Consider the following 57,671-nt stretch of genomic DNA (forward strand, 5'->3'; position numbering starts at 1 on the left):
AAAATATAATTAACAAAAATTGGGTCGTGGTCTCTAAATATGTTAAATATATCCGGATAACTAACAAAATCGCAAAATTTTTGTTAAATAAAACACGTTCAAATAACATTTTTATTCTTTTAGAGTAAAAACACCCGAACAAACACACCAAAAAGCGAGGCCCGGAATCAGCATGGTCTCGCTCCTTTTCAACAGAAATATTACGTTCGTTTTTGTGGTAAGTTTTTCATGTACATATAGAAACTTGCTACGAAGATGATAATGTACCCGATAATCGATAGAATATCTGGGTATTCTCCAAAGAATATGATACTGAACATCGCAGTAAATATAATCGTCGTGTAGAAGAATATCGAGATCTCTTTCGCTGGTGCATAACTGTATGCAATCGTTAGGCCGAATTGTCCTACTGATGCTGCGACTCCTGCAAGTAATAGGAACATGAGTTGTTCACCGGTCATCGGTTCATAGTTATAGATGAAAAACGGCAGTAACGCGACTGTTGAAAATCCTGAGAAATAAAATACGACGGTGTAAAATTTCTCGCGATCTCCGAGGACTCTTAACACAGTGTACGCTCCTGCAGCTGCGAGAGCACCGAGCACCCCGACTAAGGCATCAAATGATGTACTTTCAAACGACGGTTTGATAATAAATATCGCACCAATGAATGCGATAATAATCGAAGTCATTTGGAATCGTCTAATATATTCCTTTAAAAATATTGCGGATAAAATAATCGTGAAAAACGGACTGAGCTTGTTTAAAATATCTGCGTCACTTAAGACGAGTTTATCGAGTGTGTAAAAGTTAAGGATAACCCCAATTAACCCGAGCGTTGAACGCAGTAATAGCAATCCTTGGTTTTCTTTTTTACCAAACAGTGGTTCTTTATAGCGAATGACGAGTACGAGCGCAATCAACATCGCGACGAAGTTTCTAAAAAACGCTTTTTGTACTGTTGGTAAGTCGCCAGAGTATTTTACAAAGAGCGACATTAAACTAAAACCAAGAGATGAAATAATTAAAGCGATAATCCCTTTCGTTATATTGTTCAACTGTATACCTTCTTTATTATTAAAATTACTATCTTAGTGTAACACATAGATTGGTATATATCTTTGTCAAAATCTATACATAATTAAGCGATAAAGAACAAGAAAATGTATGATATTCTAAATTTATATCATACATATTGGAGGCAACATATCAATGAAAAAATTATTAGGTGCAGCAGTATTATCAAGCGTTTTAGTACTTGGAGCATGTGGAAATGACGAAAACAAAGACGACATGGAAGGACACGAGCATCACGATCACGACGAAGTTGCTGGTTTAGATGTTGAGTTAACGACTCCTGAAACTGCAACAGCTGGTGAAGAAGTTGAATTCGTTGCACACGTTACTTCAAACGATGAAGACGTAAACGATGCAGATAAAGTATTATTTGAAGTGTTAAAAGACGATGAAAGCCTCGATAAAATCGAAGGGGAATTTACTGAAAATGGACTTTACAAATTGAACTACACATTTAAAGAAGCAGGAACATACGAAGTGATCTCACACGTTGACGCGAACGGCTTACACACAATGCCTAAAAATGAGGTTGTCGTAGAGTAATTACATTTCTAGACGAAAAAAATAGAATGGCGTAAAATAAGTATCTAAGAATGGTGAACATTCTAATGGAGGTACTTAGATGAAAAAGACGTACATTATTACAGATGCTTTAACAGCAATTGGGCAACGTTTGGCGCATGAACTTGCAAAGCGTGGTCACAATTTAATATTATCTGGAAATGACTACAACGAACTCGAAGCGTTACACGATGAATTAAAATCATATAGTGATGCGCATCACGAAGTATTTTTACTCGAACAAGCAAAAGAAATCGACTGGCTAAATATGGTCGATAAAATAGATTCAACATACGACGGTTTAAATGGTGTGATTTTTATACACTCCATTGAGACTGAAGATAACGATGTATACAATGTTTCATACGATGAATTTACTGAAGTTATGAACGAACACGTGTGGGGAACGTACCTTGGAGTACGCACGTTACGCAATCAATTGATCGAAACGAAAGAGACGAAAATCATCAATTTAGTAGAACCTGTACGTGAAGAAACATTCGAACACAATTTATATTATGCAGTTACCGGTGCGATAGAAGGACTCACGCATGCGATACAAAGCGAGCTTCGTAAAGAAGATCTTAACGTTTATACGCTAAGCTATCGTCCGACTGAACGAGATGCTTCGTTCAATCCAAACGACGACAGCGCAGTTGGGACTATTTTTAAAATTCTAGATGATGAGATTTCAAATGATAATAACGAAACGATCATCATTCATTAAAAAACCACTCATTTTCGAGTGGTTTTTATCTATTATGCTTGTAAATAGAGAATCGTGTAGTATAATGATAAATAGAAATTCAGTGAGAATGATTATCAATTAGGCGGTTTCACATGATGAAGAAATTATTTAGGCTAGATGTACTAATCATTGTGCTCATATTAGTATCGATACTTTCTCTATTTGTTGGAGTAAGTAGTTTGCCTTTATCAGATATATTTAATTTAAATGAGCAACAAAAGACAGTTTTATTACATAGTAGAATACCGCGTACTGTATCAATTATCATTGCAGGTGCTGCTCTTGCGACATCTGGTTTAATTATGCAACAGCTCACGCGTAACAAGTTCGTATCCCCTACGACAGCAGGGACGATGGAATGGGCGCAACTCGGTATTTTAATCGGAATGATATTTTTCCCGGCAGCGAATATGTTAATGAAATTATCATTTGCAACGATGCTGTCATTAATTGGTACGTTAATCTTCATGCAGATTATTACACGTATTAAATTTAAAGATATCATTTTCGTTCCACTGATCGGTATTATGCTCGGTGGGGTCGTTTCGAGTGTAGGTACATTTTTAGCACTTAGAACGAATAACCTACAATCCATCGGTGCGTGGATGCACGGCAGTTTCTCTACGCTGGTCACTGGGCGATACGAGATTTTATATATTAGTATTCCGTTATTGCTATTAGCAATTTTTTATGCACATCAGTTTACAGTTGCTGGTATGGGAGAAGATTTCTCTAAAAACTTAGGTCTGAATTATAAGCGTGTCGTAAATATCGGACTATTTATTACCGCTGCGATTACAGCGATTGTCGTTGTAACAGTTGGTATGCTACCGTTTTTAGGGTTAATCGTTCCGAACATCGTCTCTATTTTTAGAGGGGATCATTTACGCAGTACGATTTTCTTAACAGCAACACTCGGTGGGATATTCGTTATGATCTGTGACATCATTGGCCGAGTTATTATATTCCCGTACGAAGTGTCTGTTGGTCTCGTCATCGCTGTATTTGGCAGTGCAATCTTCCTATTTATGATTTATAGGAGGGTAAAGCATGCATAGTAATAAGAAAAATATAACGCTTTTAATCGTTTTATCAGTCGTTGCACTTGGACTTATAGCATTTTACATGTTGTATGGTATAAATTTTAAGATTTTACATTATCAACTACCGTCAAGAATGCTCCGTACGTTCGCAATTATTATCGTTGCTACCGCAATCGCAGTATCAACGGTAGTGTTCCAGACGATTGTTAAAAATAGAATCATTACTCCGTCGATTATGGGGTTAGATTCGGTCTATGTATTTATACAAACAACGATCGTATTTATTGCAGGAGTTAGTTCGCCATTACTATTTAATGACGCGTATAACTATTTCTTAAGTTTAATAATACTCGTCATATTTACAGTTTTTGTATTTAAATTCTTATTTAAATTGACGAAAAACAACGTCTTCATACTATTACTTATCGGTATTATACTTGGAACGTTTTTTGGAAATTTAGCAACATTTATGCAAGTGCTAATCTCTCCAGAAGATTTCATGATATTACAAGGACAGTTATTCGGATCGTTTACGAAGATAAATGAAACGTTACTTTATATCACACTCGGTATCGTCATCGTGTTACTTATCATCGTGCTACTCGATTTTTCATCGCTCGATGTGATGGCGCTCGGTAGAGATCACGCGATTAACCTCGGAGTAAACTACGACTTAAAAGTTTCGAAACTACTCATTATCGTCGCGATATTCGTATCCGCATCGACAGCACTTGTTGGACCGATTATGTTTTTAGGGCTACTCGTCGTAAACTTAGCCCATGAAGTGTTTAAAACGTATAAACATTTATATCTTATTATAGGAACCACATTAATCAGCATTATCGCGTTATTAATTGGTCAGATGGTTGTACAGTTCGTATTTAAGAATAACATCGAACTAAGTGTTATCATTAACTTAGTAGGTGGAGTGTACTTCATCTATCTCATGCTAAGGAGGAGTAAGGCTTGATACAAATTAAAGGTCTTTCTAAAGCGTATGGTAACAAAAAAGTTGTCGACAACGTGTCACTCGATATAGAAAAAGGGAAACTGATGTCTTTAATCGGGCCAAACGGTGCCGGTAAAAGTACAGTAATCTCGATGGTCACTCGTTTAATGGATAAAAACAGCGGAGAAGTGTTGCTAGAAGGTGAAAATTTATTTACAAAACCGGACAATGAGCTCGCTAAAAAAATATCGATTTTAAAACAGAGTAACCATTTAAATTTAAACATTACAGTACGAGAGCTTATCGCATTCGGTCGATATCCGTATTGTAAAGGGCGTTTAAAACAAGAAGATAACGAAAAAATCGACGAAGCAATTAAATATATGGGACTTCAAGATTTACAACATCGTATGATTGATGAGTTATCTGGTGGTCAGCGTCAACGCGCATTTATCGCTATGACAATTGCGCAAGATACTGAATATATATTTTTAGATGAACCACTCAACAACTTAGATATGAAACACTCAGTTCAAATTATGCAAATCTTACGTCGATTATGTCGCGATAAAAATAAGACGATAATTATCGTCATTCACGATATTAACTTTGCGTCGTGTTACTCAGATAATATCGCAGCATTAAAAGATGGCAAATTAAAAATATCTGGCACTAAAGATGAAGTCATCCAAGAAGATATTTTGAGAGATATATACGACATGGACTTACAAATACAAAACGTCTGTGGTCACCGTATTTGTATTTACTTTGATGGTGAAGCAGTTGAATCACGTCAAGTATTTGGAGCGGTCTAGTCGCTTACACTTTTAAGGAGGTGATGGGTGCGCTACAGCTTGAAATTTAGTGGGGGCTAAATTTAGAAGGAGAAGTTTAAATGAACATTAAAAAATTATCTGCATTACTTTTATTATTTTTAGGAGTGATTGTACTTGCTGCATGTAGTAACGGTGGCGGTACAGATCAGTCAGAGACAAAAGACGAACCAGCTAAAGATGATGAGGAAACTGTAGAAACAACAGTTCCATACACAAATAACTTTGATATGAGTCTTACAACAGAACGTGATAGCGATACTGAAGCTGTTGACGAAACAATTGACGTAATTAAAAATTCTAACAAAGTAGTTTTATTAGACTTAGGGGTTGCATCAACGTTTGAAGCACTAGGTTTACAAGATAACGTTATCGCGTTACCTAAAGGTGAGAACGACTCTATTCTTGGACCTGAGCTAGAAACTTATAAAGATGAGAAGTATGTAAACCTCGGTGGGTTAAAAGATCCAGACTTCGAGAAAATTGCAGAGTTAGATCCAGAAATCATCATGATTGGTGGACGTCAAGCAAACAAACCATCAATCGAAGAATTTAAAAAGGCAGCACCTAACGCATCAATTATTTATGTAAGTGCTCAATCTGACAACTACTTTGAAGACATTAAAGAAATGACGACATTTATCGGAGAATTATACGATAAACAATCAGACGCAGAAGCGTTAAACAAAGAATTAGATGAAAAAATCGAAGAAACTAAAAACTTAGTTTCCGAAAAAGATAAAACGATGATGTTCATCCAAACAAATGGTGGCGACCTATCACTACACGGCCCAGGCGGACGTTATGATTTCTTATACAATCCAATCGGATTCAAATCTTCCGAAGGTGACTCAGAAGACAAAACTGCGTCACATGGTAACCAAATTTCATTTGAGTACATCTCTAAAGCAAACCCAAGTATGATTTTAGTGATGGACCGTGGTGCAGCGATTAGTAACGGTGAGGATGCTACAAAAGTAGACGTACTTAAAACTGATGTTACTAACAACGTAGATGCTGTAAAAGATGATAACATCTTTGAATTAAATTCAGTAAGATGGTACTTAAACTCTGGTGGTCACGCGTCAGCGATTGGCCAACTAGAAGAATTACAAGGGTTTTTAAATGAAGTAAAATAATTAAAAAACGATCCAAGATTTAATCTTGGATCGTTTTTTCTGTATGTTCACCGATAATTCTAACTTCGCGCTGTAACAGCACGTCATACTTTTCTTTAACGACTTGTTGTACGTGGTGAATTAACTCTTCGTAATCACTACCTGTACCGTTGTCGATGTTTACCATAAACCCGGCATGCTTTTTAGAAACTTCCACGCCACCCACTCTATGTCCTTGTAGACCACTATCTTGAATCAGTTTTCCCGCAAAGTGTCCCGGGGGTCTTTGGAATACCGAACCACAAGACGGTAAATCAAGCGGTTGTTTTGATTCACGTAAAAACGTCAGCTCATCCATTTTCGCATTTATTTCAGATGAACTACCTTCTTCTAATTTAAATGTCGCTTCGACGACTAAATATCCATTCTCTTGAACGATACTTTGTCTATATCCGAGGTGTAATTCCTCATTTGTTAAAGTTAATAATTCTCCATCTGGCGTAATTACTGATGCTTCTACGAGGCAGTCTTTTAATTCGCCACCGTACGCTCCAGCGTTCATATATACAGCGCCTCCGACGCTGCCTGGAATGCCACACGCAAATTCTAATCCAGTTAGTGAATGGTCGCGCGCAAAACGTGATACGTCAATAATTCGACTACCACTGCCTGACGTAATATAATCGCCATCACGTTTAATTTCTTTTAACTCTAACGTGTTTAACACAATCCCTCTAATGCCACCGTCTCTAATAATTAAATTCGAACCATTTCCAAGATACGTAATTGGTATTGAATACTCTTTTGCAAAACGGATTGTTTCCATTGCATCGTGAATATTATATACTGATATATAGTAATCTGCATTACCACCAGTATGTGAATACGTATAGCGTTGTAATGGTTCATCTGTTTTAATGACAGAATTTGTTAGACGCTCGCGTAAGGATTTTTCAATGTTCATAACAAAAGTCCTTTCTCATACGAATCAATTACTATTATAAACGGGAATACAAAAAAAGACTAGAATAACCATGCAAGAGGAAGGGTGAGATTCTAGCATGTTTCGATATTTAAAGTTAACGATATTAATCGGCACAGTCTTCATTATATCTGCGTGCCAGTCATCGTTAGAAAGTGACATCCAGCAATATGAAGAAAATATGGAAGATATTTATGAACTCGACCGACAATTTCTTGAGGCACTCGACGAACTCGACTTAAAGCAACTAGAGACAGTCTATGCAACAGAGGCAGATGTTTCAAAAGATGACATCGCTGAAATTAAAAAAGTAGTCGATGAATCTCTCGTCCCATTGTCGACTAAAATGAATGAAAAAATAGAAACGGTAGAAGTTTCAAACGAAGAGTTAAAAGAAGTGCATGAAGATTATGTAGAGAGTTTAGAGTTAAAAGAAACGTTCGCGAAAGAGCTCGGACGTGGGATCGATTTATATTTATCGTATAAAGAGTCGACAAATCAACTCATTAAAGACGGTGAAGCCGTCAGTGCGGCAAAAAAAGAACGTCAGTCTATTATCCAAGGCAACCACTCTAAAGTAGCTGCAGCAGAAATCGACCAAGTGATAGACATCGTCAATGAGCGTAGTGGTGAGCTTGAAGAAAATGTCGGTTTATTACAAAGCGATAACGATGTAGCTGAGAAACAACGCATTGTGGATGAAGTACTAATGCCAATTTTAGATACACAAATCGACAAATTAAATCAATTATCACTTGAAACTGACGAAGCAAAATCTGTACGAAGTATCAGTTTAGAAATGTTTTATACATTCAAATCATATTACAAAGAACGTATTAACATCATCCAAGTATACGAAGAAGAACAAAATCTTCAAATTCAAAACATCGTTCCAAAAACAGAATCGTTTAATAAACTTGATATGACGTACTCAGAAAAACTGAATCAATTAAAAGAATCTACAAAATAATAACTGCACATCATATTGATGTGCAGTTTTCCATTTCATTATTTCTTTGTCGGATCTTCCATTTTACCGTCACGTATTCTAGAGATGATAATGTTTCTAGAAATGACTGTAACCATCCAAAATGCGAATACAATCACAAAAATCCAAGATACGAGTGCGTTATTTTGGAAATCCAGTACGTATAAAAACACAACGATTAAAAGTGTCGCGTTAATCGTGTCTAAAATCGTCCAACGTTTTAACTCTCTTTGCATATTTTTCACCCTTTCAAATTGTACTAAATTGATTTTAATTTGATTTTAATATAAAACCGTGATAAATTAATTAAAGCTATTAAGGAGTTGTTCAAGATGTTAACAAAGATAACATCAATCGAGTCATTTGACCGATTGCTCGAAGAAAAGCCATATTTTTACTTTATGAAACATAGTAACACATGTCCAATCTCTGCGACAGCGTTTGAGGAGTTTCAAAAGTTTCACTATGAACGTGATATCGATGGCTATTATTTAATCGTTCGAGATCACAGAGAACTTTCAAACTACATTGCTGAAAAATTTAACATTAAACACGAATCACCACAAGCGTTTTACTTTGAAAATGGTGAAGTGAAGTGGCACGATTCACATAGTAAAATAACAGTTCAAGCACTTGCACGTGTTGAAGATTAAAACAGGAAACTGAAATGTTTCCTGTTTTTTTATCCAACTGGAGCAAACATAATTCTATTTTGTCCTTGTTTTTTCGCTGCAAAAAGCATGTTGTCTGCTTGGCGAATGACGTCTTTTTTAAGCATCGTCTGAGTCGACTTATAACCGATGCCAATAGATACAGTCATGTTAACGACGTGCGTATCGTCAATATGGAATTTTGTATGTTCAACAGTGTAACGAATCGCTTCACCAAGACGGACTGTCTGGTCAAACGATAAATTTGGAATGACCATCGAGAACTCTTCTCCTGTACTTCTAAACATCTCCCCACCTGTAGGTAGATGGTTTTTTAACAGGCGAGCGATTTGTTTAATGAGCTCGTCCCCAGAATCATATCCGTTGATATCATTAAAAAACTTAAAGTTATCGATGTCTATTAATAATATGCTGACGTTTTCTTCTTCTTTAAACAATTTGTCGATGAAGCGGTCAAACATTTTAACGTTACCAAGTTTTGTAAGACGGTCGTAATATTTATATTTTTCTTTATCTATAAAAAAGTTAAATGTTCGGTTAATGTCTTCGTATACTAACAAAATAAAAATAGTTGCACATAAAGACGATAAGAAAAATGCTATTAACGTCTTATCGTTAATTGGAGTTACAAAAATATACAACAGAATTAAGTATACGACAGTGAAAAGTCCACTCGACAATATGATAATACTCGTCTTTGGTGTTTTAATGAACGGTACAATTAGTTGGTAAAGCACCATGAGCACTAAAAATATCACAAACTGGATGAGGTCGTATTGAAATAAGAAATGATAAAACAAAAATACGATTACAATCGATAATATTTTATACGGTATTTTATTGTGTAAAAACAATAGAATTATCGGTATGTAATATAGCGATAACGTGACGTCCCCTATATGTAAAGGAACCATAAGTGATAATACAGCTAGGACGGTCATCATTAAACTTTGGAATAGAAGTGGGTTTTTAACGCCTTTTCTAAAATGATACTGCAAGCGATAAAACACATAGATTCCACTAATAATGAGCGCGATATTTAATATAAATTTTATAATCATTTGCATACCGCCTTTTTAAGCAAATTCATATCATATTATACAGTGTTTTAAATTTAATTGAAATTAAGTGGTAGGAGTATTTAATAGCGAATTATGATATAGTTAATAAGAATAATTAGCAGGTGAGGATATGTATACATTATTTCTATTAATATTATCTGCAATCATATCATTCATCGTTGCACCGATATTTATAAAGTTAAGTTATAAGTTTGGATTTGTCGATTATCCAAACCATAGAAAACAACATGCGAAACCGATGCCGTTTTCCGGCGGAATATCGATTTTTGTATCGTTTGTGATTACATTAATTATCGCTCGACCGATCGAACCAGAATACATACCGATTATTCTCGGTGGAGGGTTAATTGTATTAATTGGTATTATCGACGATAAATATGATCTAAAACCGAGTATTAAATTCATTGGACAACTCGTTGTTATTACGATACCCGTGATGTTTGGGGTTGTCATTGATACGATTACGCCGTTTGGGATAACTGTAGATTTCGGTATATTTGCGATTCCATTTACGTATTTATGGATTGCAGTGATCATTAACGCAGTTAACTTAATTGATGGATTAGACGGATTAGCATCTGGTGTAACAGTTATAGCTTTAGCAAGTATTGCAGTAATTGCGATTTTACAAAATAATATATTTGTCATGATGATAAGTGTCATACTCATCGGGTCAACGCTTGGAGTATTATATTATAATTTCTATCCAGCGAAGCTCTTTTTAGGGGATAATGGGTCGATGTTTTTAGGGTATGTACTCGGAGTATTATCGATATTAGGATTTAAAAACGTGACGTTTTTCTCGATTCTATTCCCAATTATCATTCTTGGCGTACCGTTTATAGACATTACGTTTGCTGCCATTAGACGGTATAGAGAAGGGGTCTCACTGACTCGTGCCGATAGAGGGCATTTACACCATAAGTTACAATACTTAGGGTTTACGCACCGTCAAAGTGTGATTTTACTTTACTTGATGGCAACGCTATTTGCATTCGCGTCAGTAATTTTATATTTATCGACAGTGACAGGTGCAGTACTCATTTGTTTACTGCTTATCTTATCAGTTGCCATTATAGTAGAGGCGACGGATTTGATCGGTTCAAACCGCCGCCCAATTTTAAGGTTTGTTAAACGAATGTTTATATATATGAATCGTTAGACGAGTGTACGTTCTGCCATTTCTACTTCTGAAGTAGTCATCGTAAACGTATCACTCGTTATTTTTTGGAGTTCACTTTTAACATCTTCTACTTTTTCTTCAGATACGATCAGTTCGTACGTTACTTTATCCGTATATTTTTGGTCTCTAATTTCAATTTGTTCTTGTTCTAAAAAGTATTCAAAACGATTTGTGAACGTATAATCTAATACGATCATGGTCGGCAACATCGGAACGAGATATACTTTACCACTCGCTTTTACCGCTTCAGCAGCTCCACTTGAATATGCGCGGATTAGCCCACCGGCTCCGAGCTTAATGCCACCGAAGTAACGCGTAACGACGATCGTCGTATTGTACAACTCTTCACGCTTTAATACTTCTAAAATTGGAATGCCTGCTGTTCCTTGAGGTTCACCGTCATCATCAGCACGCTGAATAAGTGCATTCTCTCCGATAATATAGGCGCTACAATTATGTGTTGCGTCTTTATGTGTTTGCTTAATTTCATTTATAAATTGTTTTGCTTCATCTTCAGTTTCAGTACGTGCGATATACGATATAAACGTTGAACGTTTAATATCGATTTCAGCAGACGTATTTAATTTGTTCATGTAAATTTGTTCCATCGTGTACACCTCTTTAAAACAGTTTAACATAGAGCGGTTTTAGTGTAATATAGAAACGAGTGCTAATATGTGAGGGATATTTATGAAAATAGCAATTGTAGTAGATTCAACAGCATACTTATCAGATGAAATTAAAGAAAAAAATGACATTTATACAATACCTTTAAACACGATTTTTGGCGATGACACGTACCGAGAAGATATCGATATTACGCCTGAAGAATTTTATGACAAAATGCGCGCACAAGAAGACCTTCCTATGACGTCTCAACCGTCTATTGGAGACTATATTCTTCTATTAGAAGAACTTTATAAAAAAGGGTATACAGATGTGATTAGTTTCCACTTATCGAGTTCAATTAGTGGAACATTACAAAACGCAGTCGCAGCGGGACAAAGTGTAGAAGGAATTACACTACATGCAGTCGATTCAAAAATCGCGTGTACGCCACTCGGTTTACTTGCAGTCTATGCCGCGCAACATAAAGATGATACGCCACTAGAAGAGTTGTTAGAAACACTCAACCGTTTTACCAATAAAGACTATTTAGACGCATACTTTGTCGTCGATGATCTAACGAATTTAAAAAAGGGTGGTAGACTTTCAAACGCACAAGCGTTCGTCGGTCAATTGCTAAAAATCAAACCGATTTTACAATTTGAAGAAGGTAAAATCGTTGCGATTCAAAAAATCCGTACGAAGAAAAAAGCGTTAAGTAAAGTAGAAGACCTCGTTCAAGAAGCCATCGACAAACAAGCAGGCGACAATATCGTGTTAACGGTCATTCACGCTAATATTGAAGATGAAGCAAAAGAATTCCAAGCAAAACTTGCAAGTAAATTTAAAGATGCAACAGTACTTATCAGTCACTTTGGACCAGTTATCGGTACACATTTAGGTGAACATGCAATCGGAGTCTCGATTACATCGTTTGATGTCGATGTCACAGGATTTTAATCAATCATAAATATTATATATAAACACGCAGCGTATTTCGTTGCGTGTTTTTTTATTGGAGTGTATATGAAATTTACAAGAACGAAATCAAACACGACGATTTACTCTAAAGTCGGTGTTAAAAAAGAAAATGGTGCGTACAAATGCATAAGATGTGGCAATCAAAATCAGAATCTATTTTATTCGTATTCAGATTTCTTCGGTGACGTCACGTATTGTATGCACTGCGTGACACTTGGTAGAAGCGATAGCCGTAAACCGTTACGTGTTATCTCACCGATACGCTACCGTAAGTTTATGCCGTATGTTTTAAACTTTGAGTTAAACTCCGAGCAGTTAAAAGCGCAAACACGTATTGTAGATGCGATTCAACATAATCACGATCTAATGATTTATGCAGTAACTGGAGCAGGGAAAACAGAAATTACATTTCGCGGTATTCAATATGCGAGAAGTTTAGGTATGAATGTATTATTCGTTTCGCCGAGAATCGACGTTATACGAGAAATATATTTACGGTTAACAGATGCGTTTAAAGACGCACGGATCGACTTATTATACGGAGAAGAAAAAATTGAAGCGGATTTTGTCTTTACAGTGTCGACAGTCCATCAATTGTTTAATTTTAGAAATCATTATGACGTTATTATTATCGACGAAGTAGATGCCTTTCCACTAGTTGGAGATGAAGTACTAGAGTCACAAATAGAGCAAGCAAAATCAACGAACGGAGTCATCATTTACTTAACTGCGACGCCGACTAAAACTTTAATTAAAGAAGTTAAAAAAGAACATATCGTTTCAATCACACGCAGGTACCATGGAGAACCTCTCGTCATGCCAAAAGTGTTTTTTACAAATGTGAAACAACATTTAAAGAAAAAGAAATTGCCGAATAGTTTATGGTGTTTATTAAGAACAGCGATGTCAAAAGAAAGAAAGGTGTTCATCTTCGTACCGAACATCGACTTATTAGAGCCGATTAAAAATGTCATTATGAAAGAATTTAAAACGGTCGAAACGATTTTTAGTGGAGACCTTAAGCGTAAAGAGAAGATGGACGAGATGAGAAGTGGTCACATCGATATTATGATTACGACAACAATTTTAGAGCGCGGTGTCACATTTAAATGTCTAGACGTCTTCGTCATTCACGGTGAATATTTTGATGACACGTCACTCATACAAATCGCAGGACGCGCTGGACGTAAACTCGAAGATACGAAAGGCAACGTTTATATTTTTGCAAAGCACAATACGCTCGGCATCATAAAAGCATTAGAAAAAACGTATCGGTTTAATAAAGGAGATGTAAAACTATGAACTGCGTGTATTGTCATAATGAGATAGAAAGGGACTATAATCTAATTAATATATTTCTACAACCGTCTTGTTTATGTGACGGTTGTTTATCCGAATTAATGGAATTAAAAATCGATGAATCGTTTCAGTTTCATGATATGAATGTCGTAACGTTGTATGAGTATGACCGAATTGTAAAGCGGATGATACGGCGATATAAGTTTTTAGGAGATGTCGCGCTAGAAAAGGTGTTTTCGATGTTTGTAAAAGAAAAAATCCGGCTATATGATAAAGTAATCCCGGTCCCAATATCAAAGCTTCGTTTAAAAGAACGAGGGTTTAATCAAGTGACGCGCATATTAGATGATGCGGGCGTTAAATACGACGATATTTTGACGTCACATCGAACGATGCGTCAATCACAACTTTCTAAATATGAAAGAGAGACAGAGGTTAATCCATTTTCAATGCGAGAGGATATTGATTTAAAAAATCAGTCGATTATAATCGTCGACGACATATTTACGACCGGAGAAACTGTGCGCCAAGTGAGTGAAATATTAAAGGCGCATAATCCAAAGCGTATCGATGTGTTAACGTTTTCTATATCTAGAAAACTTTGATATAATTAAGGTACAAGATAACATTAGGAGGTATCATCATGATTAGAGTCGAAATTAGAGGAGAAAACATCGAAGTCACTGATGCAATTCGTTCATTTATCGAAGATAAGGTAAATAAATTAGATCGTTATTTTAACGATCAGCAGGACGTATTTGCACACGCAAACATCAAAACGTACCACAACAAAATGGGCAAAGTAGAAATTACAGTCCCAATGAAAGGCTTAACATTACGCGCGGAAGAAAGACATGACGACTTATACACTGCAGTAGACGCAGTCGTTGAAAAATTAGAACGTCAAATTAGAAAACATAAAACTAAAATTAACCGTAAATTCCGTGAAAAAGATGCAAGCCACGTAGATTTATTCCAAGTGTTAAGTGAGCAACCAGAAGAATCTCAAGATGACGATGATATTAAAATTGTAAAATCTAAAGAGTTTACGTTAAAACCGATGGATGCTGAAGAAGCAATTCTACAAATGGATATGCTTGGTCACGATTTCTTCGTGTTTAACGACCGTTATAGAGAAGCGACAAGTATCGTTTACAAACGTAAAGATGGTAAATACGGTTTAATTGAAACAAATTAATTGAACATCTAAGCCTCTAGCAAAAAAGCTAGAGGCTTTTAATGTGTAAGCTTTTATTTTCAGCAAAAAATTTGGTAAAATGTAATGATAATGATTTTATAAGGAGAAATTTCGATGAGTATGTTGCGTAAATTATTCGACGGCAATAAACGCGAACTTAAATCTCTTGAAAAAGAAATGAAAAAAGTACTCGCGCTTGAAGAACGCTATAGCACATATAGCGATTCTGAACTACAGCAAGAAACTGAAAAGTTTAAAGCGAAATTAGCTGAACATAGTGACGATAGAAAAAAACAAGATAAAATTTTAGACCAAATTTTACCAGAAGCATTCGCTGTTGTACGTGAGGCATCTCAGCGTACGTTAGAAATGAAACCATTCCCTGTTCAAATTATGGGTGGTATTGCCCTTCATAAAGGGGACATCGCTGAGATGAAAACCGGTGAAGGAAAAACGTTAACGGCGACGATGCCGGTATATTTAAATGCCTTAACAGGACGCGGTGTACACGTAATTACTGTTAACGAATATTTATCTTCAGTACAAAGTGAAGAGATGGCAAAGTTATATAACTTCCTAGGGTTAACAGTTGGACTCAACTTAAACCAAAAAAATAGTGAAGAAAAACGTGAAGCGTATAACTGTGATATTACGTATACGACAAACAACGAGCTCGGATTTGACTACTTACGAGACAACATGGTCGCATATAAAGAAGATCGTGTGCAGCGTCCGTTAAATTACTGTGTCGTGGACGAGGTCGACTCGATTTTAATCGACGAAGCGCGTACACCGTTAATTATTTCAGGTCAAGCAGATGAGCGCGTGACGGAATACCAACAAGCACAATTATTTGTATCAACGTTAAAGAAAGAACAAGACTATACGTATGACGTGCGTAAAAATACGATTCTTTTAACTGAAGATGGTATGACAAAAGCGGAGAAATGGTATAAGTTAGATAACCTTTACGACGTTAAAAATGTTTCGACGCTTCACCATATTAACCAAGCGTTAAAAGCAAACTATACGATGGAGCGTAACGTCGATTATGTCGTGAATGACGGAGAAGTATTAATCGTCGACAAATTTACAGGTCGTACGATGCCAGGGCGTCGTTTCTCTGAAGGGTTACACCAAGCGTTAGAAGCAAAAGAAGCGGTTGAGATTCAGCGCGAATCTAAAACACTCGCATCTATTACGTTCCAAAACTTCTTTAGGCTATACAATAAGTTATCGGGTATGACAGGTACAGCTAAAACTGAAGAAGAAGAATTTTTAGATATTTACAATATGCGCGTTACGCAAATTCCGACGAACCGTCCGGTTCAACGTGAAGACTTAAACGATAGAATTTATTCGACAAAAGATAATAAATATAAGGCAGTCATCGAAGAAGTTGTCGAACGTTATAAACGTGGTCAACCGGTCTTAATCGGTACAGTCGCGGTAGAAACGTCAGAAATTATTTCTGATTTACTGCGTCGAGCGGGTGTACGCCATAACGTATTAAACGCTAAAAACCACGAACAAGAAGCTCAAATCGTTGAAGATGCGGGTCAACGTGGACAAGTTACAATCGCTACAAACATGGCCGGTCGTGGTACAGACATTAAGCTCGGTGAAGGAGTTAGAGAGCTCGGTGGACTTGCAGTTATCGGTACAGAGCGTCACGAATCACGTCGTATTGACGATCAGTTACGTGGGCGTTCAGGGCGTCAAGGTGACGTCGGAGTGAGTACGTTCTACTTATCCTTAGAAGACGACTTAATGAAACGTTTCGGATCTGAACGTATTCAATCGATGATGGAAAAACTCGGTATGGAAAATGAAATGTTAGAAAGTCGTTTTATTACACGTAATGTAGAATCTGCACAAAAGCGTGTGGAAGGAAATAACTTCGACGCACGTAAACGTGTATTAGAATATGACGAAGTGTTAAGAACACAACGTGAAATTATATACGGTGAACGTAACGAAATTATCGACAAAAAAGACGTGAGAGACTTACTTCACGGTATGATCGATAACTCTATTGAACGCACAATTCACTATTACAATGACCAAGACAGTTCAATGATCGACTATGAAACGTTTAAAGAGTTGCTCGAGCAGTATTACGTTCGTGAAGGTGAAATTGAAATGGATGATTTAGTCGGTCAATCGACGGAGTCAATTATCGAACTCATCAAAGAAAAAGCGTATAAAGAGTTAGAGCGTAAAGAAGAGATTTTAACACCTGAACGTATGCGTCAATTTGAGCGCATGATGATGTTACGTACGATCGACCAAAAATGGACAGAGCATATCGACTCGATGGACCAACTCCGTGCAGGTATTCACTTAAGATCTTATGGACAAATTAACCCGTTAAGAGAATATCAAAACGAAGGGCTAGAAATGTTTGAGCAGATGATGAATGCTATAGAAGATGATGTTTCTCGTATGACATTAAAAACTGAAGTTCAAATGGACGAAGAAATTAAACGTGAACAAGTCGTCGATAAAAATAAAATGCAAGCATCTGACGGTAAAAAGAAAATGAAAAAGCAACCGGTCGTTAAAAAACAAACAGTTGGTAGAAACGATCCATGTCCATGTGGGTCTGGTAAAAAGTATAAAAACTGCCACGGTGCTTAAGGAGAAAATTATGGAAGTAAGTGAAATTAAAAGCTTTATAGAAGAGATGCGTACGAAACTAGAAAAATTTAGGGGGTCTCTTTGACTTAGAAGAAAAAGAGACACAAATTCGTGAATACGAAGAATTAATGGTCGAACCTAACTTTTGGGACGACACAGATAAAGCAAACGAAATTATTGAAAAAAATAACCAGTTAAAACGCGTCGTCGATGGATTTAATACGCTAGAAGACGAAGTGAATGACATCGAGGTGTCTTTAGAATTATTGAAGGAAGAAAACGATCCGGATTTACAGGAAATGATGGAAGAGACGATTCAAAACGTCAAAAAAGAGTCCGATGAATTCGAGTTAAACATCCTTTTAAGTGAAGAGCACGATGAACAAGATGCGATTTTAGAACTTCATCCTGGAGCGGGTGGTACTGAAGCACAAGACTGGGCAGAGATGCTCCTGAGAATGTATCAGCGTTTTATTGAAAACCAAGGATTTAAAACAGAAGTTCTAAACTATCTCGCAGGAGATGAAGCGGGTGTGAAAAGTGTGACGCTCAGTGTTAAAGGTCCGTTTGCTTATGGATTATTAAAAGGTGAAAAAGGCGTCCATCGACTCGTTCGTATTTCACCATTTGACTCATCGGGTCGTAGACATACGTCATTTGTGTCGTGTGAAGTCACACCACAGTTTAAAGACTCTGAAATTAATATCGAAATTAATCAAGAAGATATTTCGATCGATACGTACCGAGCAAGTGGTGCTGGAGGGCAGCACGTGAACACGACAGATTCAGCGGTACGTATTACACACCATCCAACAGGAGTCGTAGTTACGTGTCAAAATGAACGTTCACAAATTAAAAACCGTGAAACAGCCATGAAGATGTTAAAGTCAAAACTTTATCAGTTAGAACTAGAACGTCAGCAAGAAGAGATCGCGGCGTTAAAAGGCGAGCAAAAAGAAATCGGATGGGGATCACAAATTCGTTCATACGTATTTCACCCATATTCGATGATAAAAGATCACCGTACGAATTACGAAGTCGGTAACGTCGACAAAGTAATGAACGGAGATTTAATGCCGTTTATCGACAGTTATTTAAGATGGCACTTAAATGTTTAAAACATTATTTATGACAAAATGTTTATATATGATAAAATATAGGTATGTAAAAGTATGAATAAGCTTTTAAAAATTTATTAGAGGTGACCATTATGAAAAAGTTCTTATCAACGTTTTTATTAGGTTCAACGTTAGTATTAGCAGCGTGCGGCGGGGGCGGCGACTCTGCAGACACTGGTGACGACTCAAGCACTGACGAAGCACATCCAGGAGAACAAGTTGCAAAACAAAACTGTTCATCTTGTCACGGGGCTGACTTCTCAGGAGCTACAGGTCCAGCATTAGCGGGCACTTCATTAAGTGAAGATGAATTTACAGATATCGTTAAAAACGGTAAAGGCGGAATGCCAGCGTTTGGTAGTTTATCAGACGAAGAAGTTAGCGACTTATACGACTTCTTCACGAAATAAAACTCGTAAGGCTTTGTCACTCGACAAAGCCTTTTTAATTAATGGAGACAAATATGAAACGATTTATATTTAGTTTAATAGCTGTTGTTATTTTGTCAGCGTGCACGTCTAACGAAAATACAACTGAAGAAAGCCGTGTGGCGTCAGAAATGCACCGCGGAGAAGTTGTATATAAACAGACATGCGTTGGATGTCACGGCGTCGATTTAAGAGGACGCGGCAGTAGTGCAAAAGATCTATCTCAAATCGGCAGCGAAAAATCACCAGAATATATCCGTTCGATTATCGAAAATGGTACGAGAAGTATGCCGAGCGATTTAGTAACGGATGAAGAAGACTTAGATGCACTCGTAGAATGGCTAATGGAACAGAAGTAAATGTTACGTAAATACTAGGCGCTGTAACAAACAGCGCCTTTTTATTATGGTGTTATATCTATTCTGTTACATTTATGTTACAACGCGAAAAACAGCAAAAATATGTGCTATAGTTTGATTTACATTCACTAATTTTATATTTAACAACTTTGAATTTTACTTTTATTATTTATATACGTTTATTTAATACATAGTATTCAGGAGGACATTAGAACTTATGAAGAAGACAGTATTTTCAGTAGCAACATTAACAGCATTAACAGGGACATCACTTACAGCAAACGCAGAAGAAGTTATCGTTAAAGAAGGAGATACACTTTGGGGTATCGCTAACGAAGTTGGCACAACAGTTGAGAAGTTAAAAGAATTAAACAACCTTAACAGTGATTTAATTCACCCAGAAGACGTTTTAACATATGAAGTTGAAGCAGTAGAAGAAAACAACGGTAATACATACACAGTAAAAGCAGGCGACACTTTATGGCAAATTGCTTTAGACCACGGTATGGATTTAGATGAGTTATTCGCAGTAAACAACCTTTCATCAGACTTAATTCACCCAGGACTTGTATTAACAGTTGGAACACAAGTAGAAGCGGTTGAAGAAGTAGCACAAGTTGAAGAAGTTGTTGAAACTGAAGCAGTAGAAGAAGTAGTAGAGCCTGTAGTAGAAGAAAATGAAGTAAGTGAAGTTGCTTCAGGTGTTTACCACATCCAAGCTGGAGACACTTTATACTCAATCTCACGTGCAACAGGACTTTCTGTTGACGAGTTAAAAGCATTAAACGGCTTAACAAGCGATCATATCGTTGCAGGTGACGTACTTGTATTAGAAGGTAACCCAGTTGTTACTGAAGAAGTACAAGAAGTACAAGAAGTACAAGAAGTACAAACTGAAGAAGTTGTTGAAGTTGAAGAAGTAGCAGAAGTTGAAAACAACGTTCAAGCAGAAGCTGAAAAAGCAGTACAAGAAGCTGCAGAAGCAGACAGAATTGCAGCTGAACAAAGAGCAGCGGCTCAAGCAGAAGCTGAAAGAGTAGCAGCTGAGCAAGTAGCAGCAGCTCAAAAAGCTGAAGAACAACGTATTGCAGCAGAGCGTGCAGAAGCACAACGTGTTGCTAAAGAAAAAGCGGCAGCTGAAAAGAGAGCTCAACAAGAAGCAGCTAAAAAAGTACAACAAGCACAACAGCAACAAGCTCAACAAAGCCAAGCGGCTTCAGCACCATCTGTAAATAGTTCACAGTTTGCTGGTTTATCTAACTACTATGACTGGGGATGGTGCACATGGCACGTATTTGAAAAACGTGCGGCACTCGGTAAACCTGTCAGCAACATGTGGGGCAACGCAAATAACTGGGTAAACGGAGCAAGTGCGAATGGATTTGCTGTTAACAACACACCATCAGTTGGAGCAGTTGCACAAAGTTATGCAGGTATAAACGGAGCAGGTGCAGCAGGTCACGTTGCAGTTGTCGAATCAATCAACGGCGACGGATCAATCACAATCTCTGAAATGGGTTGGAACGGTACTGTAGGTGTTGTAAGCTACCGTACAATTCCAGCATCACAAGTATCAACATTTAACTACATTCACTAAAATATAAAAATCAAGCACCCGAACGGGTGCTTTTTTTATTATAATAAGAGTAGTAGGATGACGGAGGTTAGTTCAGTGAGTAAACAGTTGAAAGTATTAGTTGGCATTGTTCTTTTTGCGCTGATTAGTTTTAGCATATACCAGGTTATTACGTCTTCGAATGAATTGTTGAAGGATGAAGCAGCAAATGATATAAAACAAAAGCCACCTAGTAATAATCATGCGGAAGGTCAGTTGATTACGGAATACTCGTTTAATGGTGTGACGACAGATGAATCGTTTGATAATATTATTAAAAACAATGAAGTAACTGTTGTGAATTTGTTTGCGTCTTGGTGTAATCCATGCCGAAATGAAACGCCAGATTTAAATGAATTTTATTTGAAAGATTTACCAGATGACGTAGAACTTGTCGGGTTAAATGTACAAGATAGTAGTAAAGCACGAGATGCGTTTATTGAAGAGTTTGGTGTTCAATATCCGATATACAATATGGACAATGATAAAGACTTTATGGAAGGTCTTCGTTTAACGATCATACCGACAACGTTGTTTATTAACAGTGATGGTGAGATTGTGAAGACATATGTCGGAGAGATTTCTAAAAAAACGTTAGACAGTTACATTCAATATGTAAAGGATGAATAATATGGAAGACGTTTTTTGGTATATGATGGCAATTACTGTACCAGCATTTACAGTGATTTTATTTACGACGATTACGAGAAATCGTTACGTCGCAATATTTTTAACGTTTATCGTATTTGCAATTTCGATGTACCGTGGATACTATAACTCGGATTGGATTATATATTTAGATGCGCTAAGCATTGTGATTGGCTATATATTCGTTGAAGTATACAATTTAGATAGTAAAGATGATATTTAAGAAATGACAAACATCCGTTCGGTCATTTCTTTTTTTAATTTCGAAGAAGTGGTGTAAGATAGATATAAGTTAAAAATTTGGAGGTACATTATGGCAGAATTTGAACTCGTTTCAAACTTTGAACCTGCCGGTGATCAACCGCAAGCGATTAAAGAAATAGTAGAACAAATACGTTCCGGACAAAAACACCAAACATTACTCGGTGCAACTGGAACAGGTAAAACATTTACGATGAGTCAAGTTATTAAAGAAATCGGTAAGCCGACGTTAATTATCGCCCATAACAAAACGTTAGCTGGACAGTTATATAGTGAATTTAAAGAGTTTTTCCCAAATAATAGAGTCGAATATTTCGTCAGTTATTATGATTTTTATCAACCTGAAGCGTACGTACCATCTACGGATACGTTTATAGAAAAAGATGCGTCTATTAACGATGAAATCGACCAACTGAGACACTCGGCGACGAGTGCATTATTTGAAGGCGATGACGTAATAATCATCGCCTCTGTGTCGTGTATTTACGGTTTAGGTAACCCAGAAGAATACCAAAACTTACGCTTAAATATACGTGTTGGAATGGAAATTGAACGAAACGAATTATTACGTCGTCTCGTCGACATACAGTATCAACGAAACGATATTGATTTTGGACGTGGTACGTTTAGAGTGCGCGGAGATATCGTTGAAATCTTCCCTGCAGCTCGAGATGATCAGTGTATTCGCGTTGAGTTTTTCGGTGATGAAATCGATAGAATACGTGAAATTGATTTTATTAGTGGTGAAGTGTTAAGTGAACGCGAGCACTTCGTTCTATTCCCAGCATCTCACTTCGTCACGCGCGATGAAAAGATGACTGTTGCGATCGACCGTATTGAAAAAGAATTAGAAGAACGACTAAATGAATTACGCGATGAAGACAAATTACTCGAAGCACAGCGACTTGAGCAGCGTACGAATTACGACTTAGAAATGATGAGAGAGATGGGCTTTACGTCAGGAATCGAGAACTATTCGGTTCACTTAACGTTACGTCCACTTGGAAGTACACCGTATACACTGCTCGATTATTTCAAAGACTTCGTTATTATGATCGATGAGTCGCACGTGACACTCCCTCAAATTAGAGGAATGTATAACGGAGACCAAGCGCGTAAACAAGTGCTCGTCGATCACGGGTTTAGATTACCGTCAGCGTTAGATAACCGCCCGTTAAAATTTGAAGAATTCCAAGATAAAGCACAGCAACTATTGTACGTGTCTGCAACTCCTGGACCGTATGAATTAGAACATACAGATAAGATGGTCGAGCAAATTATCCGACCGACAGGACTACTTGACCCGACAATTGACGTACGACCGACTGAACATCAAATTGACGATCTGCTTCATGAAATACAAACGCGTGTTGAAAAGAACGAACGCGTCTTAATTACGACGTTAACGAAGAAGATGTCAGAAGACTTAACGGCGTATTTAAAAGAAGCTGGCGTTAAAGTTCAATATTTACACAGCGAAGTAAAAACGTTAGAACGTATCGAAATCATTCGTGAATTACGACTCGGTACTTATGACGTTCTCGTCGGTATTAACTTACTGCGTGAAGGAATTGATATACCTGAAGTGTCACTTGTTGCGATATTAGATGCAGACAAAGAAGGATTTTTACGTTCCGAACGTTCATTAATACAAACAATCGGGCGTGCTGCACGTAACAGTGAAGGCCACGTTATTATGTATGCAGATAAAATTACAGACTCTATGAGAGTTGCGCTAGATGAGACAGAGCGACGTCGTAAAATTCAAATTGAATATAACGAAAAACACGGGATTACACCGACGACGATTAAAAAAGAAATTCGTGACCTCATCAGTGCTGAAGTTGAAATTAAAGATGATAAAACATATGAAAAAACGGGTACAGTAAAACTCACAAAGAAAGAGCGCGAAGATTTAAAATCAAAACTCGAACGCGATATGAAAGAAGCAGCGAAAAACTTAGATTTCGAAACAGCAACAGAACTTCGAGATGCGTTATTTGAGTTAGAAGCAGAAGGGTGATAATACGTGAGTGAAAAGATAAATAATAAATTCATTAAAATTAGTGGTGCAAGACAGCACAACTTAAAAAATATAAATATAGATATACCGAGAGACCAGCTCGTCGTAATGACGGGCTTATCAGGCTCTGGTAAGTCATCGCTCGCATTCGATACGATTTACGCAGAAGGACAACGCCGTTACGTTGAGAGTTTAAGCGCGTATGCGAGACAGTTTTTAGGTCAGATGGAAAAGCCAGACGTCGATACGATTGAAGGGTTATCACCAGCGATTTCAATCGATCAAAAAACGACGAGTAACAACCCGCGTTCAACGGTATCGACAATTACAGAAATATACGATTATTTACGATTATTATATGCACGTGCGGGGACGCCGTATTGTCCGCATCACGATATTGAAATTAAAAGCCAAACGATTGAAGAAATGGTCGACACGATTATGGAACTTGAAACACGTACGCGCCTTCAAATATTATCTCCAGTTGTACGTGGCAGAAAAGGACAACATAAAAAGATATTTGAAAGTCTTCGAAAAGAAGGATACGCAAGAGTCATCGTTGATGGTGAAATGTATGATATCGAAGACGTACCAGAATTAAATAAAAATAAAAAACACGATATCGATATCGTGATTGATAGAATCGGAGTTAAACCAGGTATTGAAGCGAGACTTTCTGATTCACTACAAATCGCATTAGAAAAAGGAGAAGGTAACGCGGTCGCTAACGTTATAGATGGAGAAGATATCCACTTCTCAGAAAACTTTTCTTGCCCTGAATGTGGATTTACAATTAGTGAATTAGAGCCGAGACTCTTTTCATTTAACAGTCCGTTTGGTGCGTGTCCAACGTGTGACGGATTAGGTAAAAAATGGTCGGTTGACGCGTCACTCGTTATTCCAGATGACACGTTATCGTTAAATGACGGTGCGATTTTACCGTGGAGACCGATTAGTTCAGATTATTATCCGAATCTTTTAAAACAAGTCGCTGAACATTTTAATATCGATATGGACCAACCGTTCAAGCATTTATCTAAAGAAGAACAAGACATTATTTTAAAAGGGTCTACAGATTATTTAGACGTTACGTTCACACAGCGTAACGGTGCAAAGCGTACTCGTACAATTCAATTTGAAGGTGTTTTAAATAATATCGAGAGAAGATATCAAGACAGTCCGTCAGAGTATACGCGTGAACAAATGGCGCAGTATATGCGTGAAACAGACTGTACGACGTGTCATGGATATCGTTTAAATATTGAGGCGCGCTCAGTTAAAATTAAGAAACGCCATATCGGTGAAGCGGTAGATCAATCGGTGAACGATGCGCTTCAATTCTTTAATGATTTACATTTAAGTGAAAAGAATCAAGCAATCGCACAGCCGATATTAAAAGAAATCAACGATCGACTTACGTTTTTAAGAAATGTTGGGCTTGGATATTTAACGCTCAACCGCCGAAGCGGTACGTTATCTGGTGGGGAAGCACAGCGTATTCGACTCGCGACACAAATCGGTTCGATGTTAAGCGGAGTGCTTTATATACTAGACGAGCCTTCAATTGGTCTTCATCAACGTGATAACGATAAGCTAATCCGAACGTTAAAAGAGATGCGCGATTTAGGGAATACGTTAATCGTCGTTGAGCACGATGAAGATACGATGATTGCGAGTGATTATTTAATCGATATCGGACCGGGTGCTGGAGAAAACGGTGGACAAATCGTCGCAGCTGGAACACCAAAAGAAGTCATGAATAACGACGCTTCAATTACAGGTCAATATTTAAGTGGTAAAAAAGAAATCCCGTTACCAGAAAATTATCGAAAACAAACGACTAAAAAGTTTAGAGTAAAAGGCGCAGTAGAAAACAACTTAAAAAATATCGATGTAGACTTCCCGCATGGTCTCTTAAACGTCGTAACAGGCGTCTCAGGATCTGGTAAGAGCACTTTAGTCAACGAAATTTTATATAAAGGACTCCATAAAGAGCTATATAAATCTAAACTCGTACCTGGAAAGTTTAAAAAAATAGAAGGTGCCGAGTATTTAGATAAGATTATCGACATCGACCAATCTCCAATCGGTCGTACACCGAGAAGTAACCCGGCGACGTATACAGGTGTCTTTGATGACATTCGTGACGTCTATGCTGAAACGAACGAAGCGAAAGTTCGAGGGTACAAAAAAGGGAGATTTAGTTTTAACGTAAAAGGTGGACGTTGTGAAGCGTGTAAAGGTGACGGTATTTTAAAAATTGAAATGCACTTTTTACCAGACGTCTTTGTACCGTGTGAAGTATGTCACGGTAAACGTTATAACAGAGAGACGTTAGAAGTGAAATATAAAGATAAAAACATCTCAGATGTCCTTGAAATGACGGTAGAAGAAGCAGCGAAATTCTTTGAGAACATTCCGAAAATCAGTCGTAAGCTAGAGACGCTATTAGATGTTGGACTCGGCTACGTAAAACTCGGGCAACCAGCAACGACGTTATCCGGGGGAGAAGCACAACGTGTGAAACTTGCGAGTGAACTTCAAAAACGTTCAAATGGTAAGACGCTCTATATACTCGATGAGCCAACGACAGGACTCCACTCAGAAGATATTAGAAAACTGATTAAAGTCATTCAGCGTCTCGTAGATAACGGTGACACCGTCGTCATTATCGAACATAATTTAGACGTTATAAAAGTTGCAGATCATATCATCGATCTTGGCCCTGAAGGTGGCGACGGTGGAGGAGAAGTTGTTGCGCATGGTACAATAGAAGATATTATGGAGACGAAAGAAAGCCATACAGGATACCACTTAAAAAAATGGCTCAATCGTAACCATCAGGAGGTTAAATAATGGATAGTAAAGCGCGAATTTTAAAAATGCTTGAAGATGGTTTAATCACGACAAAAGAAGCAATCGACCTTATGAATGCATTAAACGAAGACGATCAAGATAAGAAACACACGAACGATAAAAAAGAAGAAGACAACAGTATTTATAAGTTTTTTGAAAATATGACAGACGAAGTTGGAAAGATTTTAGATCCAGATACGATTCAAAAAAACGCAAAAGAAACGTTTAACGATGTCCGCCGTAAAGCAAAAGCAACGAAGAGTACGTCAGATATTTTAAAAACGTTAGAAGACGTATTCGACAAAGCTAAAACGGGAGACATCGATGCGATTTTCCAGCAAGGGTCTAAAAATAAACTCATCGAAACGATCGAAGAAGATTTTTCATCTGTTACGTTAGACGTAACGAATGGTAACGTCGAAGTTAAAAAGACAGATGGCGTCACAGCGGTACGTTTTGAAGTGACACCGTTCTATAGAAAACTCGATAAAAAACGCAATTACTTTGAAGATATTTTCTGCGAAGTAAAAAACGGGAACTTAGAAATTATGTCACCACTTCGTAGTGCGAAAGTAAACGTCGTATTAGAAATTAACGAACGTGCACTCGACTACTTACACATCTCAAGTTCAAACGGCAGCGTCGACGTTGAAGATTTACTGTTAAAAGATTTATCTATCGATATTTTAAATGGTGATATCGAAGTCGACGATATTTCAGCAAAACATGCGTTCGTTAGAACGTCACGTGGGTCATTAGAAATAAAAGAAAGTGCGTTTACGAATTTAGAACTCGTATCAATGCTTGGAACGATTTCAACGAAAGAATTAGATGTTGAAGAAATCGACATTAAAGCGAACGGCTCAGTGTCACTTTCATTAAATGAAGATACACGTGATGCTAAAATTCAAACGAACATGGGAAGCATCAACGTAGAAATTCCGTCAGGTCGTAAAGTCGAAGGACGTTTAAACACAGTGCTTGGACATATTAACTATCCTCCGGGGTTAAACATCCGAGATATGAAGCCATCCGATTTAGGATTAAAAGAAATTATGATCATTAATGACACAGATGAATCAGGTCTCGTTATAGAAGCGAGCACAAAAGTTGGTTCAGTCACACTCCATACAGTATAAAACGTATTTAAAGGACAAGTAGCTATCAGACTTGTCCTTTTTTGCTATAATAAGAAGTATCAATTTTGAGAGGTATATTATGTTAACAGTAAGTAACGTAATCGAACGATTCAAACTAGAAATCATCACTGGTGAAACAGGTATACATAAACCAATCACAAGTATCGACGTCTCACGACCAGGGCTTGAGATTGCGGGTTATTTTTCGCATTATTCAAACGAACGCGTTCAGTTATTTGGAATGACTGAAACGACGTATTTTAATACGAAATTAACAGATGAAGAACGCGCAACTCGCGCACAATTACTATGTACAAATGAGACACCATGTTTTATATTTACAGACGATTTAACACCGCCAAAAGAAATTATTGAAGCGTGTGAGAATGCAAATATTCCACTTTTAAAAACGTCGAATACGATTACGAATTTAATGTTTTACTTAACCGACTATTTAGAAATTTCGCTCGCACCTGAGACGAACGTTCACGGCGTTCTGTTAGACGTCTATGGAATCGGTGTATTAATTACAGGTGAAAGTGGTATCGGTAAAAGCGAAATTGCGTTAGAGCTCGTTAAAAATGGGCATCGACTCGTTGCAGACGATAACGTCGAAATCAAAGAAATCGGTAAAAACGTACTCATCGGTAAATCTCCAGAGCTCATCGAAAATTTACTTGAAATTAGAGGGCTCGGCATTATCAACGTAATGACACTATTCGGTGCAAGTGTCGTGCTAAGTGAAAAGCGTATTATGTTAAACGTTCATTTAGAGTTTTGGCAACAAGATAAAGAATACGACCGCCTCGGATTAGATAAACGAACAAAAAATATATTAAATTCTGAAATACCGAGTAAGTTAATCCCTGTACGACCAGGGCGAAACGTATCGAATATTATTGAAGTGGCAGCGATGGACTTTAGACTTCAAAATATGGGAGTCAGTGCCGCGAGAGAATTTAACGAGCGCTTAATTGCGCATATTAGGAGTAAAGATAACGGAGGGAAATAATGATATATGCGATTGACCGCGTCGCAGTAAGTATCGGTGGATTCGATATTTACTGGTACGGGATTTTAATATTTACAGGAATGATCTGTGCATACTTTTTAGCAAATCATGAAATGGTTAAAAAAGGATTTAGCGACGAAACACTCACGGAGATGATGGTATATATCATCGTCTTCTCACTCGTAGGTGCGAGACTTTACTTCGTGTTATTCAACTTAGATTATTATTTACTCCACCCACTCGATATTATAAAAGTATGGGAAGGTGGAATGGCGATCCACGGTGGGCTCATCGGTGGGGTCCTTGCAGGATATTACTACACGCGTAAAAACAATTATAGTTTTTTCCAGTTTGGGGATATGTTAATGCCGAGTGTACTACTCGGCCAAGCGATCGGACGTTGGGGGAACTTTATTAACCAAGAAGCACACGGTGGCCCTGTGTCTCGAGCGTTTTTAGAGACGTTACGTCTACCTGAATTTATCATTAACCAAATGTATATCGACGGTGTGTATTATCATCCGACCTTTTTATATGAATCGATTTGGAACGTCGTCGGTATTTTTATACTGATGCGTTTACGTCCGAAATTAAAAATTGGTCAGACGTTTTTACTCTATTTAATCTACTATTCTATCGGGCGCTTCTTTATCGAAGGAATGCGTACAGATAGTTTAATGATTCTAGACCTTCTCCGTACAGCACAAGTGATGAGTCTATCACTTATCATCTTAGCGATTATTGTATGGATATATAGAAATAAAAAGTACGACTTACCGGTATATGGTAACGTACACGGAAATTTTAACACGTTTAACAAAAAACAGCGTGCGACAGTTAAACAAAACACGAAAAAGAAAAAGAGGAAATAATTATGCGTAAGCTCGAACGTTTTCCTTCAAAAAAAGAAAATCCGCTTTGGCGAATGTACCGTACGATTTCGTTTTTTAGAGTCGTTAAAAACTTCATCATTGTTGAAGCGGGAAGGTATTCCCCATCCACGAGAATGAAACATACACTGTATAAAACTGGACTCAATATGAAACTCGGTGACAAAGTAAGTTTTGCATATAAAGCGATGCCGGACTTATTTTATCCTGAAAATATTACAGTTGGTGAGAACTCGATTATCGGTTATAACGCGACGTTACTCACGCACGAATATTTAGTCGATGAGTACCGTATCGGTTCTATTACAATCGGTAAAAATACGATGATCGGCGCGAACGTTACGGTGTTACCTGGTGTGACGATTGGTGACAACGTATTAGTCGGTGCTGGAAGTGTCGTCTCTAAAGATATTCCAGATAATAGTATCGCGTACGGTAATCCGTTAGTTATAAAGGAGAGAAGCGATATTGAAAAGTAAAATTATCTCGCTTCGTAACGACGGGAGGGTATACTACCGTCAAGCGATGAAGAAAAAGCATCACGGATCATATCGTGATGCTTTAAATCTTATGGAGCGAGCGTTAAATGAAAGTAAAGAACGCGAATATATGACGGAGTATGCGTATATACTCACGTTACTCGGTGAATACGATAGAGCAGAGCAGTTTATAATGACAGAGTTTGCAGCGTCTAATTTTGATACGACGTATTACTATGAATTATCTGAGATGAATGTGTTAATCGAAGATGCAAATAAAGGACTGTTATTTGGTATATTGTATGCGGAACTGCATAAGGATGATGATTATTACGACGATTTAATGGAAATGTTTACCGTTGAAGACTATAGCAACGATGAACTTCTAAAGGAAGCGAAAGAATTCGTCGGTCAATATATATTCCAGTCGTACTTTATGAGTGGTCAAATTGAAACATCACTCGATTATTTAGATGATATTGACTTTGACTTATCAAATAAAAGAGAATTTAGAAATTTACGTGGGATGGCGTTACTCTTTTTAAATCGATTCGAAGAAGCAGAAGCGATATTAACAGAGCTATTAAAAGAAGACCAAACAGATATGCATGCGTTAAGTCATTTAACGTTGCTTTATTTTTATACGAATCGTCACGACTTATATGTAAAGTTTTTACGTCATTTAGAAGTCGTCGAACCACTCGACGAAGACGACCGTTTAAAAGTCGGGCTCGTTTTAAACTTTTTGAAAAAGCATAAAGAAGCGTATCAATTACTTTATCCATTATATAAAAAGAAGTATATGGTCAATTTCCAGTTATTACACGCACTCAGTCAAGCTGCGTACAAAATTGGCGAAGTTGAAGAAGCAGAAATGTTTTGGAAAGAGATGCAGCTCTATCACCCACTCGATGAAATTCACAGTCCGTGGCAAAAAGAACAAGCGGCTGAAACGTTAAATAAAATCATCGATGAGTATTTACAAAGTGATGATCCACATAAGCGCATACTCGGTTTATTCCGTACGAGTATTATTCGGCCGGAAGATGTCATATTAGGGTCGCCTGTATGGGATTTAATTGAACAATTTGGAAACTTTGAAAAGATGTACACGGCGTATATATTTAATAATTTTAAATTTCAAAAGTTTGATATATTACATGAAGGACTTGAAGTGTTATCGATTGATTATCTCGATAGAGATGACATTTTACTCGGCTGGATTGACGCGATTACACATATCGACATTAGCGAGTTAAAAGAATCCGGGAAAACATATGCGTTAGCCTTTTTATATGTGTATTATAACGATGGCTTTACAGTAGAAACATTGTCAGAAAAGTATCAAGTTTATCCGCATAAATTAAAAAAAGCAATTGAAGATATTAAGCAGAATGAGTGACACACCCGGCTCATTTTAGATATAATATGAAAAGTATGTTACGAGTAAAGGAGAGTCATTATGTCAGAAGTAAAAGAGTATGATGTCGCGATTTTAGGGGCAGGTCCTGCGGGGATGACTGCTGCAGTATACGCTTCACGTGCAGAGTTAAAAACAGTAATGATCGAACGAGGTATGCCTGGTGGGCAAGTAGCAAGTACTGAAGACGTTGAAAACTTCCCAGGATTTTCTTTAATAACAGGCCCTGAATTATCATCAAAAATGTTTGAGCACTCAACGAAGTTTGGTGCAGAATATAAATATGGTGATGTTAAATCAGTTACATTAGACGGTAATTATAAATTAATCGACCTCGGTAGTGAGACGATCAAAGCAAAAGCAGTGATTATCGCAACAGGTACAGAACATAAAAAAATCGGTGTACCTGGTGAAGAAGCGTTAGCAGGTAAAGGTGTCAGTTACTGTGCGGTATGTGACGGTGCGTTCTTTAAAGAGCGTCATTTAGTCGTTATCGGTGGTGGAGACTCAGCAGTAGAAGAAGGTATTTTCTTAACGAAATACGCAAGTAAAGTAACAGTCGTTCACCGTCGTGATACGTTACGTGCACAAAAAATTATTCAAGACCGTGCATTTAACAACGACAAAATGGAGTTCATATGGGACACTGAAATTCAGTCTATTAATGGAGACGGCGTCGTACAATCAGTGACGCTACTCGACAAAAATACAGGCGAAACGTACGACTATGAAGCAGACGGGGTATTTATTTACATCGGACTGCTCCCGTTAACTGAACCGTTTAAAGACCTCGGTATTTTAGACGAAGAAACAGGATATGTCACTTCGAACGAAGAAATGGAAACGAGTATTCCAGGAATCTTCGCAGCAGGAGACGTACGTGAAAAAACGTTACGTCAAATTGTCACTGCAACTGGAGACGGCAGTATCGCGGCACAAAATGCAAGCGAATATATCGAAACATTTACAGAATAGAATTTAAAAGATGGGACGCTCGTTCCATCTTTTTAAACGTAGATGGGAGGAATTCGAGTGAAAAACTTAATTATATTAACTGGGATGAGTGGTGCAGGTAAATCTATCGCATTAGAATCTCTTGAAGACATGGGTTATTTTGCGATCGATAATTTACCCGTACCGTTATTACCGAAAATTGTAGAAATGATGCAGTCGACAAACGAAGATATGCATGACGTTGCGCTAAGTATCGACTTAAGAGATCGTATGTTTTTTAGTCAGTTTATTCCAGCGATCAACGATCTTATTTCAGTAAAAGGGATTCGCACACAAATTGTCTTTTTAGATGCGACAGATGATAAATTAATTAGTAGATACAAAGAGACAAGAAGAAGTCACCCGTTAAATGATAATGTATCACTGTCTGAAGCAATTAAAAACGAGCGTTCTTTACTAGAAGACGTAAAAAAAGCGTCTACGATTATTATCGACACGACAGAAACATCTGCTAAAGAATTAAAAGAAAAGATTTATGACTACTTAAAATATGACCGCGATGAAAAGTTTACTATTAACGTGATGAGCTTTGGGTTTAAACATGAAATCCCTCAAGATGCCGATATCATGTATGACGTTAGATTTTTACCAAATCCGTATTATATCGAGTCACTTCGTCCGAAAACGGGACTCGACCAAGACGTCTATGATTACGTTATGAAGTTTAAAGATACAGAAATATTTTACGAGAAGTTAATCGATATCATTAATTTTTCACTCCCGTTATACGTAAAAGAAGGAAAATCTCAATTAAATATCGCAATTGGTTGTACGGGTGGACAGCACCGTTCAGTTGCGATCGCAGAACGTATATCTAATGATTTAAAGACAAAGCATATGTATAAAATTAATACAATCCACAAAGAAACACATAGGCACCGCCATGAATCATAAGACAATTAACGTCGTTTTAATCGGCGGTGGAACTGGGTTAAGTGTACTCGCACGTGGGTTAAAAAAATATCCAGTCGATATATCTGCAGTCGTTACAGTTGCAGATGACGGTGGTTCGACAGGAAAAATACGTTCTGAAATAGATATGCCAGCACCAGGAGATATTCGAAACGTTCTCGCTGCACTAAGTGAATCTGAAGCATTAATTAAAGATTTATTTACATATCGCTTTAACCGTGAAAGGATCAGCGGGCATAGTCTCGGGAATTTAATGCTCGCTGCGATGTATGATATGCAAGGAGATTTTTCAGTCGCGGTTGAAAAGTTTTCGGAGATATTAAACGTAAAAGGTAAAGTGATTCCAAGTACAAACCGCTCCCCAAAACTCGTTGCGATAATGACAGACGGGACGAAATACGAGGGAGAAAGTTATATTCCGAAAGTTAAAAAGAAAATCGATCATATATATTTAAGCCCTGAAGATATTGAAGGAGCGAATACGGCAATCGAAGCGATTCAAAATGCGGACTTTATTATATATGGTCCGGGAAGTTTATATACGAGTATTATTCCAAACGTCTTACCGACGAGTATCAATAAGGCACTCCAAGAATCAACTGCAGATCAGATTTATATAAGTAATATCGTAGAGCAACCAGGTGAAACAAAAACGATGACAGCAGCGGACTGTGTCGATGCGATTCATAAACATATTGGAAAAGACGTCATCACACATGTTATAGCCAGTGACGAAGATACAAAGCAACTCGTCTCACAGCGCTACAAAGAAGAAGGTGTGAGTGCTGTAATCGTGAATAAAGACGAGTTAGAAAAAAGAGGAATCAACGTATATATATATGATAATATCGTCCAAAAAACAGAGGAAGGTATATTAAGACACGACTCGATACAACTAGCTAAAAATATATATGAACTCATACTCGAATTATTTGAAGCTATTGAATATTGAAAGAGAGGTGAGTCAATATGTCGTTTGCCTCAGAAATGAAAGGTGAACTATGCCGAATAGAAGCGGATGAAAAGTGTAGTAAAGAAGAATTGTCCGCAATTATAAAAATGAACGGATCGATCGCAATATCAGAAGGAAAATGGATCATCAACATCCAAACCGAAAACGCAGCGATCGCAAGACGTATATTTAGACTTATTAAAGAATTATATAAAATCGAACCAGAATTAGCAGTTCGAAGAAAAATGCAGTTAAAGAAAAATAACGTCTATATATGTAGAGTGAAAGAAAATACGAAAGAAATATTAAGTGACCTAAATGTCATGCGTGACGGAGAAATTATACATGACGTTGAACTATCGTCACTCACAGATGATGAATGTGTAAGAAGCTATTTAAGAGGTGCATTTTTAGCAGCAGGATCAGTCAACAACCCAGAAACATCATCCTATCATTTAGAAATCGCGTCACTCTATGAAGAACATGCCTACTCACTCATGAAACTAATGAACGAATACGAACTTAACGCAAAAGTCATCGATAGAAAACGTGGGTACATTACGTACTTAAAAGAAGCGGAGAAAATCTCAGACTTCTTAGGACTCGTCGGCGGACATCAAGCGATGCTAAAATTTGAAGACGTTAGAATACTAAGAGATATGAGAAACTCCGTCAACCGACTCGTCAACTGTGAAACAGCAAACTTAAACAAGACAATTAGCGCAGCGATGCGCCAAGTAGAAAACATCAAATACATCGACCAAGAAATCGGATTAGAAAAACTACCAGACCGATTACGAGAAATTGCGTACTTAAGAAGAGACAACCATGATATGAGTTTAAAAGAACTCGGAGAAAGCATCTCAACAGGACCGATATCAAAATCCGGCGTCAACCATCGACTACGTAAAATCGATGAGATCGCAGATAAATTGAGAAGCGGTCAAGATGTGAAGTTGTAGGGGATAATGCGATGATTTCTACGTGTTATTTACAAAAATGAGACTAGAATCTAAAAATATGTTAGATAAATCAATATATCTAACAAAATCAAAAGAAAAGTGTTAAATAAACACGCCGAGTAAAGTCATCTAATAATAATTACAAACAAAATAAAATAAAAGAAGGGATTCAACGAAAGTTGAATCCCTTTTATCTTATACTTATTTAACTTTTTCTGGTTGTAACACATCATCGATTAAACCATACTCTTTAGCTTCTTCAGCTGTTAAGTAGTTGTCACGATCTGTGTCTTTTTCAATTCGTTCAAGTGGTTGACCTGTACGTTCTGCTAAAATTTTATTTAACTTTTCACGTGTGTTTAAAATGTGACGTGCAGCAATCTCAATTTCAGTCGCTTGACCTTGAGCACCACCTAAAGGTTGGTGAATCATAACTTCAGCATTCGGTAACGCAAAACGTTTACCTTTAGTACCAGCAGCAAGTAAGAAAGACCCCATAGACGCTGCCATACCCATACAAATTGTCTGTACGTCTGGTTTAATATGTTGAATCGTGTCGTAAATTGCCATACCAGCAGTTACGCTACCACCTGGTGAGTTAATATATAAGTAAATATCCTTCTCAGCATCTTGTGCTTGTAAGAATAGTAACTGACTCACAACAGAGTTCGCGACATTATCATCAATCGCACTACCGATCATAATAATTCTATCCTTTAATAAACGAGAGTAAATATCATACGCACGTTCACCGCGGTTAGTTGATTCAATTACTGTAGGTATTAAGTTCATAAAAAATCCTCCTATATATATCGTAATTTTATTAAAACATATTAGTCAAACAAGGTCAAAAGATATACTTGTCTATGTTATAATACAATTATTGCCCTCGTGGTGTAATGGATAACACATGAGATTCCGGTTCTCATACTGGGGGTTCGATTCCTCTCGGGGGCGTTTTTTTAATTGAATATTTTTGATGTGTGGATCACTTTTAGCAGTTTTATGTTTTGTTCTTCGAACTTTACATAAGATTTACGATATCTTTACCTTTGATTGCTAGAATTAGGGGATAACAGCTAGAGGTGATTTTTTTGTATTTAATTATTGGGTTAACTATTATTTTTTTAGTACTCGGTATGTTAGATAAATATATACATAATAGACGTTTAAAAAGAGTACCTCTTAGAATTAATATTAATGGTGTGAGAGGGAAGTCTACGATAACGCGTTTGACATATAGTATTTTAAGAGAAGCAGGATATAAGGTCGTTGGTAAAACGACAGGTACAGATGCACGGTTGTTATATTGGTATCAAAATGAAGAGGTTCCGATTGTACGTAAACCGCAAGGTGCGAATATTGGGGAACAAAGAGAGATTATTAGTAAAACTGTGAAGTCTGGTGCAAAAGCGATTGTGAATGAGTGCATGGCAGTGAATCCAGATTATCAGAAAGTATTTCAGCAAGACTTGTTAAAAGCCAATGTCGGTGCGATTGTGAACGTTATGGAGGACCATATGGATGTATTAGGACCGACGTTAGATGAGGTCGCAGAGTCATTTGTTGCAACGATTCCAAACAACGGTCATTTAGTCGTGCTGAAGGGTCATTATGAGGAATTGTTTACAAAAGAAGCAGAAAAAAGAAATACTGAAGTGATTATTACTGATCCGTCAGAAGTATCTGAGGAATATTTAAAGTCATTTCCATATTTAATATTCGCTGAAAACGTTGCGATTGCACTTGGTATTTCTAGAGTAATCGGAATTGATGACGATATCGCTTATAGAGGGATGTTAAAAGCACCCCCAGACTCTGGAGCAGTTGATATTGTGTCTTACGTGTCAAATGGTACGAATAATATATTTGTAAATGCATTCGCAGCGAATGAGCCGACATCGTCGATGGCGATATTAAAGAAAATTGAAGCATCCGGATATGAGTATGAGTCGAAAGTGTTATTACTGAATTGCAGATCGGACAGAGTGGACCGGACGAGACAATTCGTTGAAGACTTTTTATCGAATGTACAGTTTGATGCACTCATTTGTACAGGAAAATCCACACAGATGGTAACCGATTTTATGAAACATAGAAATGAAACATATATTAACTTAGAAAGTAAAAGCAATGAGGACGTATTAAACGAGATATTAAACATATCAAGAAACGTCCTACTATTTTGTGTCGGTAACATTCACGGACCAGGTAAAACCATTATTCAGTATATGGAGGATTTAAAAGAATGATTGGTACAGAACTTTATTTTTCACTGTTTACAGGGGTACTATTAAGTTTACTGTTTGCCGAAAGATTTGGTATAAGTCCAGCAGGGCTAGTCGTTCCAGGATACCTCGCACTAATATTTGACCAGCCAGTCATGTTATTTTCGATTCTTATTATTAGTTGTTTGACATATATCATTGTCGACAAAATACTCAGCAAGATCATTATTTTGTATGGTAGAAGAAAATTCTCAGCGATGATCTTAACAGCGATGGTCTTAAAATTTATATTTGATGCGTCGTTCCCGTATGCACCGATACCATATGACATGATTGAAATTACAGGGATAGGTATGGTCATCCCTGGTATTATCGCAAATACAATCCAAAGACAAGGTGTAGTCATTACGTTATCATCATCGCTATTCGTTACATTTTTAACGTATGCTCTCTTAAATGTGTATAACTACGTTGTATTACTATAGTTAGGTGATTTAATAATGAAAAAACTAACACTTCAAGAAAAAATATTAAAATATATCAAACATAATAAACGTTCTAACTTAATGATTGTACTAGTAATGCTAGTCATTAGCGTTATAAGTATAGATTTTGTGAATAGAACATATACACCGATCGAAGTAGAGAGTTTTGAAACAGAGAACAGTCCGACTATTTTCTACACGGGTAATTTAAATTTACAAGAATATAACGACATATTTGAGTCTGAGCACTTTTTAACAAGTTTACAGGGTCCCTTATTAGAAAATGAATTATCATTTACAAATGTCGTGTTAGACAAACGAGTAAAGAATAAGAATGAACAAATTAACGAGATACAAGACAACTACTTTACAGATTTAACATTTTTTAATAAAAATGTGCCGTACGTTGACCTCGTCGATGTCGAAAGAAATATAGGACTATCATTAGAAAATCCGAGTCTTGAAGACGTCGTTGAACATAATTTGGGAGAAAAGAAAATATCATTTTTATCGTTTGTAGATAAAAACTCAAAATTCATATCGAGTGAAATACCACAAATTAACCATGAATTAGAACCGAGTTTCTTTTTACCGAAAATTCAGCAGCTAGATAATGATAGTGATTTAATTATAGTGAGTGTTACTTGGGGGATACCGAACGAACGTGAAGTGACTACAAGACAAAGAGAACTCGCACACGCGTTATCTGACGCAGGCGTCGATATTATTATCGGTAATAATAGCGTCGTTCAAGAAATTGAGAAATATAACGATACAGTTATCTTTTATAGTTTAGGAAACTTAGTGTCAAACGATTATATTTCAAACTATAAAAAGAGTATCGTCGTTCAGCACGATATAGAAAGCAATCAATTTAAAATCACACCTGTACAATATAAACACGGCACATTAACTAAAAACAATTTAAATTTCTTTGAGCAAAAAACGTTGTTCCAACAAATGCCGACACACACTTCATATAAGGATGGGGAGTTTTATTTTGAACAGTAAAAAGGTACTCATTTGGATTTTACTTATCGTCGTTGTCTGTTCAATGTATATTGCGATGTTTGTTAAGCAAAATGATGAACAGATAAGTGAATCTGAACGAAAAATTATCGAATACTATACTAAATAAGTGGCGGTCATTATAATGAAAAAATATTTCCCTTTAATTGCATTAATATTATTGTTACTGACATCAGTCGCAATATATATGGTGAAAAATAATCGAGATTTGATTTCTTTAGAAAAAGACAGTTTTAAAAATGAAAAGAATGAATCGTACTCCGTAACGTCAAGTGACTACCGAGCAAGCGAAGTAGGGCAAAAGATTATCGCAGACGGTGGGAACGCTGCAGATGCTGCGATAGGTGTTGCGTTTGCCTTAGCTATCGTCGAGCCGTATGCTTCAGGACTTGGCGGTGGTGGAGCGTTATTATATTACGATGGTCAAATGGGCGCACCCGATGAAATCAAATATCAGAGTATATCGTCAAGCGTATATGAACAGGGTGATTTAATCGGGGTTCCTGGACTCGTTAGAGGAATGGATTACTTACAAAAAGAGTATGGCAGTATGAAAATGGAAGAAATTTTAGATTATGTCATACCTTTAGCAGAAGACGGAATTACAGTCGATGCAAGATTTGCACAAAACCTCGCGCTATACAAAGAATATAATGACTTAGACAGTCCGTTTTATAAAGACGGTGAACCAGTAGCTAGTGGTGAAAAAATCACTCAACCGGAACTTGCAGACACTTTAAAGTACATTCAAGCATATGGCGCTGATGCATTTTACGAAATGCTTGGTGAGAGTATGACTGAAGAGTTTGAGCGTTTTAATGTCGAAGATTTTACGAATTATACTGCGACTAAAGGTGACGTATTAAGTATGGACTACCAAGGATCTACAGTATACACGCCGAGTAGCCCGCTCGGTGGTGTGTTTACACTACAAGCATTAGCGATTGACGAAATACTACGTGAGGAAGACGGTGCGTCTTATAACTTTATACAATCCGTAAGTGATGCGAGAGATATTATGATGATTAACCGAGATATCGTGAGCGATATGGACGGTGATAGAATGCAGTATTTAGACAGATACTATATTAAGAATGAACTGTATCAATTAAATGATGTCGAGAGCGTCGAATATGAAGAAAATATTAATAACAACACCACACACTTTGTCGTCGTCGACAAAGAAGGACGTATGATTAGTGCAACGAATACGTTAAATAGATATTTTGGATCAGGTAAATATAGTAGTTTAGGATTTTACTTAAATAACTCTTTAGACAATTTTTCAAAAGATCCGATGAGTCCAAACTTCGGTGAACCAAACAAAACACCAAGATCATATACGAGTCCAACAATTATTGTGAATGACGATGGCTATATCGGTATCGGTACACCAGGTGGAAATATGATACCGACGGTCATATCACAAATTATCATTCAGTACTTTAATAACGATATGACATTAAAGTCAGCCATCAACCAAGGGAGATTATTTAAATCTAACGATCAAATTTATTACGAAGATTTTGCACAATTTGAATTGCTGGGTAATATTGATGAACTCGATTCGCCGATTAGAAAAATTAGTTCACCGAATGAGTTCGGTAATATTCAGTCCGTCATTTATGACCGTGAAACTAAAGAAAGTCACAGATATTATGACCGAAACAATCGATAAAGAAGGCGAAACGCCTTCTTTTTTGTGTATATTAGTTTTGTTACAATTATAAGTAAGACAAAAGAAATAAATAATAATTTTTTAGAAAGAGGAATGTGATGAAGAAGTATATCGTATTTTTATTAAGTGTTTTACTTAGTTTAACTATAAGTTTTAAAGCATATGCAAATGAAATTGATAATATCAACATTCATATTGATATTAAAAAAGACGGTTCAGTAGAAGTGACTGAAGAACGAAAACAAAATATGGATGATGGTACAGAAAATTATATCGTGTTTAATGAAGAAGATATGCAAGGTGCTAAATTAACACACTTTTCTGTAGATGGATTTGAAGAAGTAAAAGAATGGGATTCTGACTGGAAACGTGAGAAAAAAGCTGGTAAATATAGTGTTTTAAATACTGATGATGGTTTTGATTTAGTATGGGGAATTGGAGAGTATGGAGATAAGAATTATACCGTTCACTATACATTAACTAACATGGTAAAAAATTTAAAAGATGGCCAGTCTATTTACTGGGATTTTAATACATTTACAGAATTACCAACTGATGAAATGACGATGACTATTTCATCATACGAACCATTCACTAAAGATAACGTTCGATTTTACGGATTTGGTATTGTTGGAAATATGCATTTAAAAGATGGAAATATTGTTTGGAAATCTAGTGAAGCTATGGATGGTAGTAACTATGCAACGGTACTTTTACAATTTGATTCGAAATTATTTAATACAAATGTAAATAAAGACAAAACGTTAGAAGAAGAAAGAAGTATGGCATTACATAATTCAAACTATAGTGAGGATTATTTAAATAGTAATGAAACTCTTGGACCGAAGATGAGTCTTACAGGTAAAATTTTCTCAGGATTAGCGATTCTATTTGGAAGTATCGTTGGGCTATGGACGATTGCTGGATTATGGATCGCAAATCGTAAGAAAAAATCACGTGGCCATATTAAATCAGGGTATGCAATTAAAAATGACTTAAAAAATTCATCAACAAAAATACCACCGTCAAAAATGAACGATTATGCAGGGTACGCATACTTACTTAATCATTTAGACTATGCGTATTTTGAGCAGTTTATATCTGCATATTTAATAAAATGGCATCGAGATAATCGTATTGAAATTGAGTTTGAAGATGACTCTAAAAAATTAAATAAAAGAAATACCTCAATTATTGTAAAAGATTATGAGACTGTGAAAGAGGAATACGGTAAATATTTTGAAGAAGCGCTAAAGCAAATTAAAAACGAAACATATAATGGAGATTACGAGTTATTATTATGGATGATGTTTTTAAATGCGATGGATGATCACAAAGTAATTACGAAAAAGAATCTAGAAAAGTGGTTTAAAAAGAATGCAACAGACGTTTCTAAAGTTGCAGATTACCTCGAAGATTACTCAAAAGAATATTTAGAGGAAAATGGGTATATTAAAGTTGAGAAAGATTCAGCTGCGTTTGTACCTTTTGAAGTTATAATACCAACCACTAAGGGACATGACTTAATTGAACACTTCGTTAAGTATAGTAATTACTTACAAAATGAAGATGAGAATACATGGTTAGAACGTGTTAAAAATGATGAAATTCAAACAGAAGAACTCATTTATATTTATTTACTTGGGGTAACAGATGAAATTGAATCAAGATTTAAAAAATATCATTTAAATAAATCTGAGGAGAATTATTTTTACCCAAATTACTTCTATCTCTTTAATAATACGACAAACTCTATAAACCAAGGACTATCCAGCGGTGGATTTAGTAGTTCTCAAGCATCCAGTGGTTTGGGTGGAGCTACTGGAATGGGCGGTGGAGCTGGCGCCGGAGGCGGCGGAGGTGGTGGTGCAAGATAGCACCACTTTAGTATAAGAGCGTTAAAAATCATGCTATAATGGTGATGATTTTTATAGAAAGAGGCAACACTATGTCAGAATTTAGTAGAGTCGATCGTCTTAAAAACGAAGAGCGTGAGACTCCTATAGTTAAAGATAGTAAACCACAAAAACCTAAAAATAAACGTAAAACTTTAAAGCGTATCATCCTCATATTACTCACTTTAATTGTAATATTTTTAGTGTTTATTATATTTAAATTATTTAGTTTAAGCGATGATATACACGCACCTTTAAATCGTGAAACGTCATCGTATCGTAACAGTCCAGTCAGTCATTTGTCTGGCGATCCGATTTCTGTCGTCATTTTTGGTGTCGACTCAGACAGTGAACGCGGTCTAGCGGGCGGAGAACGCAGTGACGCGATTATGCTCCTTTCAATTAATCCGAAGAAAAAGACGACGATGATGGTCAGTATCCCAAGGGACACTCGAACAGAAATCGTCGGTTACGGAACGGTTGAAAAAATCAACCATGCGTATGCATACGGTGGTCCAGATATGGCTGTTGACACGGTTGAAAACTTTATGGGTGCACCAGTTGATCATTACGTCGCGATGAATATGGATAGCGTCAAATTGTTAATTGATAGTGTCGGCGGTGTTAAAGTGAAGAGCAACGGTACATTTACTGTAAAAGGTATCGAGTTTGTTGAAGGTGAGACGTATCATATGGACGGAGATACGGCACTTAAATTTATTCGAAGTAGATACGAAGAAGGATCTGGTGGGGATAATGGCCGTCAAGAACGTCAACAGCTAGTCTTAGAGTCACTCGCAACTAAAATGTTAAGTCCAAGCGGTCTACTTCACATGAACACAGTGTTTGATACGTTAGGAGATAACGTCAAAACAGATTTATCTTCTAGAGAAATTAGTTTAATGGCACTTCGTTATTACGGAGCGAAAAACAATATTGAAAAGTATCAACTAGAAGGCGAAGATGTCGTTTTAGAAGACGGGTTATGGTACTTTATCCCAAATACAGAAAGTTTTTATGACATACAATCTAAGTATTTAGAAAATCTAGAGTTACAATAAAGCGTGGAATCACGCTTTATTTTTATATAAAAGAGGTGACACGATGTTAGACGTATTAGAAGAAGTCGAACGCCCCGATAGTAGTCTCTGTTTAAGGTACGTGCGTGACGTGTTCTTTGTGACGTTAAATGCAGGGAAAATGTTACTTGAAAATGGTGCAGAGACGTACCGAGTCGAAGATACGATGGAGCGTATCGCAAAACATTACGGGGTTGAAAACGTTCAAGTATTCGTAGCAACGACTGTAATTATATTGTCGATGAACGACTACGGATTATCTCAACAAATCCGAATTTTAACACGTAACAACAATTTAGAAAAAGTCGTCAATATAAACGAATTATCACGACAAATAATTACAAATGGGATGACGATTCAAGAAGCTAAAAACGCACTAGATGATATTAGCGCTTCAAGAACGTTCCCATTATGGATGGTCGTATTATTTGGTGGAGTCGCTGCGTCGATGTTCTTATTTATGTTTAACGGATCGATTAAAGACTTACCGATAACGTTACTTGCAGGTGCTTTAGGTGTATTCGTCACTGAATGGATTCAGCGTTATACAAAAATTAAGTTTTTTACAGAAATACTTGCGGCGTTTTTAATCGCCTTATTTGCGCTTGTTTACGTGCGCTATAGTTTCGGAGTAAACATCGATACGATTATTATCGCTTCAGTGATGCCTCTTGTGCCTGGGGTGCCAATTACTAATGCACTTCGTGAATTAATACGCGGACACTTTTTAGCAGGGACGATGAAAGGCATTGAAGCGGGACTCACTGCGATTGCGATCGGTGCCGGTGTTGGAACGGTGTTTCTCATATTATAGGAGGTGAAATGAGTATGGTGTTTTTCGCACAATTTATTTTAAGTTTTTTTGCATCATTTAGTTTCGGAATCATATTTAACATACCGAGGCGTCACCTCGTTGCGAGTGGAGTCACAGGAGCACTCGGGTGGATCATGTATTACTTTTTAAGTCAGACGATTGGTATCGAACCACTCATTTCAAACTTCGTTGCCGCAATTACGATGACGAGTACAGCGATATTTTTTACGAAACGACTTCAAGCGCCACTCATCGTATTTGTAACGTGCGGACTTATACCGTTAGTTCCTGGAGGTAAAGCGTACGAATCCGTACGTGCCGTCGTAGAAAATGATAATTTAGCTGCATTAGATTCAGGATTTCAAGCGGCACTTATCGCATTATCAATTGCGATGGGAATCATCATAACTGAAATGATGTATGAACTATTTAATATTATAAAAAGAAAGGTCTCAAACCGATGAAACTCGTATTATATACTTCACCGAACTGTAAGTTATGTGAAGATGCGAAGCTCCAATTAAATATAGCGTTAGAATCATTTAAAGACGTTGAAGTGAGTGAAGTCGATATTACGTCAGACGACACGTTACATGAACAATTTTTAATTCGTGTACCAGTTGTGATGCACGAAGATGAGATCGTTCAAGAAGGTATTATCGACTTTTTTACGATTCATGAATATGTTGAAGGGGCGAAACAGTGATTCATCCCTTAACCGTTTAAAATAAATGTAAATAACGATATAATTAAGAGAGTGTATATTTTTATTTGGAGGATCTCAATGAAACAGACAATTAAGGATGTAGAATTTAAAGGAAAGACAGTACTCGTACGTGCGGATTTTAACGTACCGTTACAAGACGGTGAAATTACGAACGACAAGCGTATTAAAGCAGCACTACCGACGATACAATATATAATAGACGCAGGTGGTAAAGTCATCTTATTCTCACATTTAGGACGTGTAAAGACAGTAGAAGACTTAGAAGAGTTATCGCTATTACCAGTTGCGAAACGTTTAAGCGAACTGTTAGATAAAGACGTATTCTTTGTCAACGCGACGCGCGGTGAAGAATTAGAATCTTCGATTGAAGACTTAAACGAAGGAGACGTGTTACTCGTAGAGAACACGCGCTTTGAAGATATAGACGGTAAAAAAGAAAGTAAAAATGATGAAGCCCTCGGTAAATATTGGGCGTCACTCGGGGATGTGTTTGTTAACGACGCATTCGGAACAGCACATAGATCTCACGCATCAAACGTTGGGATTTCTGAACATTTACCTGCTGTGTCAGGATTTTTAATCGAAAAAGAAATCGACTTCTTAGGTGAAGCGGTATTAAATCCAAAACGTCCACTCGTTGCGATTTTAGGTGGCGCAAAAGTGTCAGATAAAATAACGGTAATCGAAAGCTTACTTGAAAAAGCTGATAAAATTCTAATCGGTGGCGGAATGGCGAACACGTTTTTACGTGCTCAAGGCTATGACACTGGAAAGTCACTCGTTGAAGAAGATAAACTCGATCTCGCAAAATCTCTTCTTGAAAAAGGGAAAGATAAGCTCGTATTACCGGTTGACGTCGTTGCAGCTAAAGAATTTAGTAACGACAGTGAGCACGCTGTAAGAGACGCTTCAGAGATTGAAGCAGATGAAATGGCATTAGACGTTGGTCCAAAAACAGTAGAATTGTTTGAAGAAGTTCTAAAGGACGCGAAAACAGTCGTATGGAACGGACCGATGGGTGTGTTTGAAATGTCTAATTTCGCACAAGGTACGATTAAAGTATGTGAATCACTTGCGAAGCTAGAAGACGCAATTACGATTATCGGTGGCGGTGATTCTGCAACAGCTGCAGAACAGCTTGGTTTCGAAGAAGATTTCACACACATTTCTACAGGTGGCGGTGCGTCACTAGAATTTTTAGAAGGTAAAGAATTACCTGGTATTAAAGCACTAAATGATAAGTAAGGAGATAATTATGCGTACACCATTTATTGCAGGAAATTGGAAGATGCACAAAACAGTTAATGAAGCAGAAGCGTTTTTAAAAGAATTACTCACTAAAGATTTACCGAGTGGAGTTGACGTGGCTATTTGTGCACCGTTTATTCATCTCGACAGACTCATCAAAGGAACAAATGAAAGAATTGGTATAGGTGCAGAAAATGGCCACTTTAAAGATCAAGGTGCATTTACTGGTGAAGTATCTATAGATAGCTTAAGTGATTTAGGTGTTGACTACGTCATTATCGGTCACTCAGAACGACGTGAAATGTTTAATGAAACAGATGAAAACGTCAATAAAAAAGTGTTAAAAGCATTAGAAAAAGATGTTATACCAATTGTTTGTTGTGGTGAAACGTTAGAAGAGCGTGAAAACGACATATATACTGAAAAAATTACGACTCAAATTGAAGCAGCTTTTAAAGGTGTCAGTGAATTAGATGCAAAAAAAGTTGTCGTTGCGTACGAACCGATTTGGGCGATTGGTACAGGTAAAAGTGCGACAAGTGAAGACGCAAATTTAATGTGTCAACTCGTTCGTGAAACAATCGAAAAATTATTTAATAAAGAAGTCAGTGAAGCGGTACGTATTCAATATGGTGGTTCTGTAAAACCAGAAAACGTTAAAGAATATATGAGTGAACCTCACATTGACGGTGCACTTGTCGGTGGTGCGTCACTAGAAGTGGAAAGTTTTGTGTCACTATTAGAAGGTGCTAAAAATGAGTAAGCCAGTAGGTTTAATAATATTAGACGGTTTTGCGTGCCGTGAAGAAACTTTTGGTAACGCAATAAAGCAAGCAAAAAAACCGAATTTTGATCGTTATATAAAAGAATATCCGAACAATAAATTAGTCGCTTGTGGAGAAGATGTTGGTCTACCAAAAGGTCAAATGGGTAACTCTGAAGTCGGGCATTTAAATATCGGTGCCGGACGTATCGTTTACCAAAGTCTAACGCGTATTAATAAATCGATAGAATCAAAAGAATTTTATAAAAATCAAACTTTAAACAACGCGATTGACCACGCGTTAACAAATGACAGTACGCTCCATATTATGGGACTATTGTCTGACGGTGGTGTGCATTCTCATTACAATCATATGTTTGAAATTATAAAACTCGCAAAAGAAAAAGGCGTGAAGCGCGTTTACGTACACGGATTTTTAGATGGCCGTGACGTCGATCAGCAATCTGCACTCACTTATATCGATGAAGCAGAAAGACAGTTTGAAGCGATCGGTCTCGGTGAATTTAAGACGATTTCTGGAAGATATTATGCGATGGATAGAGACCGTCGTTATGAGCGTACCAAAAAGACACACGACGCGATTCACTACGGTGCAGGGCCTTTATTTAAAACGGCACGTACCGGTGTAGAACGTGCGTATGAGGCTGAGATATACGACGAGTTTGTTTCGCCGTTTATCGTCGGACAAAAAGAAAGATTTTTAAAAGATAACGATTCGATGATCTTTTATAACTTTAGACCAGACCGTGCGGTTCAATTATCTAAAGTGTTTGCGGAAAAAGGTTTTGATGAGTTTTTAATCGAACCATTTGAAAACGTAAAATTTACGACGTTTACGAAATATGATGATAGCATCGACGCGAGTATCGTGTTTGAAAAAGAAGATTTAGTAAATACGATCGGTGAAGTCGTTTCAAATGCCGGAATGAGTCAGTTACGTATTGCAGAAACTGAAAAGTATCCACACGTCACGTACTTTATGTCAGGTGGCCGTCACGAAGAATTTAATAACGAAGAACGCATTCTCGTGAACTCGCCAAAAGTCGCAACGTATGACTTAAAACCTGAGATGAGTGCGTACGAAGTAAAGGACAAAGCGATTAATCGTCTTAAAAAAGGCAACTTAGACATGATGATTTTAAACTTCGCAAATCCAGATATGGTCGGACATAGCGGAATGTTAGAACCGACAATTAAAGCAGTGGAAACAGTTGACGAATGTCTTGGTGAAATTGTCGATGAGATTATCTCTCAAGGTGGTGTTGCAGTCATTACTGCAGACCACGGTAACGCTGACGAAGTCGTACAACTAAACGGGGAACCGATGACCGCACATACGACAAACGACGTTCCGGTCATCGTTACTAAAAAAGGTGTAAATGTAACGAGTGGTCGACTTGCAGATTTAGCACCGACAGTGTTAGATTTATTAGGTATAGACCAACCAAAAGAAATGACGGGTAAAACTTTATTACAATAAATAATTATAAAATAAAAGGAGATTAACCATGCCTAAAATTATTGATATTTATGCGCGTGAAGTATTAGATTCAAGAGGTAATCCAACAGTTGAAGTTGAAGTATTAACAGAAAGTGGTGCATTTGGACGTGCAATCGTTCCGTCTGGTGCATCAACAGGTGAACATGAAGCAGTTGAATTACGCGACGGTGATGATCGTTATTTAGGTAAAGGTGTACAACAAGCAGTAGAAAACGTAAATGATATTATCGCTCCAGAAATTATCGAAGGCGAATTTTCAGTACTTGAGCAAGTATCATTAGATAAAGTACTCATCGCATTAGATGGTACAAAAAATAAAGCAAAACTCGGTGCGAACGCAATATTAGGTGTGTCAATGGCAACAGCACACGCTGCAGCAAACTACTTAGGCCAACCACTATACAAATATCTAGGTGGATTTAACGCAACAGAACTTCCAGTACCGATGATGAACATCATCAACGGCGGAGAACATGCTGACAACAACGTCGATATTCAAGAGTTTATGATCATGCCAGTTGGTGCGAAAACATTTAAAAAAGCATTACAAATGGGTACGGAAGTATTCCACGAGTTAAAGAAAGTGTTACAAGATAAAGGTCTTCAAACAGCAGTTGGTGACGAAGGTGGATTTGCACCGAACTTAGACTCAAACGAAGAAGCACTTGAAACGTTAATCACTGCAATTAAAGGTGCAGGATTTACTCCAGGTGAAGATATCGTACTTGCGATGGACGTTGCATCGAGTGAGTTTTACAATGCAGAAACAAAAACTTACGAATTAAAAGGTGAAGGTAAATCATTCACAGCTTCAGAACTTGTGGATTGGTACGTTCAGTTATGCGATAAGTATCCGATCATTTCAATTGAAGACGGGTTAGATGAAAACGACTGGGACGGGCATAAAGAGTTAACAGAAAAACTCGGCTCTAAAGTTCAACTTGTCGGGGATGACCTATTCGTTACGAACACTGAAAAACTTGAAAAAGGTATCGAAGAAGGCGTCGGTAACTCTATTTTAATTAAAGTAAACCAAATCGGTACGTTAACTGAAACATTCGAAGCTATCGAAATGGCAGCACGTGCAGGATACACATCAGTGATTTCACACCGTTCAGGTGAAACAGAAGATACGACAATCGCTGACATCGCTGTAGCGGTAAACGCAGGTCAAATTAAAACTGGTGCACCGTCACGTACAGACCGCGTTGCGAAATACAATCAGTTACTAAGAATCGAAGACGAATTATATGAAACTGCGATTTACAAAGGTAAGAATGCGTTCTTTAACTTACGCTAATTATGTAGTTGATTACAATATCAATTACTGATATAATATGTAACGATATAGCAAGTAGGGGGAACACGCGATGTATACAGCTTTAATCGTATTACTGATCATTGTGTGCATTTCACTTATCGCGGTCGTTTTACTCCAGTCAGGTAAGAGTGCTGGACTATCAGGAGCAATAAGTGGTGGTGCAGAACAGCTCTTTGGTAAACAAAAAGCAAGAGGTATGGATTTAATATTACACAGAACGACAGTTGTTTTATCTGTCATGTTCTTTTTAATAATGATTCTATTAACATATGTCAGTTAATACTACACGCCGGGGTGTTTAATCACCTCGGCGTTTTATTGTTTTCGTCGTTCTTTATCTTCTAATATATATCTCGTACAATAGATGTAAGGAGTGGTACGAATGAAAGTAAGAATGCCTGGAAATTTTGCGTTTAGTGAAGGTACAAAAGACTATGCGGTACTTTTACTTCATGGATTTACAGGAAATACGTCAGACGTGCGACAACTCGGGAGATTTTTAGAAAAAAATGAAGTTCCGAGCTACGCATTTAATTATGAAGGGCATACTGAAAGTCCAGAAAATATATTAAAATCGTCTCCATATGTGTGGTATAAACAAGCAATTGATAAGTATGACGAGTTAAAAGAATCGTATGACAAAGTATTTGTCGTTGGTCTATCGATTGGTGGCGTGCTTGCGTTAAAGTTATCGATGGACCGAGACGTTGAAGCGGTAGCGACGATTTGTTCGCCGATGACGCTAAAAACGGAAAGTGAATTACTTAATAACTTTAAAATATACGCTGAGATGTTTAAAAAACGTTTTGAACATAAAGAAGACGGGCAAATTAAAAGAGAGTTAGAAAGTTACACCGATGCATCGATTTTTACAGATATTAAGAAGATTATAGGAAGTACGAGAGATCGACTCGGAGAAGTGACAGAACCAATATTTGTCGCTCAGGGTAAACTCGATGATGTGATCGATATAAATAGTGCTGAAATAATTATCGATGAAGTCGGCAGTGACGATAAAGAAGTAAAATACTATGAAAACTCTGGTCACGTTTTAACGATTGACAAAGACAAAGAAGAATTATTTGAAGATTATTACGCGTTTTTAAACCGTAATTTATAGGAGGACTTATTCATGAGAGATTTTAAAGACGAAGTGTTAGAAATAATTGATCGTGATACGTATACACCGATGACAACTGAAGCGTTTGAAAGTGAACTGGATATTCACGACGCAGAAGATTTTAAAGCACTCATTAAAGCTTTAGTCTCTCTTGAACAGTCGGACATTATACGTCGCACAAAGAAAAATAAGTACGTCAAAGTTGTGACGTCAAAAGTCGTTAAAGGTACGTTATCTATGCATAAGCGTGGATTCGCATTTTTACGCCCTGACGAAGAAGGAATAGATGATATATTTATTCCGCCAAATGAAATTAACGGCGCATTAGACGGAGACACTGTACTGTGTACGATAGAGGAGTCGATGCGTGGTGAGAGTCATGAAGGTCGCGTTGTAAAAATTATCGAGCATAACGTGACAAAACTCGTCGGTAAATATGAAGGGTCAAAAGGATTCGGATTCGTCGTACCGGATTCCCTTACGTATAATACGGATATTTTTATCCCAAGTGGGCAAAATTTAGGAGCAGTTTCCGGTCATAAAGTGCTCGTTGAAATTACGAAATTCCCTAAAAATAACACCGATAACCCGGAAGGTCATATCACAAAAATTCTCGGACATGAAAATGATCCGGGTGTCGATATTTTATCTATCGTATATAGTCACGGTATTGATATCGACTTTAGTGATGACGTACTTGAACAAGTCGAAAACATTCCAGACCACGTACTCGAAGAGGAAAAGAAAGGTCGCGTCGATTTAACGAAGCAAATGACGATTACAATCGACGGAGAAGACGCAAAAGATTTAGACGATGCGATTTCTGTCGAAAAGTTAAGTAACGGAAACTACGAGTTAACAGTAAGTATTGCGGACGCATCACATTACGTAAAAGAAGGGACACCACTCGATAAAGAAGCGTATAACCGAGCGACGAGTGTCTATTTAGTCGACCGAGTGATACCGATGTTGCCGCATAAATTATCAAATGGTATATGCTCGTTAAATGAAGGTGTCGAGCGACTTGCGATGACGTGTCAGATGGAAATTGATATGAATGGAACAGTCGTAAATCATCGTATTTTTGAAAGTGTCATTCAATCGGACAAACGTACGACATACACAGCAGTTAACAAAATATTAGAAGAAAACGATGAAGCGACAAAAATCTCACATGGTGAAATTACAGATATGATTATCCATGCGGGTGAACTCGCTAAAATATTACGCCGTAAACGCGATAAACGTGGAGCGTTAGACTTTGATTTTAACGAAGCACAAATTATCGTTCAACGCGACGGCACGCCTGAAGATATCGTTTTACGTAACCGCGGAAAAGGTGAGAAGTTAATCGAAGAATTCATGCTCGTATCGAACGAGACGATCGCTGAGAACTTCCACTGGCTCGATTTACCGTTTATTTACCGTATTCACGAAGATCCAAAAGAAGATAAACTTCGTCAATTCTTCGAAATACTAACGAGCTTTGGTATTTTCGTGAAAGGTAAAGGGAATAAAATTCACCCAAACGCGTTACAAGAAATTTTAGATGAGGTGAAAGATACCCCTGAAGATACAGTCATTTCGATGATGATGTTACGTTCGATGCAACAAGCGAAGTATTCATATCAATCACTCGGACATTTCGGGTTATCGACTGAATTCTATACGCACTACACAGCACCGATTCGTAGATATCCGGATTTAATGGTACACAGACTGATTCGTACGTATTTAATCGAAAAAGATACGAGCCCACAAACAATTCAAAAATTTAAAGAAAAATTACCAGAAATTGCGTCGCATTCATCTGAACGTGAACGCCGTGCAGTAGATGCTGAACGCGATACGAACGACCTCAAAAAAGCAGAATATATGCAGCAGCATATCGGAGAACGCTTTGAAGGGGTAATATCAGGGGTTATGAACTTCGGTATGTTCGTTGAACTACCAAATACAGTCGAAGGACTCGTTCATATGAACAACTTAGGCGATGACTATTATAATTATAACGAGCGTATGATGGCGCTAATCGGTGAACGTACAGGCAAAATATTTAGAATGGGCGATAAAGTAGAAATCGAAGTTGAAAACGTTAATATAGCAGAGCGTTTAATCGATTTTACAGTCGTCGGAATAACACCGCGTAAAAAAGTAAAAGAAGAACAAAAAGACAAGCAAAAACCGAAATATATCGATTCAAATGGTCGTAAAAAAGATAAAGTAAGAGACCAAACGAAAAAACCGAAAGGCAAAAAGCCGTTCTATAAAAGTGCACCGAAAAGAAGTAGAAAAAGGAAGTAAATGATATGAAGAAACATCACGGAAAAGTACTCGCTCAAAACAGAAAAGCAAGTCATGATTATATTATTGAGGATACGATTGAAGCGGGAATCGTATTAAAAGGGACTGAAATCAAATCGATTCGTAAGGGATCTGTTAGTTTACAAGACGCATTTTGCCGTGATTTTAAAGGTGAAATGTTCGTCTATAACATGCACGTCGCCCCTTACGAAGAAGGAAATAGATTTAACCACGACCCGTTAAGACAACGAAAGTTACTGCTCCATAAAGCACAGATCGACCGACTGATCGGTTACTTGCATAATCCAGGACATGCTTTAATACCACTTAGACTCTATATTAAAAACGGAGTATGTAAAGTACTGATTGGATACGCAAAAGGTAAAAAGAAATACGATAAGCGTCACGACTTAAAACAAAAGCAAATGAAACGTGACATCGACCGTGCGCTAAAAGAGAGAAACCAGTAAGTTGAAAAAAGAAAGCGAATAATGATATAATAATTATTACGCAAATAAACGGGGACGTTCTGGATTCGACAGGGGTTATTGAGCACTTTAAGCGTGTCGGAGGTTTCGACTTCGTCATCAACGATACTCAGTTATAATAACTGGCAAAAATAACAATCTCGTAGCTGCATAATTTCAGCTACATCGTCTCGTACGTTTTCTTGTGACCTACTGAGACGATTCAACTTTAGCAAGATATACTAGAAGTCTTCCGTCTGCAGACTTCTAGAAGAACTTAATCAGACTAGCATGAATTGTGGAACGTTCTCTTCCGGCGTTCATGCGAAACTTTAATTGAGAACTACACACGTAGAAAGAAGTGTAGCAAGATCCTTGGACGCGGGTTCGACTCCCGCCGTCTCCATATATTTTTACATCAATGAGATTACTTCACGAATAGTAGGTTAATCTCATTTTTTATTTTAAAAAAGATTGACGTTTAATTCGCATAAAAGTATAATTAGTAATATCAATTTTATAAATATATTATGATAAAGAAAGTAGGAATAAACTTGAAAAATAAATTATTAGTATCATTCCTAACACTCGCAGCAACTTCGATATTAATAGCGTCACCAATTATTGCGGCAGTACACCAAAGTGCTGAATCTGAGGCGAAAGTTACCTTTACTGCACCAGAAGATACTCCAGAAATTTTAGACCCTGAAACTTTAGAACCACAAACTCCTGAAGATGGTGATGTAACAAATAATAAAGGACCATTATCATTAGACTTTGTATCTAATATCGACTTTGGTTCTCATGAGATTCCGGTATCAGCCGAAACGTATGAAGCTGTTACAGAGAAACCATTCATTCAAGTTACAGACCGCCGTGGTACTGGACAAGGATGGAGTGTAAGTGCACAAGCTTCTAACTTTGAACAAAATGGTCAAAATACTTTAAATGATTCAACAATCACATTTTCAAATGGTGAAAGTGCATCTCCATTAGAAGGCTTAGAAGCACCAGTAGTTCAACAAAATATTGTATTAACAACAGGTGGAGATAGTGCTCCAGTTGTTGAAGCAGCAGGCCGTGGTGAAAATGAAAGTATTTCTAATGCTCAAGGTTTAGGTACATGGGTTATTAGATGGCTAAAAGGTGAAGGTAACGATACAAATGAAAAAGTTAAATTATCGGTACCACAAGGGCAAGCTTCAGCAGGGGAACATACTTCAACAATTACATGGACTCTATATGACGGACCAGGTAATAACTAATTTTAAACGTATATAATTTATAACCCTGAACATGCACGTTCAGGGTTTTTCTTTAGGAGAATAGTGTATGAAAAGAATTAAATTATTATTAATTTCTGTATTTGTTTTATTTAATTTAATCCCAACTACTGTATACGCAAATGAAGAAGTACCTTACTCATTACGAGCAATTCCTTCTGAAAATCAAGTCGATGAATTAAACACTTATTTTGATCTCGCTGTAGAAAAGAATAAAACAGAGAACTTACAAGTTGAAGTCTTTAATAACTCAGATAAAAAAATTATAGTTGAAGTAAGCGCGAACACTGGTGCTACTAATAGTAACGGATTATTAATTTATGACGGTTCTATCGACGAATTTGATGACTCTTTAAAACATAACTTTACAGATATGACAGATGTTTTAACACCTACTTTAGAAATAGAACCACATGATAGTAAAACGGCAGAAATTTCTGTTGCAATGCCAGACGAAGACTTTGAAGGAACTATTCTTGGTGGAATTCGATTTTTATTAAAGGATGATTCAGAAGAAAAAGGTGAAGGTGTTCAAATTAAAAACAACTATGCGTATGAAATTGCGGTAGTGTTAAATGATAAAAATAACGACAAAGATTTAAAAGAAAAAATTGAATTGAACGATGTACGTGCTGGATTAATTAGCGGTAGGACAGGTTTACATGTTAACTTTAGTAATAAATCTCCTATTTTAATGACGGGTACACAAATTAAAGGTGCTGTTTATAAAAAAGGTAACGACGAACCTTTATATGAAAGACAAGAAGACAACTTCTCAATCGCACCAAATGCATTATTTAATTATCCGATTTCTTTTGAAAATCAAAAATTACAAGTAGGCGACTATGTATTTAAAGGTACAATTAAAACGAAAGATAATGAATTTAAATTTGAAAAAGATTTTATAATCACAAAAGATGAAGCTGAAGAAGCAAATGAGGAAGCTGTAGAATTAGAGAAAACAGACTGGAAAATATTTGCACTAATTGGATCAGCCATTGTAATTTTAGGATTACTAATTGCACTAATATTTATGATGTTAAAACGTAAAAAATGATAGGAGGCGAATAATGGTGCAGAAATTTTTAAATATTATTATATGTATACTATTACTTGCCCCAACTTCCATCATAAATGCAGAAGAAACTGATGCAAATTCATGTAATGTGAACTATTCGTTAAACGTAAAAGAGAAAACTATCATTGAGGGTAACGGAAACGAAGGACAAGAAGTCGAACTGTATGTTAACGATAATTTAATAGGAAAAACAACAGTTGATAATAATAGTAAATATGAATTTCAATTAATTGACGAACTTATTGAACAAGACAATGTTAAAGTAGTCAGTGAAGACAATACAATTAATTTAACGTTTAAAGAAGATAGTGAAAATAAAAAATATTTTGAAGATACTTATCAGTGTAAAAAAGAAAAGGAAGGAGTACCTTTTGAAGCGGAAGAGTCGACTACTGAGGAATCAGAAGAAAAGGAATCATCAGAGGAGAAACCTGAAAAAGAAAACGATGAAAAAGAGGAAGCAACTAAAGAATCCTCAGATGAAGAAAAGAAAGAAAAATCTAAAGTATCAACAAGATCCATCCAAGATAAAAATGTTCCTTCTGAAGAATTATGTAAAGGTGTAAATGAATATAACCAACAA

58 protein-coding genes, 1 tRNA gene and 1 other RNA gene (1 of these 60 cut by a window edge) are annotated in these 57,671 nt (G+C 37.0%); 54 read left to right on the plus strand and 6 right to left on the minus strand.

Annotated elements, in window-relative coordinates; genetic code table 11:
- Positions 1–200: 200 nt before the first annotated feature.
- Positions 201–1,058 (minus strand): DMT family transporter, encoded by an 858-nt coding sequence (locus HMPREF3177_RS04440; RefSeq protein ID WP_179853834.1) that lies wholly within the window; start codon positions 1,056–1,058, stop codon positions 201–203.
- Positions 1,059–1,212: 154 nt separating this feature from the next.
- On the opposite strand from HMPREF3177_RS04440, the gene HMPREF3177_RS04445 reads away from it, so the two are divergent.
- The 6 genes from HMPREF3177_RS04445 to HMPREF3177_RS04470 all read left to right on the plus strand — a co-directional run bounded on the left by HMPREF3177_RS04445 (position 1,213) and on the right by HMPREF3177_RS04470 (position 6,350).
- Positions 1,213–1,620: a FixH family protein gene (locus HMPREF3177_RS04445; RefSeq protein ID WP_070457261.1), complete on the plus strand. Its 408-nt coding sequence runs from the start codon at positions 1,213–1,215 to the stop codon at positions 1,618–1,620.
- A gap of 79 nt (positions 1,621–1,699) precedes the next feature.
- On the plus strand, positions 1,700–2,365 hold the full coding sequence (locus HMPREF3177_RS04450; protein WP_068129799.1) for an SDR family NAD(P)-dependent oxidoreductase: 666 nt from the start codon (positions 1,700–1,702) through the stop codon (positions 2,363–2,365).
- A 116-nt stretch (positions 2,366–2,481) separates the two neighbouring features.
- A complete protein-coding gene (locus tag HMPREF3177_RS04455; protein ID WP_070457821.1) occupies positions 2,482–3,444 on the plus strand; it encodes an ABC transporter permease in 963 nt (320 codons plus the stop codon).
- A complete protein-coding gene (locus HMPREF3177_RS04460; RefSeq protein WP_070457263.1) occupies positions 3,437–4,399 on the plus strand; it encodes an iron chelate uptake ABC transporter family permease subunit in 963 nt (320 codons plus the stop codon). The genes HMPREF3177_RS04455 and HMPREF3177_RS04460 overlap by 8 nt, the downstream gene beginning before the upstream one ends.
- A complete protein-coding gene (locus tag HMPREF3177_RS04465; RefSeq protein ID WP_068129807.1) occupies positions 4,396–5,193 on the plus strand; it encodes an iron ABC transporter ATP-binding protein in 798 nt (265 codons plus the stop codon). The genes HMPREF3177_RS04460 and HMPREF3177_RS04465 overlap by 4 nt, the downstream gene beginning before the upstream one ends.
- An 80-nt stretch (positions 5,194–5,273) precedes the next feature.
- Positions 5,274–6,350 (plus strand): siderophore ABC transporter substrate-binding protein, encoded by a 1,077-nt coding sequence (locus tag HMPREF3177_RS04470; protein WP_083286867.1) that lies wholly within the window; start codon positions 5,274–5,276, stop codon positions 6,348–6,350.
- Positions 6,351–6,369: 19 nt separating this feature from the next.
- On the opposite strand, the gene murB is transcribed toward HMPREF3177_RS04470, so the two are convergent.
- Complete coding sequence (gene murB / locus HMPREF3177_RS04475) at positions 6,370–7,293, minus strand: UDP-N-acetylmuramate dehydrogenase (RefSeq protein WP_068129815.1); 924 nt, start codon at positions 7,291–7,293, stop codon at positions 6,370–6,372.
- Positions 7,294–7,390: 97 nt separating this feature from the next.
- On the opposite strand from murB, the gene HMPREF3177_RS04480 reads away from it, so the two are divergent.
- Positions 7,391–8,281 (plus strand): EMYY motif lipoprotein, encoded by an 891-nt coding sequence (locus HMPREF3177_RS04480; protein ID WP_068129819.1) that lies wholly within the window; start codon positions 7,391–7,393, stop codon positions 8,279–8,281.
- A 38-nt stretch (positions 8,282–8,319) separates the two neighbouring features.
- Here the strand turns inward: HMPREF3177_RS04480 and HMPREF3177_RS04485 are convergent, their stop codons facing one another.
- On the minus strand, positions 8,320–8,535 hold the full coding sequence (locus HMPREF3177_RS04485) for a hypothetical protein (RefSeq protein WP_040929472.1): 216 nt from the start codon (positions 8,533–8,535) through the stop codon (positions 8,320–8,322).
- A gap of 96 nt (positions 8,536–8,631) precedes the next feature.
- On the opposite strand from HMPREF3177_RS04485, the gene ytxJ reads away from it, so the two are divergent.
- Positions 8,632–8,952 carry a bacillithiol system redox-active protein YtxJ gene (gene ytxJ, locus HMPREF3177_RS04490; protein WP_040929471.1) on the plus strand — a complete coding sequence of 107 codons (321 nt, stop codon included), beginning with the start codon at positions 8,632–8,634 and terminating at the stop codon, positions 8,950–8,952.
- A 29-nt stretch (positions 8,953–8,981) separates the two neighbouring features.
- Here the strand turns inward: ytxJ and HMPREF3177_RS04495 are convergent, their stop codons facing one another.
- Entirely contained in the window at positions 8,982–10,031 is a 1,050-nt protein-coding gene (locus tag HMPREF3177_RS04495; protein WP_070457265.1) for a GGDEF domain-containing protein, read from the minus strand.
- 130 nt (positions 10,032–10,161) lie between these two features.
- Between HMPREF3177_RS04495 and HMPREF3177_RS04500 the strand changes: the two genes are divergently transcribed.
- Positions 10,162–11,214, plus strand: coding sequence for a glycosyltransferase family 4 protein (locus HMPREF3177_RS04500; protein WP_070457267.1), 1,053 nt, complete (start codon positions 10,162–10,164; stop codon positions 11,212–11,214).
- Here the strand turns inward: HMPREF3177_RS04500 and HMPREF3177_RS04505 are convergent.
- Positions 11,211–11,843 carry a YigZ family protein gene (locus HMPREF3177_RS04505; protein WP_070457269.1) on the minus strand — a complete coding sequence of 211 codons (633 nt, stop codon included), beginning with the start codon at positions 11,841–11,843 and terminating at the stop codon, positions 11,211–11,213. The genes HMPREF3177_RS04500 and HMPREF3177_RS04505 overlap by 4 nt on opposite strands.
- An 82-nt stretch (positions 11,844–11,925) precedes the next feature.
- Between HMPREF3177_RS04505 and HMPREF3177_RS04510 the strand changes: the two genes are divergently transcribed.
- From HMPREF3177_RS04510 to whiA, 22 genes are all read left to right on the plus strand, one after another.
- Positions 11,926–12,801 carry a DegV family protein gene (locus HMPREF3177_RS04510; RefSeq protein WP_070457271.1) on the plus strand — a complete coding sequence of 292 codons (876 nt, stop codon included), beginning with the start codon at positions 11,926–11,928 and terminating at the stop codon, positions 12,799–12,801.
- A gap of 66 nt (positions 12,802–12,867) precedes the next feature.
- Complete coding sequence (locus tag HMPREF3177_RS04515) at positions 12,868–14,124, plus strand: DEAD/DEAH box helicase family protein (RefSeq protein WP_070457273.1); 1,257 nt, start codon at positions 12,868–12,870, stop codon at positions 14,122–14,124.
- Between the two features lie 98 nt (positions 14,125–14,222).
- Positions 14,223–14,726 (plus strand): ComF family protein, encoded by a 504-nt coding sequence (locus tag HMPREF3177_RS04520; RefSeq protein ID WP_168161309.1) that lies wholly within the window; start codon positions 14,223–14,225, stop codon positions 14,724–14,726.
- Positions 14,727–14,764: 38 nt separating this feature from the next.
- Complete coding sequence (hpf, locus tag HMPREF3177_RS04525) at positions 14,765–15,319, plus strand: ribosome hibernation-promoting factor, HPF/YfiA family (protein WP_070457277.1); 555 nt, start codon at positions 14,765–14,767, stop codon at positions 15,317–15,319.
- Positions 15,320–15,433: 114 nt separating this feature from the next.
- Positions 15,434–17,959, plus strand: coding sequence for a preprotein translocase subunit SecA (gene secA / locus HMPREF3177_RS04530; protein ID WP_070457280.1), 2,526 nt, complete (start codon positions 15,434–15,436; stop codon positions 17,957–17,959).
- A gap of 10 nt (positions 17,960–17,969) precedes the next feature.
- A protein-coding gene (prfB, locus tag HMPREF3177_RS04535; RefSeq protein WP_148128604.1) for a peptide chain release factor 2 occupies positions 17,970–19,077 on the plus strand; the annotation gives its coding sequence in 2 pieces (ribosomal slippage) (positions 17,970–18,041 and positions 18,043–19,077; 1,107 coding nt in all).
- A gap of 92 nt (positions 19,078–19,169) precedes the next feature.
- The gene (locus HMPREF3177_RS04540) at positions 19,170–19,487 is read left to right on the plus strand and encodes a c-type cytochrome (protein ID WP_070457284.1); all 318 of its coding nucleotides are present in this window, start codon (positions 19,170–19,172) and stop codon (positions 19,485–19,487) included.
- A 53-nt stretch (positions 19,488–19,540) separates the two neighbouring features.
- The gene (locus tag HMPREF3177_RS04545) at positions 19,541–19,864 is read left to right on the plus strand and encodes a c-type cytochrome (RefSeq protein WP_070457286.1); all 324 of its coding nucleotides are present in this window, start codon (positions 19,541–19,543) and stop codon (positions 19,862–19,864) included.
- Between the two features lie 217 nt (positions 19,865–20,081).
- Entirely contained in the window at positions 20,082–21,461 is a 1,380-nt protein-coding gene (locus HMPREF3177_RS04550) for a LysM peptidoglycan-binding domain-containing protein (protein WP_070457288.1), read from the plus strand.
- 75 nt (positions 21,462–21,536) lie between these two features.
- Positions 21,537–22,109, plus strand: coding sequence for a TlpA family protein disulfide reductase (locus HMPREF3177_RS04555; protein WP_168161310.1), 573 nt, complete (start codon positions 21,537–21,539; stop codon positions 22,107–22,109).
- A 1-nt stretch (position 22,110) separates the two neighbouring features.
- Entirely contained in the window at positions 22,111–22,350 is a 240-nt protein-coding gene (locus HMPREF3177_RS04560) for a DUF2198 family protein (RefSeq protein WP_068129865.1), read from the plus strand.
- Between the two features lie 90 nt (positions 22,351–22,440).
- Complete coding sequence (uvrB, locus tag HMPREF3177_RS04565; RefSeq protein WP_070457293.1) at positions 22,441–24,411, plus strand: excinuclease ABC subunit UvrB; 1,971 nt, start codon at positions 22,441–22,443, stop codon at positions 24,409–24,411.
- Between the two features lie 18 nt (positions 24,412–24,429).
- A complete protein-coding gene (gene uvrA / locus HMPREF3177_RS04570) occupies positions 24,430–27,267 on the plus strand; it encodes an excinuclease ABC subunit UvrA (protein WP_070457825.1) in 2,838 nt (945 codons plus the stop codon).
- Positions 27,267–28,406 (plus strand): DUF4097 family beta strand repeat-containing protein, encoded by a 1,140-nt coding sequence (locus tag HMPREF3177_RS04575; RefSeq protein WP_070457295.1) that lies wholly within the window; start codon positions 27,267–27,269, stop codon positions 28,404–28,406. The genes uvrA and HMPREF3177_RS04575 overlap by 1 nt, the downstream gene beginning before the upstream one ends.
- A 79-nt stretch (positions 28,407–28,485) precedes the next feature.
- Positions 28,486–29,418, plus strand: a complete 933-nt coding sequence (gene hprK, locus HMPREF3177_RS04580; protein WP_070457298.1) for an HPr(Ser) kinase/phosphatase — start codon at positions 28,486–28,488, stop codon at positions 29,416–29,418.
- On the plus strand, positions 29,418–30,290 hold the full coding sequence (lgt, locus tag HMPREF3177_RS04585) for a prolipoprotein diacylglyceryl transferase (protein WP_070457300.1): 873 nt from the start codon (positions 29,418–29,420) through the stop codon (positions 30,288–30,290). Before hprK ends, lgt begins: the two co-directional genes overlap by 1 nt.
- Before the next feature lie 2 nt (positions 30,291–30,292).
- Complete coding sequence (locus tag HMPREF3177_RS04590; protein WP_068129876.1) at positions 30,293–30,787, plus strand: acyltransferase; 495 nt, start codon at positions 30,293–30,295, stop codon at positions 30,785–30,787.
- Positions 30,777–32,189, plus strand: coding sequence for a tetratricopeptide repeat protein (locus HMPREF3177_RS04595; protein ID WP_070457302.1), 1,413 nt, complete (start codon positions 30,777–30,779; stop codon positions 32,187–32,189). Before HMPREF3177_RS04590 ends, HMPREF3177_RS04595 begins: the two co-directional genes overlap by 11 nt.
- Before the next feature lie 60 nt (positions 32,190–32,249).
- Positions 32,250–33,182, plus strand: coding sequence for a thioredoxin-disulfide reductase (gene trxB, locus HMPREF3177_RS04600; RefSeq protein WP_068129881.1), 933 nt, complete (start codon positions 32,250–32,252; stop codon positions 33,180–33,182).
- Between the two features lie 57 nt (positions 33,183–33,239).
- Positions 33,240–34,115, plus strand: a complete 876-nt coding sequence (gene rapZ, locus HMPREF3177_RS04605) for an RNase adapter RapZ (RefSeq protein ID WP_246827383.1) — start codon at positions 33,240–33,242, stop codon at positions 34,113–34,115.
- Positions 34,105–35,085, plus strand: coding sequence for a gluconeogenesis factor YvcK family protein (gene yvcK / locus HMPREF3177_RS04610; protein WP_070457306.1), 981 nt, complete (start codon positions 34,105–34,107; stop codon positions 35,083–35,085). The genes rapZ and yvcK overlap by 11 nt, the downstream gene beginning before the upstream one ends.
- Positions 35,086–35,102: 17 nt before the next feature.
- Positions 35,103–36,047, plus strand: coding sequence for a DNA-binding protein WhiA (gene whiA, locus HMPREF3177_RS04615; protein ID WP_070457308.1), 945 nt, complete (start codon positions 35,103–35,105; stop codon positions 36,045–36,047).
- A 201-nt stretch (positions 36,048–36,248) separates the two neighbouring features.
- Here the strand turns inward: whiA and clpP are convergent, their stop codons facing one another.
- Positions 36,249–36,839: an ATP-dependent Clp endopeptidase proteolytic subunit ClpP gene (clpP, locus tag HMPREF3177_RS04620; protein WP_068129892.1), complete on the minus strand. Its 591-nt coding sequence runs from the start codon at positions 36,837–36,839 to the stop codon at positions 36,249–36,251.
- A 93-nt stretch (positions 36,840–36,932) separates the two neighbouring features.
- Between clpP and HMPREF3177_RS04625 the strand changes: the two genes are divergently transcribed.
- The 23 genes from HMPREF3177_RS04625 to HMPREF3177_RS04730 all read left to right on the plus strand — a co-directional run.
- Positions 36,933–37,004: transfer RNA gene (locus HMPREF3177_RS04625), tRNA-Arg, on the plus strand.
- Positions 37,005–37,141: 137 nt separating this feature from the next.
- Entirely contained in the window at positions 37,142–38,299 is a 1,158-nt protein-coding gene (pgsB, locus tag HMPREF3177_RS04630; RefSeq protein ID WP_070457310.1) for a poly-gamma-glutamate synthase PgsB, read from the plus strand.
- A complete protein-coding gene (gene pgsC, locus HMPREF3177_RS04635; protein ID WP_070457312.1) occupies positions 38,296–38,760 on the plus strand; it encodes a poly-gamma-glutamate biosynthesis protein PgsC in 465 nt (154 codons plus the stop codon). Before pgsB ends, pgsC begins: the two co-directional genes overlap by 4 nt.
- A gap of 15 nt (positions 38,761–38,775) precedes the next feature.
- On the plus strand, positions 38,776–39,771 hold the full coding sequence (locus tag HMPREF3177_RS04640) for a CapA family protein (RefSeq protein ID WP_070457314.1): 996 nt from the start codon (positions 38,776–38,778) through the stop codon (positions 39,769–39,771).
- Positions 39,761–39,898 carry a hypothetical protein gene (locus HMPREF3177_RS08505; RefSeq protein WP_168161311.1) on the plus strand — a complete coding sequence of 46 codons (138 nt, stop codon included), beginning with the start codon at positions 39,761–39,763 and terminating at the stop codon, positions 39,896–39,898. Before HMPREF3177_RS04640 ends, HMPREF3177_RS08505 begins: the two co-directional genes overlap by 11 nt.
- A gap of 15 nt (positions 39,899–39,913) precedes the next feature.
- Entirely contained in the window at positions 39,914–41,467 is a 1,554-nt protein-coding gene (locus tag HMPREF3177_RS04645) for a gamma-glutamyltransferase (RefSeq protein WP_070457316.1), read from the plus strand.
- A 98-nt stretch (positions 41,468–41,565) separates the two neighbouring features.
- Positions 41,566–43,344: a DUF2207 domain-containing protein gene (locus tag HMPREF3177_RS04650; protein ID WP_070457318.1), complete on the plus strand. Its 1,779-nt coding sequence runs from the start codon at positions 41,566–41,568 to the stop codon at positions 43,342–43,344.
- Positions 43,345–43,415: 71 nt separating this feature from the next.
- Positions 43,416–44,423, plus strand: coding sequence for an LCP family protein (locus HMPREF3177_RS04655; protein ID WP_083286871.1), 1,008 nt, complete (start codon positions 43,416–43,418; stop codon positions 44,421–44,423).
- Between the two features lie 43 nt (positions 44,424–44,466).
- On the plus strand, positions 44,467–45,255 hold the full coding sequence (locus tag HMPREF3177_RS04660) for a threonine/serine exporter family protein (RefSeq protein WP_083286872.1): 789 nt from the start codon (positions 44,467–44,469) through the stop codon (positions 45,253–45,255).
- Positions 45,256–45,263: 8 nt separating this feature from the next.
- On the plus strand, positions 45,264–45,719 hold the full coding sequence (locus HMPREF3177_RS04665) for a threonine/serine exporter family protein (protein ID WP_070457320.1): 456 nt from the start codon (positions 45,264–45,266) through the stop codon (positions 45,717–45,719).
- Complete coding sequence (locus HMPREF3177_RS04670) at positions 45,716–45,961, plus strand: glutaredoxin family protein (protein WP_070457322.1); 246 nt, start codon at positions 45,716–45,718, stop codon at positions 45,959–45,961. Before HMPREF3177_RS04665 ends, HMPREF3177_RS04670 begins: the two co-directional genes overlap by 4 nt.
- Positions 45,962–46,039: 78 nt before the next feature.
- Positions 46,040–47,227: a phosphoglycerate kinase gene (gene pgk / locus HMPREF3177_RS04675; protein ID WP_070457324.1), complete on the plus strand. Its 1,188-nt coding sequence runs from the start codon at positions 46,040–46,042 to the stop codon at positions 47,225–47,227.
- 10 nt (positions 47,228–47,237) lie between these two features.
- Positions 47,238–47,993 carry a triose-phosphate isomerase gene (gene tpiA, locus HMPREF3177_RS04680; protein WP_070457326.1) on the plus strand — a complete coding sequence of 252 codons (756 nt, stop codon included), beginning with the start codon at positions 47,238–47,240 and terminating at the stop codon, positions 47,991–47,993.
- Complete coding sequence (gene gpmI, locus HMPREF3177_RS04685; RefSeq protein WP_070457328.1) at positions 47,986–49,494, plus strand: 2,3-bisphosphoglycerate-independent phosphoglycerate mutase; 1,509 nt, start codon at positions 47,986–47,988, stop codon at positions 49,492–49,494. Before tpiA ends, gpmI begins: the two co-directional genes overlap by 8 nt.
- A gap of 28 nt (positions 49,495–49,522) precedes the next feature.
- Complete coding sequence (gene eno / locus HMPREF3177_RS04690) at positions 49,523–50,815, plus strand: phosphopyruvate hydratase (RefSeq protein ID WP_070457330.1); 1,293 nt, start codon at positions 49,523–49,525, stop codon at positions 50,813–50,815.
- Positions 50,816–50,885: 70 nt separating this feature from the next.
- Complete coding sequence (gene secG / locus HMPREF3177_RS04695; protein WP_040929433.1) at positions 50,886–51,116, plus strand: preprotein translocase subunit SecG; 231 nt, start codon at positions 50,886–50,888, stop codon at positions 51,114–51,116.
- Between the two features lie 102 nt (positions 51,117–51,218).
- Complete coding sequence (locus HMPREF3177_RS04700) at positions 51,219–51,956, plus strand: alpha/beta hydrolase (RefSeq protein ID WP_068129931.1); 738 nt, start codon at positions 51,219–51,221, stop codon at positions 51,954–51,956.
- A gap of 12 nt (positions 51,957–51,968) precedes the next feature.
- Entirely contained in the window at positions 51,969–54,260 is a 2,292-nt protein-coding gene (gene rnr / locus HMPREF3177_RS04705) for a ribonuclease R (RefSeq protein WP_070457332.1), read from the plus strand.
- A 5-nt stretch (positions 54,261–54,265) separates the two neighbouring features.
- Positions 54,266–54,730, plus strand: coding sequence for an SsrA-binding protein SmpB (gene smpB, locus HMPREF3177_RS04710; protein WP_068129936.1), 465 nt, complete (start codon positions 54,266–54,268; stop codon positions 54,728–54,730).
- A 50-nt stretch (positions 54,731–54,780) separates the two neighbouring features.
- Positions 54,781–55,136, plus strand: a transfer-messenger RNA (tmRNA) gene (gene ssrA / locus HMPREF3177_RS04715).
- Between the two features lie 145 nt (positions 55,137–55,281).
- Entirely contained in the window at positions 55,282–55,992 is a 711-nt protein-coding gene (locus HMPREF3177_RS04720; protein WP_070457334.1) for a WxL domain-containing protein, read from the plus strand.
- A gap of 67 nt (positions 55,993–56,059) precedes the next feature.
- The gene (locus tag HMPREF3177_RS04725; protein ID WP_070457336.1) at positions 56,060–57,067 is read left to right on the plus strand and encodes a WxLIP family cell surface protein; all 1,008 of its coding nucleotides are present in this window, start codon (positions 56,060–56,062) and stop codon (positions 57,065–57,067) included.
- A 13-nt stretch (positions 57,068–57,080) separates the two neighbouring features.
- Positions 57,081–57,671 carry the start of a carboxypeptidase-like regulatory domain-containing protein gene (locus HMPREF3177_RS04730; protein ID WP_070457338.1) on the plus strand. It continues 1,830 nt past the right edge of the window, so only the first 591 of its 2,421 coding nucleotides appear in the window; it begins with the start codon at positions 57,081–57,083; its stop codon lies off the right edge, out of view.

The sequence above is a fragment of the Nosocomiicoccus sp. HMSC09A07 genome, from assembly GCF_001808485.1.
Classification (GTDB): Bacteria; Bacillota; Bacilli; order Staphylococcales; family Salinicoccaceae; genus Nosocomiicoccus; species Nosocomiicoccus ampullae_A.

What these genes read in the sequence shown, in the direction of transcription:
- HMPREF3177_RS04700 (WP_068129931.1), top strand. Translation starts at nt 51,219, where the DNA reads ATGAAAGTAAGAATGCCTGGAAATTTTGCGTTTAGTGAAGGTACAAAA.
- HMPREF3177_RS04560 (WP_068129865.1), top strand. Translation starts at nt 22,111, where the DNA reads ATGGAAGACGTTTTTTGGTATATGATGGCAATTACTGTACCAGCATTT.
- smpB (WP_068129936.1), top strand. Translation starts at nt 54,266, where the DNA reads ATGAAGAAACATCACGGAAAAGTACTCGCTCAAAACAGAAAAGCAAGT.
- trxB (WP_068129881.1), top strand. Translation starts at nt 32,250, where the DNA reads ATGTCAGAAGTAAAAGAGTATGATGTCGCGATTTTAGGGGCAGGTCCT.
- secG (WP_040929433.1), top strand. Translation starts at nt 50,886, where the DNA reads ATGTATACAGCTTTAATCGTATTACTGATCATTGTGTGCATTTCACTT.
- HMPREF3177_RS04445 (WP_070457261.1), top strand. Translation starts at nt 1,213, where the DNA reads ATGAAAAAATTATTAGGTGCAGCAGTATTATCAAGCGTTTTAGTACTT.
- HMPREF3177_RS04575 (WP_070457295.1), top strand. Translation starts at nt 27,267, where the DNA reads ATGGATAGTAAAGCGCGAATTTTAAAAATGCTTGAAGATGGTTTAATC.
- HMPREF3177_RS04460 (WP_070457263.1), top strand. Translation starts at nt 3,437, where the DNA reads ATGCATAGTAATAAGAAAAATATAACGCTTTTAATCGTTTTATCAGTC.
- HMPREF3177_RS04660 (WP_083286872.1), top strand. Translation starts at nt 44,467, where the DNA reads ATGTTAGACGTATTAGAAGAAGTCGAACGCCCCGATAGTAGTCTCTGT.
- eno (WP_070457330.1), top strand. Translation starts at nt 49,523, where the DNA reads ATGCCTAAAATTATTGATATTTATGCGCGTGAAGTATTAGATTCAAGA.
- ytxJ (WP_040929471.1), top strand. Translation starts at nt 8,632, where the DNA reads ATGTTAACAAAGATAACATCAATCGAGTCATTTGACCGATTGCTCGAA.
- HMPREF3177_RS04515 (WP_070457273.1), top strand. Translation starts at nt 12,868, where the DNA reads ATGAAATTTACAAGAACGAAATCAAACACGACGATTTACTCTAAAGTC.
- HMPREF3177_RS04650 (WP_070457318.1), top strand. Translation starts at nt 41,566, where the DNA reads ATGAAGAAGTATATCGTATTTTTATTAAGTGTTTTACTTAGTTTAACT.
- HMPREF3177_RS04450 (WP_068129799.1), top strand. Translation starts at nt 1,700, where the DNA reads ATGAAAAAGACGTACATTATTACAGATGCTTTAACAGCAATTGGGCAA.
- HMPREF3177_RS04640 (WP_070457314.1), top strand. Translation starts at nt 38,776, where the DNA reads ATGAAAAAACTAACACTTCAAGAAAAAATATTAAAATATATCAAACAT.
- HMPREF3177_RS04645 (WP_070457316.1), top strand. Translation starts at nt 39,914, where the DNA reads ATGAAAAAATATTTCCCTTTAATTGCATTAATATTATTGTTACTGACA.
- HMPREF3177_RS04590 (WP_068129876.1), top strand. Translation starts at nt 30,293, where the DNA reads ATGCGTAAGCTCGAACGTTTTCCTTCAAAAAAAGAAAATCCGCTTTGG.
- HMPREF3177_RS04455 (WP_070457821.1), top strand. Translation starts at nt 2,482, where the DNA reads ATGAAGAAATTATTTAGGCTAGATGTACTAATCATTGTGCTCATATTA.
- gpmI (WP_070457328.1), top strand. Translation starts at nt 47,986, where the DNA reads ATGAGTAAGCCAGTAGGTTTAATAATATTAGACGGTTTTGCGTGCCGT.
- rnr (WP_070457332.1), top strand. Translation starts at nt 51,969, where the DNA reads ATGAGAGATTTTAAAGACGAAGTGTTAGAAATAATTGATCGTGATACG.
- HMPREF3177_RS04545 (WP_070457286.1), top strand. Translation starts at nt 19,541, where the DNA reads ATGAAACGATTTATATTTAGTTTAATAGCTGTTGTTATTTTGTCAGCG.
- HMPREF3177_RS04550 (WP_070457288.1), top strand. Translation starts at nt 20,082, where the DNA reads ATGAAGAAGACAGTATTTTCAGTAGCAACATTAACAGCATTAACAGGG.
- HMPREF3177_RS04500 (WP_070457267.1), top strand. Translation starts at nt 10,162, where the DNA reads ATGTATACATTATTTCTATTAATATTATCTGCAATCATATCATTCATC.
- hprK (WP_070457298.1), top strand. Translation starts at nt 28,486, where the DNA reads ATGTTAACAGTAAGTAACGTAATCGAACGATTCAAACTAGAAATCATC.
- whiA (WP_070457308.1), top strand. Translation starts at nt 35,103, where the DNA reads ATGTCGTTTGCCTCAGAAATGAAAGGTGAACTATGCCGAATAGAAGCG.
- pgsC (WP_070457312.1), top strand. Translation starts at nt 38,296, where the DNA reads ATGATTGGTACAGAACTTTATTTTTCACTGTTTACAGGGGTACTATTA.
- HMPREF3177_RS04510 (WP_070457271.1), top strand. Translation starts at nt 11,926, where the DNA reads ATGAAAATAGCAATTGTAGTAGATTCAACAGCATACTTATCAGATGAA.
- clpP (WP_068129892.1), bottom strand. Translation starts at nt 36,839, where the DNA reads ATGAACTTAATACCTACAGTAATTGAATCAACTAACCGCGGTGAACGT.
- lgt (WP_070457300.1), top strand. Translation starts at nt 29,418, where the DNA reads ATGATATATGCGATTGACCGCGTCGCAGTAAGTATCGGTGGATTCGAT.
- uvrB (WP_070457293.1), top strand. Translation starts at nt 22,441, where the DNA reads ATGGCAGAATTTGAACTCGTTTCAAACTTTGAACCTGCCGGTGATCAA.
- HMPREF3177_RS04670 (WP_070457322.1), top strand. Translation starts at nt 45,716, where the DNA reads ATGAAACTCGTATTATATACTTCACCGAACTGTAAGTTATGTGAAGAT.
- HMPREF3177_RS04520 (WP_168161309.1), top strand. Translation starts at nt 14,223, where the DNA reads ATGGAATTAAAAATCGATGAATCGTTTCAGTTTCATGATATGAATGTC.
- murB (WP_068129815.1), bottom strand. Translation starts at nt 7,293, where the DNA reads ATGAACATTGAAAAATCCTTACGCGAGCGTCTAACAAATTCTGTCATT.
- HMPREF3177_RS04665 (WP_070457320.1), top strand. Translation starts at nt 45,264, where the DNA reads ATGAGTATGGTGTTTTTCGCACAATTTATTTTAAGTTTTTTTGCATCA.
- yvcK (WP_070457306.1), top strand. Translation starts at nt 34,105, where the DNA reads ATGAATCATAAGACAATTAACGTCGTTTTAATCGGCGGTGGAACTGGG.
- HMPREF3177_RS04470 (WP_083286867.1), top strand. Translation starts at nt 5,274, where the DNA reads ATGAACATTAAAAAATTATCTGCATTACTTTTATTATTTTTAGGAGTG.
- tpiA (WP_070457326.1), top strand. Translation starts at nt 47,238, where the DNA reads ATGCGTACACCATTTATTGCAGGAAATTGGAAGATGCACAAAACAGTT.
- HMPREF3177_RS04540 (WP_070457284.1), top strand. Translation starts at nt 19,170, where the DNA reads ATGAAAAAGTTCTTATCAACGTTTTTATTAGGTTCAACGTTAGTATTA.
- HMPREF3177_RS04495 (WP_070457265.1), bottom strand. Translation starts at nt 10,031, where the DNA reads ATGATTATAAAATTTATATTAAATATCGCGCTCATTATTAGTGGAATC.
- pgk (WP_070457324.1), top strand. Translation starts at nt 46,040, where the DNA reads ATGAAACAGACAATTAAGGATGTAGAATTTAAAGGAAAGACAGTACTC.
- HMPREF3177_RS04725 (WP_070457336.1), top strand. Translation starts at nt 56,060, where the DNA reads ATGAAAAGAATTAAATTATTATTAATTTCTGTATTTGTTTTATTTAAT.
- secA (WP_070457280.1), top strand. Translation starts at nt 15,434, where the DNA reads ATGAGTATGTTGCGTAAATTATTCGACGGCAATAAACGCGAACTTAAA.
- HMPREF3177_RS04485 (WP_040929472.1), bottom strand. Translation starts at nt 8,535, where the DNA reads ATGCAAAGAGAGTTAAAACGTTGGACGATTTTAGACACGATTAACGCG.
- HMPREF3177_RS04505 (WP_070457269.1), bottom strand. Translation starts at nt 11,843, where the DNA reads ATGGAACAAATTTACATGAACAAATTAAATACGTCTGCTGAAATCGAT.
- HMPREF3177_RS04655 (WP_083286871.1), top strand. Translation starts at nt 43,416, where the DNA reads ATGTCAGAATTTAGTAGAGTCGATCGTCTTAAAAACGAAGAGCGTGAG.
- HMPREF3177_RS04480 (WP_068129819.1), top strand. Translation starts at nt 7,391, where the DNA reads ATGTTTCGATATTTAAAGTTAACGATATTAATCGGCACAGTCTTCATT.
- hpf (WP_070457277.1), top strand. Translation starts at nt 14,765, where the DNA reads ATGATTAGAGTCGAAATTAGAGGAGAAAACATCGAAGTCACTGATGCA.